This is a genomic window from Curtobacterium poinsettiae (assembly GCF_047226435.1).
Lineage (GTDB): Bacteria > Actinomycetota > Actinomycetes > Actinomycetales > Microbacteriaceae > Curtobacterium > Curtobacterium poinsettiae.
In genome coordinates this window covers 1,418,305-1,475,975 of record NZ_CP178434.1, presented here as the reverse complement: position 1 = coordinate 1,475,975, position 57,671 = coordinate 1,418,305, and the positions used below count along the sequence as shown (strand labels likewise).

Genomic DNA, 57,671 nt, shown 5'->3' with positions numbered 1-57,671 from the left:
GCACGGTGGCGTCGGGGTCGGCGAAGGGCTTCTCGATCGCTGCCTGGTCCTTCGCGGTGAAGGCGAAGAAGCCGAGCACCAGGATCAGCGGCACGATCGTGTAGAAGATCTCGAGCGGCATGTTGTACCGCATCTGCACGGGCAGGCCGGTCTGGCCCTTCCGGCGGCGGTAGACGATCGCGGCCCAGATGATCAGGCCCCACACGATCAGACCGACGGCGAGGAGCACGACCCAGCTGGTGGTCCACAGGCCGACGATGCGGCTCGTGTGGTTGGTGACGTTCTTCGTCTCCTCCGTGCCGGGGAGCCATCCGTTCATCTGCTGCTGCGTGCAGCCAGCCAGTGCGATGACCAGACCGACGGCCACCGGGACGGCCGCCCAACGTATACGGCGATTCGAACGCACTGTTACCTCTCGCAAAAGACGTGAGCTTCGGAAGGTCAGCCCGTCGTGTCCGACGGCGAGCCGCACGAAGGCGGCGCTTGGCTGGCTCCCAGCTTGATTGGAACACTCCTAGCTTACTCGCAGCTCGCCACCGCTCGCGCACACACGCCACGGTTCTGGCCTCGATCCGCACGTCGGCGGGCACGATTCCCCCCGGTTCCGCCGCGCCCCGGCGCGCCACGTCCGGTCACACGAACGCGAGCGGGGAGCGACCGTTCCGGTCGCTCCCCGCTCGCGTGTCGGATCGCTGGCGATCAGTGGAAGCTGTCACCGCAGGCGCAGCTGCCCTGCGCGTTCGGGTTGTCGATCGTGAAGCCCTGCTTCTGGATCGTGTCCTCGAAGTCGATCGTCGCGCCGTCGAGGTACGGGACGCTCATCTTGTCGACGACGACCTCGACCCCGTCGAACTCGGCGGTGACGTCACCGTCGAGCATGCGCTCGTCGAAGTACAGCTGGTAGATCAGGCCCGAGCAGCCACCGGGCTGCACGGCGAGGCGCAGGCGCAGGTCGTCGCGGCCCTCTTGCTCGAGCAGGCTCGCCACCTTGCCGGCAGCGGCGTCGCTCAGGAGGACGCCGTGCGACGGGGTCTCGGTCGCCGGTGCTTCGGTGATGGTGTCGCTCATCGCGCGTCTCCCTCCGGGCGGTGCTGGTCACCGCGCCTGGCCTCGATTGTAAGCACCCTCAGCTGCGCGTCGCGAGCCTGGCGAGCAGGATCGTCTCCGACGCGATGGCACGGTGCAGGACGCCGAGGTGCTGCGACTCGTTCGGGCTGTGCGCGCGGGTGTCCGGGTCCTCGACGCCGGTGACCAGGATCTGCGCCTCCGGGAACTCCGCAGCCAGGTCCGACACGAACGGGATCGACCCGCCGATGCCCTGCTCGACCGCCTCGGCACCCCAGCCCTCGCGCATGGCCGTGCGGGCCTCCTGCACGGCCCAGCCGGCGGTGTCGACGAGGAACCCGTCGCCGCTGTCCGGCTCGGTGACCTCCATCCGTGCGCCGAACGGGACGTGCTCGCGCAGGTGCCGTTCGACGGCAGCGGCGGCCTCGCGTGCGTCCTGGCCGGGGGCGACGCGGACCGAGACCCGCGCCGAGACCGTGGGCAGCAGGGTGTTCGAGGCGTTCGCGACGCTCGGCACGTCCATGCCCGTCACCGTGATCGACGGCTGGAACCACATGCGGGACAGCACGGCGCCGGTGCCGATCGGGCGCACACCGGGAACGAGTGCGGCGTCGACGGCGAGTTCGTCCTCGGTGCGCTCCGGCACGTCGGCTTCGTACGAGGCCAGCCCCTCGACGGCGACCGACCCGTCGGCGTCGTGCAGCGAGGCGAGCAGCCGCACCATCGGGATCATCGCGTCCGGGGCCGCTCCCCCGAACATGCCGCTGTGGCTGGCGTGCTCGAGCGTGGTCAGGGTGAGCTTGAAGGTGACGTTGCCGCGCAGCGACACCGTGATCGACGGCACCTCGGTCGACCAGTTGTCGCTGTCCGCCACGACGATGACGTCGGCGGCCAGGTGCTCCTTCTGCTCGCGCAGGAAGGTGCGGAACGAGCGGGAGCCGAACTCCTCCTCGCCCTCGACGAACAGCACGATCCCGAGGTCGAGGTCGTCGCCGAACTGGGCGTGCACCGCGCGGAGCGAGGCGATGTGGGTCATCACGCCGGCCTTGTCGTCCGAGGCGCCGCGACCGTACAGGCGGTCACCGCGGAGCGTCGGCTCGAACGGCGGGGTCTCCCACAGGGCCTCGTCGCCCTGCGGCTGCACGTCGTGGTGGGCATAGAGCATCACCGTCGGCTTGCCGTTCCGCGCCGGGCGCACCGCGAGCACCGCCGGCTGGCCGAGCTCGGTCTCGGCGTCCGCCTCGGCGACGTCGGCGGTCGAGCCGGACACCGCCGACCGCACGATCCGGACGTCGTCCGGGCCGAAGACCCCGGTCGACCGCGCCAGGTCCGCGACGGCCTCGGCACTCGCGCGCACGTTCGACGGGTCGAAGGCCGACCAGGAGACCGACGGCAGGCGTACCAGGGCGGACAGGTCGGCGATCGTCGTGGGCAGGGCCCCCTGGACGTGTTCGCGCAGGGCGTCGAGGAGCGCGGGGTCGGTCGCGGGGCTGTGCTGTTGGCTGTCGGTCATGCCCGGTAATCTAGAGGAGATCCCGCACGCACACCGCCGTTAGGAACGCACCGTGGCGAAGGCAGCCCCCAAGACCAACACGACCGTCAACCCGACCGAGGCCGAGCTCCTCGAGCAGGGCAAGGGCCGCCCGACGCCGTCCCGCCGCGAGCGAGAGGCAGCGAACCGCCGCCCCCTCGTCGGCAACACGCCGGTCGACAAGAAGGCAGCCCGCGCACGCCTCAACTCTGAGCGCGAGCGTGCCCGGGTCGGCATGGCCAACGGCGAGGAGCGCTACCTGCCGGCGAAGGACCGCGGTGAGCAGCGACGCTTCGTCCGCGACTGGATCGACGCCCGCTGGAACGTCGGCGAGGTCATGATGCCCGTGCTCGTGCTGTTCCTCATCGTCGGGTTCGCCGCCGCGCAGACGGTCATCGCGTCCTACTCGCTCCTGCTGGTGTGGGCGTTCGTGGCGCTGTTCGTCATCGACTGCGTGGTGCTCTGGCTGTCGCTCCGCCGCAAGCTCACCACCAAGTTCGGCGACTTCCAGCGCGGCACGTTCCTCTACATCCTGACGCGGGCGTGGCAGCTGCGGTTCCTGCGGCTGCCGAAGCCCCAGGTCCGGCGCGGCGAGTACCCCACGCTCTAGCCACACGCACACGAACGAAGCGCCGCCCGGCAGGCCGGGCGGCGCTTCGTCGTTCCCGCTCCCCTGTTCCCCGCTCCCCCGCTCCGCATCGGTGATCGAGTGAGCAGAACACGACGGGTCGACTGGCGAGCCACGGCGTGTTCTGCTCACCCGATGGCGCAGGCGCGCCCCAGGACGGACGGGAGGCCCGTGGCGGCGTCGCCACGGGCCTCCAGTCCGGATGGTGGTCGCGACTAGCGCGCGGCGCGACGCAGCCGACGTCGGCGCAGCCGGTTGATGCGCGCCGCCCAGGTCGGCCCCTCGTAGAGGAACGCCGTGTAGCCCTGCACGAGCGTCGCCCCGGCGTCGATGCGGTCCTGCACGTCCTGCTCGGTGGTCACGCCACCGACGGCGATGACGCAGAAGTCCGCCGGCACGGCGGCGCGGACCCGACGCAGGACCTCGAGCGAACGCGCGGCGACCGGCGCCCCGGAGAGTCCACCGGCACCCATCGCCTCGACGTCGGACGGGTCGGCCGTCAGTCCCTCGCGCGCGATCGTCGTGTTGTTCGCGATCACGCCGGACAGCCCGAGCTCGACCGCCAGGCCCGCGATCGCGTCGATCTGCTCATCGGTCAGGTCCGGTGCGATCTTGACGAGCACCGGGGTGCGCCCCGCGCCGTCGCGCACCGCGGAGAGCAGCGGTCGGAGCTGGTCGAGTTCCTGCAGTCCGCGCAGACCGGGCGTGTTCGGCGAGCTGACGTTGACCGCCAGGTAGTCCGCGAACGTCGCCAGGCGGCGGGTGGACTCGAGGTAGTCGTCGATGGCGTCCTCGACCGAGACGACCCGGCTCTTGCCGATGTTCACGCCGATCACGGGCCGACCCGGGTTGCGGCGGGCGCGCTCGAGGCGTCGGGCGGCCGCTGCGGCACCGTGGTTGTTGAAGCCCATGCGGTTGATCAGGGCGCGGTCGCCGATCAGGCGGAACAGGCGCGGGCGCTCGTTGCCGGGCTGCGGCTTGGCGGTGATGGTGCCGACCTCGACGTGGCCGAAGCCGAGCAGGCCGAGCCCGGCGATGCCGCGGGCGTCCTTGTCGAAGCCCGCCGCCAGGCCGAAGCGCGACGGGAAGTGGATGCCCATCGTGGTGATGCCGTCGGCTGCCGACGGGCGGCAGTACCGTTCGACGACCCCGCTCAGGAACGGCACGCGGGGCAGCCCCGCGATGACGGCGAAGGCCAGGTGGTGGGCGCGTTCCGGGTCCATGTTCGCGAACACGGAGCGGAACACGACGCGGTACCCGCCGCGCACGATCCGTTCGGCGATGCCGCTCACGCGCGTGTGCCGGACGGTGCGGACGAGCCGGCGGCGCTGTCGGCCGTCCCGTGGTGGTCGCGACGGAGCTGGCCGATGGCGTCCTCGAAGTCCTCGAGTGAGTCGAACGCCTGGTAGACGCTCGCGAAGCGCAGGTACGCGACCTCGTCGAGCTCCCGCAGGGGCGCGAGGATCGCGAGGCCGATGTCGTTCGCGTCGATCTGGCTGGACCCGGAGGAGCGCACGGTCTCCTCGACGCGCTGCGCGAGGACGGCCAGGTCGCCGTCGGTGACCGGGCGCCCTTGGCACGCCTTGCGCACGCCGGAGACGATCTTGTCGCGGCTGAACGGCTCGGTGACGCCGTTGCGCTTCACGACGTTGAGCGATGCGGTCTCGGTGGTCGAGAACCGTCGACCGCAGTTGGGGCACTGTCGACGGCGGCGGATGGAAGTTCCGTCGTCGCTCGTCCGTGAGTCGACGACGCGGGAGTCCGGGTGGCGGCAGAAGGGGCAGAACATGTCGTTCCCCAGGCTATCGGTTCGTGCGCTCCGTCACGGCGGCCCCGTGCGCGGGGAGCTGCTCCTCGGTGGACAGGGCGACGATGTGCGGCGCGACCTCGGCCAGGGCCTCGGGCGTGTACCGGACGATCTGCTGGGGTCGCAGGAACGTCGACGCGGACAGTCCGGACCCGAAGCGGGCCTGGCCGCCGGTCGGCAGCACGTGGTTCGACCCGGCCAGGTAGTCCCCCAGGCTCACCGGCGTGCTCGGTCCGACGAACACCGCACCGGCGGCGTCGATGTCGGCCAGCACGGCGTCGTCGTCGACCGTCTGGATCTCGAGGTGCTCCGGCCCGTGCGCGTTGCTCACGGTCGCGGCGTCGGTCAGCGAGTCCACCAGGACGATCGCGGACTGCGGCCCGTCCAGGGCGGTCTGGAGGCGCGCAGCCGTCCCGAGCACCGCCGTGCGTTCCGGGATGGCGGCTTCCACCGCGTCGGCGAACGCCGCGGACGTCGTCACCAGCACGCTGCCGGCCTGCTCGTCGTGCTCGGCCTGGCTGATCAGGTCGGCAGCCACGAACCCCGCGTCGGCGGTGTCGTCCGCGATCACGAGGATCTCGGTCGCCCCGGCCTCGGAGTCGATGCCCACCACACCGCGCACCAGGCGCTTGGCGGCGGCGACGTAGTTGTTGCCCGGCCCGGTGACCAGGTCGACGGGCTCGAGGTCGAGCTCGGCGACGCCGTACGCCAGCGCGCCGACGGCTCCGGCACCACCCATCGCGTAGACCTCGTCGATGCCGAGCAGCCCCGCCGCGGCGAGGATCGTCGGGTGCACCGCGCCGCCGTGGTCGCGCTGCGGCGGCGACACGAGGGCGATCGAGGGCACGCCCGCGACCTGGGCGGCGACCACGTTCATCACGACGCTGGACGGGTAGACGGCCTTGCCGCCGGGCACGTAGAGCCCGACACGGCGCATCGGCTGCCAGCGCTGGTGGACCTCGGCGCCGTCGGCCAGGGTCGTCACGGACGGAGCGGGGATCTGCGCGGCACTCGCGGCACGGACGCGGCGGATCGCCTCGTCGAGGGCCGCCCGGACCTCGGGGGTGAGCCCGGCCACCGCGGCGGTGATCTCGGCGGCCGGCACCCGCACGTTCGCGGGGGCCCCACCGTCGAAGCGCTCGGCCTGGTCGCGCAGGGCCGCGGCCCCACGGTGTCGGACGTCCTCGATCAACTCGCGCGCGGCGTCGACCGCGTGCGACACGTCACCCGCGGCACGGGGCATGAGTCGGAGGAGTTCGGCACGGGCGGGGAGGCCGCCGCGGAGGTCGATTCGCTGCATCATGAGGCTTCCAGCGTACCGGCGGCGTGCTGCACGACCGCGTCGACCACGGGCCGGTGGCGGGCGACCTGGTCGGTGTCCCACGCGTCGAGCAGGTGCAGCGTGGCGATCCGGAACGCCAGCGCACGGACGAGCAGCTGCGGCCACTCCGGCACGCCGGTCCCGAGCACGCCGAGCCGGCCGACGTCGACCCGGTGCCAGGTCACGGCGTCGACCGCCGCGATCGCGGCACCGAGGCCCGCCGGACGCCAGTACGGCGCCCAGTCGAACACCGTGGGTGGCTCCCCCGGCGTGAAGAGCACGTTGCCGAGCAGGTCACCGTGGACGAGCTGGGACGGGGACGTCACCGGCCGGAACGTCGCCGCCAGGCGGTCCAGCGTCGGATCGTCCGGCAGGGGTTCGCCACCCCAGACCATCCGGTCCGCCCGGCTCCAGGGGTCCTCACGCTGGTCGAGGACTTCGGGACGCGGCAGGTCCGCGACGGCCCGGTGGAAGGCAGCGCCCGCGGCGATGACGTCGTCCACGCGGGTCGGGTCGGTCCAGCCGTCGACCCATCCCCAGGCCTCCCACCCGCCGTCGCCGGTGCCGGTGCCGGAGCCGGAGCCGGAGCCCACGATCCAGTCCCCGGACTCGGCGGCGACCGGACGCGGGGTCCGGAACCCGGCCGTGTGGACGAGCCGGGCCAGCGTGGCGGACCGCCACCGGGCCTCCAGGGGGTCGCCGGACGGCCGGAGCACGACGTCCCCGGCGCGCCACGTCAGCCCGCGGCCGCCGCCGAGCCGCTCGAGCGGGCGGTCGTGCACGCCGAACGCCCGCAGCACGTCCGGGCCCGGCGGCAGCGGCGGACCAGCCATGGCGACGCTCCTAGACCAGGCAGCGGGGTCCGAGCAGGCTCTTCAGCTCGCCGAACAGGTCCGGGGTGAGGTTCACCGGGAACGGCAGCTCGAAGGTGCGTGCCACGTCGTCCTTCAGCAGCTTCAGCCGGACCTCGGTGTCGCCCTGGTGACGGCCGAGCACGGCGGCGAGTTCCGTCACCGTGGTCGTCGTGGCCTGCCGTTCGGGCAGTGACAGGGTGAGCGGGCCGGAACCCATCGCGTCGCCGACGTTCGGCTGGAACATGCTCACCGCGTGCAGGGCCTTGCCGTCGTCGCGGACGTTGACGCGGCCGCGCAGGACGACGATCGAGTCGGCCACCAGGGACGGGCCGAACTCCTGGTACGTCTTGCCCAGGAACATCACCCCGATCTGCCCGCCGAAGTCCTCGATGTCGACGATGCCGTACGGGTTGCCGCTCGTCTTCGCCACCCGGTGCTGCACGCTCGTCAGCAGGCCGGCGACGGTGACCGTCTCACCCTCAATCGAGTCGTCGGCGGTCAGCAGGTCGGCGATGGTGATCGACTGGTGCTTCGCGAGTTCGATCTCGAGCCCGGCGAGCGGGTGGTCGGACACGTAGAGCCCGAGCATGTCCCGCTCGAACGCCAGCTTGTCGCGCTTGGACCACTCCGGCCGGTCCGGCACCTGGGACACCGCGGCGCTCGGGGTGTCCTCGGCGGCCTCGGCGAAGAGCGAGTCGAAGTCGAACCCGACGTTGCCGTGGGCCTCGTCACGCTTGACCTTCACCGCGCCCTCGACGGCGCCCTCGTGGATCTCCACCAGGGCACGGCGGGTGTCCCCGAACTCGTCGAACGCACCAGCCTTGATGAGCGACTCGACCGTGCGCTTGTTCGCCGACGAGATCGGGATCTTGCGCAGGAAGTCGTGGAAGGACTCGAACGCACCCTTCTCGGTCCGGGCCTTGACGATGTCGTCGACCACGTTGAACCCGACGTTGCGGATGGCACCCATGCCGAAGCGGATGTCGTCACCGACTGCGGCGAAGAAGCCGATCGACTCGTTGACGTCCGGCGGCATGACCTTGATGCCCATGCGCCGGCACTCGTTCAGGTACAGGGCGAGCTTGTCACGGGCGTCACCGACCGAGGTCAGCAGGGCCGCCATGTACTCAGCCGGGTAGTGCGCCTTGAGGTACGCGGTCCAGAAGGACACCACACCGTAGGCCGCCGAGTGCGCCTTGTTGAACGCGTAGTCGGAGAAGGGCAGCAGGATGTCCCACAGCGTCTTGATCGCCGCGTCGGAGTAGCCGTTGTCCTTCATGCCCTGCTGGAAGCCCGCGTACTGCTTGTCGAGCTCGGACTTCTTCTTCTTGCCCATCGCGCGGCGGAGGATGTCCGCCTGGCCGAGGGAGAACCCGGCGACCTTCTGCGCGATGGCCATGACCTGCTCCTGGTAGATGATCAGGCCGTAGGTCGTGCCGATGATGTCCTTCAGGGGCTCTTCGAGCTCCGGGTGGATCGGGGTGATCGGCTGCTCGCCGTTCTTGCGGAGCGCGTAGTTCGTGTGCGAGTTCGCACCCATGGGCCCCGGACGGTACAGGGCGATGAGCGCGGAGATGTCCTCGAAGTTGTCGGGCTTCATCAGCCGCAGCAGGCCGCGCATGGGCCCGCCGTCGAGCTGGAACACGCCGAGGGTGTCACCGCGCTGCAGGAGCGCGTACGCCTCGGGGTCCTCGAGCCCCATGTTCTCGAGGTCGAGCTCGGTCCCCCGGTTCGTCTTGATGTTGTCGAGGGCGTCGCTGATGATCGTGAGGTTGCGGAGCCCCAGGAAGTCCATCTTGATCAGGCCGAGCGACTCCGCCGCCGGGTAGTCGAACTGCGTGACGATCTGGCCGTCCTGCTCCCGCTTCATGATCGGGATGATGTCGATCAGCGGGTCGCTCGACATGATGACGCCGGCCGCGTGCACGCCCCACTGGCGCTTCAGCCCCTCGAGCCCGAGCGCCGTGTCGAAGACGGTCTTCGCCTCGGGGTCGGTCTCGACCACGGTGCGGACGTCGACGGCTTCCTTGTAGCGCGGGTGGTCCTTGTCGAAGATCCCGGTGAGCGGGATGTCCTTGCCCATCACGGGCGGTGGCATCGCCTTGGTGAGCTTCTCGCCCATGCCGAACGGGAACCCGAGGACGCGCGAGGAGTCCTTGAGCGCCTGCTTCGCCTTGATCGTGCCGTACGTGACGATCTGCGCCACGCGCTCCGACCCGTACTTCTCGGTGACGTACTTGATCGCCTCACCGCGGCGCCGGTCGTCGAAGTCGACGTCGAAGTCGGGCATCGAGACGCGGTCCGGGTTGAGGAACCGCTCGAAGATCAGACCGTGCCGGATCGGATCGAGGTCGGTGATGCGCATCGCGTACGCCACCATCGAGCCGGCACCGGAGCCACGCCCCGGACCGACGCGGATGCCGTTGTTCTTGGACCAGTTGATGAAGTCCGCGACCACCAGGAAGTAGCCAGGGAACCCCATCTGGTTGATGATGCCGACCTCGTAGTCGGCGCGGTCCTGGACCTCTTTCGAGATGCCGCCCGGGTACCGGTACTCCAGCCCCTTCGCGACCTCTTTCTCGAACCAGGAGTGCTCGGTCTCGCCCTCGGGCACCGGGAACTTCGGCATGTAGTTGGCCGAGGTGTCGAACTCGACGTTGCAGCGCTCGGCGATGAGCAGCGTGTTGTCGCAGGCCTCGAGGTTGTCGCGGAAGACGTGCCGCATCTGCGCCGGGGTCTTCAGGTAGAACTCGTCGGCATCGAACTTGAAGCGGTTCGGGTCGTTGAGGGTCGAGCCGGACTGCACGCAGAGCAGCGCCGCGTGCGACTTGGCGTCGTGGGCGTGCGTGTAGTGCAGGTCGTTCGTGCCGACCAGCGGGATGTCGAGGTCCTTCGCCAGGCGGATCAGGTCGCTCATGATCCGGCGCTCGATCTCGAGCCCGTGGTCCATGACCTCGGCGAAGTAGTTCTCCTTGCCGAAGATGTCGCGGTAGTCGGCGGCGGCCTGCACCGCTTCGTCGTACTGGCCGAGGCGCAGGCGCGTCTGGATCTCCCCCGAGGGGCAGCCCGTCGTGGCGATGATGCCCTGGTGGTACTCCTGCAGGAGCTCGATGTCCATGCGGGGCTTGAAGTAGTAGCCCTCGAGCGACGCCTTGGACGACAACCGGAACAGGTTGTGCATGCCGGTGGTGTTCTCGGCGAACATCGTCATGTGCGTGTACGAGCCCGCACCGGACACGTCGTCGCCGCCGCCGTCACCCCAGCGGACACGGGTCTTGTCGGAGCGGTGCGTGCGGGGCGTGATGTACGCCTCGGTCCCGATGATGGGCTTGACGCCACCGGCCTTGGCGGCCTTCCAGAACTCGAAGGCGCCGAACATGTTGCCGTGGTCGGTCACCGCCACGGCGGGCATCCCCTGCGCGGCGGTCTCCGCCACGAGGTCGGAGAGCCTGGCGGCACCGTCGAGCATCGAGTACTCGCTGTGCACGTGCAGGTGGACGAAGGAGTCGGAATCCGACACGGAACCTCCGGTTCGTACGGTGTGCTGCGGGGTGGGAACAGCCTAACTGCGGCCGCCCACATTCCCGCGCGCGTCGTGGCGGGCCGGAGGCGCGGGGCGGGGCCGCACCGCGCCTCCAGACCGGCATCGGATCGCGACACGCGCGGCGCGCGCCGCCGAGGGGGCAGGACACGCCGCAGGCGGGCCGCCGCGGGTGCAGCAGGCGTCGCCTGACGGCTCCGCAGCCGACAGTTCGCGACCCCTCGGCGAAAGCGGCCGGGCGCGGCGGACGGGAGGCTCGGGGCGGGCCCGCACCGCGCCTCCAGACCGGCATCGGATCGCGACACGCACGGCGGGGGCCGCCGAGGGGGCAGGACACGCCGCAGGCGGGCCGCCGCGGGTGCAGCAGGCGTCGCCTGACGGCTCCGCAGCCGACAGTTCGCGACCCCTCGGCGAAAGAGACCGGGCGGGGCGGACGGGAGGCTCGGGGCGGGCCCGCACCGCGCCTCCAGACCGGCATCGGATCGCGACACACGCGGCGCGCGCCGCCGAGCGGGCAGGACACGCCGCACGCGGGCCGCCGCGGGTGCAGAACGCGTCGCCTGACCGCTCCGCAGCCGACAGTTCGTGACCCCTCGGAACGAGCGGCCGGGTGTGTCAGAGCGACGCGCTCCGGATCTGCTCCAGCGCTGCCTGCAGGTCGTCCGGGTACTGCGCCTCGAACGACACCCACTCGCCCGTGCGGGGGTGGTCGAAGCCCAGCCGGACGGCGTCGAGCCACTGGCGGGTCAGCCCGAGCTCGGCCGCCAGCACCGGGTCGGCACCGTACATCGTGTCGCCGACGAGCGGGTGGCGGGTCGCGGCCATGTGCACCCGGATCTGGTGCGTGCGCCCGGTCTCCAGGTGCACCTCGAGCAGGGTCGCGGAGCGGAAGGCCTCGAGCGTCTCGTAGTGGGTGACGCTCGGCTTGCCCTCCGACGTGACCGCGAACTTCCAGTCGCTCGACGGGTGCCGACCGATCGGGGCGTCGATCGTGCCGGAGGTCGGGTCGGGGTGGCCCTGCGCGAGCGCGTGGTAGACCTTCTCGACCGTGCGCTCCTTGAACGCCCGCTTGAGGTGTGTGTACGCCAGCTCGGTCTTCGCGACGACCATCAGGCCCGAGGTCCCGACGTCCAGCCGGTGCACGATCCCGGCGCGTTCGGCGGCCCCGGAGGTCGCGATGGTGAACCCGGCGGCGGCGAGGCCCCCGGGCACGGTCGGCCCGTCCCACCCCGGCGAGGGGTGCGCGGCGACCCCGACGGGCTTGTCCACGACGACGATGTCCTCGTCGTCGTGCACGATCGTCATGCCAGGCACGGCTGCCGGCACGATGCGCGGCGGCTCCTTCGGGGTCCACTCGACCTCGAGCCATGAGTCGGCGTGCAGGCGGTCCGACTTGTCGACGGGGACGCCGTCGACGCGGACGCCGCCCGCGGCGACGACGTCGGCCGCGAACGAACGGCTGAAGCCGAGGAGCTTCGCGATGGCTGCGTCGACGCGCTCACCGGCGAGCCCGTCGGGCACGGGAAGAGAACGCGATTCGGTCACGTGGCGTCGTGGCCCAGCGTGTCGCGACGGTCGCCGTCGTTCGGCCTGGAGGCGCGGGTCGGCTCGTCGAGAGCAGCGTCGGTCGACGAGAACGCGGCCCCACCGTCGAGCGGCTGCGCCGGGTCGGCCGGCTCCGCCGCGTCGAGCTGCGCCTGGCGCCTGGCCGAGAGCGTGCGGGTGCCGTCGAGGTTCACCCCGAGGATCACCAGCAGCACGAAGACCACCATGCTGATGCAGATGAAGGAGTCGGCGACGTTGTAGATCGCCGGCATCATCCAGGGGGTCGAGATGAAGTCGACCACGTGCCCCCGGCCGAACCCGGGTTCACGGAAGAGCCGGTCGAGCAGGTTGCCCAGCGCGCCGCCGAGCAGCATGCCGAGCACGATCGCCCACCACATCGACCGGATGCGACGCGAGTACACGATGATCGCGACGACGACCGCGGCCGAGATGACCGAGAACACCCAGGTCATGTTCACCGCGAACGAGAACGCGGCCCCCGGGTTCCGGACGTACAGGAACTGCAACGCCCCGCCCAGGACGGGCACGGGGGTGCCGTACGGCAGGTTCGCGACGACCAGCGTCTTGGCGACCTGGTCGAACGCCACCACCACGACAGCGGCGAAGGCCAGTGCCGCGATAGCGCGGACACTGACCTTCGCTCGTGATGCTGGTCGCGACAACGTCAGTTGCCGAAGCCCTGCGCCGAAGCCGGCGCCGGGGTGAGACCGGACTGCTCGCCCGAGGAGTCGAGCTCGGAGAGCTGCCCCTGGATGTAGCTCTTGAGCTGCGCACGGTAGTCGCGCTCGAACGTCCGGAGCTCGTCGATCTTGCCCTCGAGCTGGCGCTGCTCCTGCTCGAGCACCGCGACACGCTGACGGTTCGTGTTCTCGGTGTCGGCGATGATCTGGCGCTGCTTCGCCTCGGCCTCGGAGACCAGGCGAGCCGCCTGGGCGGTGCCCTCGGCGATGAGCGCGTCGCGCTTCTCGACGCCCTCGCGCACGTGCTCCTCGTGGAGACGACGCGCCAGGGTCAGGAGGTTCGTGGTGCCCTCGGTGTCCTCGTCCGCGGGGACCGTCGTGGCCGGAGCGGCCGCGGCGACCGGAGCGGGCTCCGTTGCTGCCTCGACCGGGGCCGGCGTGGGCTCCGGTTCCGCTGCAGGAGCGGGCTGCTCGGCCTGCGCCGACTGCGGGGCCGACTCGGCCGCCTGCAGGCGCTGGCGGAGCTCGTCGTTCTCCGCGGTCAGGCGACGGAGCTCGACCACGACCTCGTCGAGGAAGTCATCGACCTCGTCCTGGTCGTAGCCCTCGCGGAACTTCGTCGGCTGGAACCGCTTGTTGACTACGTCTTCCGGCGTCAAAGCCATTGCCGTCACCTCAATAGAACTGCTGAACGTGTGGAACCGCATGCGGTGCGACCGAACTTACCAGTCGTACCGTGCGGTGCGGATGCGCCACCGGAGCGGGCATCGATCCCGACCACCGTACACCGACGATGGGGCGGAACCGTGCCGAGCGCCTGGCGTGGCGCGTGTCGCGGACGGGAGTCCGCTCAGATACCGCGTGCCAGGGCGGCGACCACGAACCGGGCGATGATGACGACGAGCATCACGATCGTCCAGCCGAAGTCGAGCGCCACCGGCCCCAGGCGGAGCGGCGGGAGGACCCGTCGCACCGCTCGGATGGGCGGATCCGTGATCGTGTAGACGAACTCGGACACCACGAGCATGCCCCCGCGCGGACGCCAGGAGCGGTTGAAGCTCTGCACGAGGTCGAGCGCGAAGCGCCCCCACATCACGAAGAAGTACAGGAGCAACGCGAGGGAGATGATCCCTAGGATCACGGACACGATGGGGCTCGCTCGTCTCGGGCGAGCGTCGTCAGACGACGCTCAGGGGCGGGTGTGCCGGGTACGGCTCAGGACTGGGCGAAGAAGTTCGCCTCGATGTCGGACTCTACCTCAGCAGGCTCACCGCTCACTGCGACGTGCGCCGGCGACAGGAGGAAGACCTTGTTGGTGACGCGCTCGATCTTGCCGAACAGCCCGAGCGACAGACCGGAGGCGAAGTCGATCATGCGTCGAGCGTCACCCTCGGTCATCTGCGAGAGGTTGATGATGACGGGGATGCCGTCGCGGAAGCTCTCGGCGATGGACTGGGCGTCCTTGTACTCGCGCGGGTGGACGGTGAGGATCTCGTTCATTTCCTGGACCGGGGTCGCCTTCTGTGCGGTCGTGTGCGAGCGGCGGAGCGGAGTGACCTGGGCGCCGCGCTGGTGGGTGTGCGTCTTGGTGGGAGCCGGCGCTGCTGCGGGAACGGCCACCGGGGCTGCTGCCGCGGCGGGGGTCTCCTGCGGTTCGGCGGCCGCCGGAGCAGCCGCTGCGGCCTGGCGAGCAGGGGCTGCCTGCTGGCGCGCGGGCTCGGCCTGCTGCTCGTCCTCGTAGTCGAGTTCCTCGTCGGCGAGGCCGAGGTAGACCATCGTCTTCTTCAGCGGGTTGGCCATGGTTCCTCCGGGGTTCGTGCTCGTGGTGCCCTGCAACGAGGCTAGGGTGCGAGCGGCCGGTTTCCCGTGATTGCGGTGCCGATCCGCAGGTGTGTCGCGCCCTCGAGGATCGCCTCGGCGTAGTCGCCGCTCATGCCGGCCGAGATGTCGGTGGCACCGGGCTCGAGCGCCACGACCCGCTCGGAGATCGAACGGAGCCGGGCGAAGGCTGAACGGGGTTCCTCGTCGAGGGGTGCGACGGCCATCACACCCCGCAACCGGATCGTCCCGGTGGCCAGCACGCGCTCCACCATCGACTCGACGTCGTCCGGCTGCACCCCACCACGGCCGGGGTCGTCGGTCAGGTTGACCTGCACGAACCCGTCGATGACCGGCGGTTCCGGCTCGGCCTCGGTCGGAGCGAACGCGTCGACGACGGACCCGCGGTCGAGCGACTGCACGACGTGGGCGTACCGACGGGCCTGCCGGGCCTTCTTCGACTGCAGCTGCCCGACGAAGTGCCAGGTCAGGTCGAGGTCGGCGAGTTCCGCAGCCTTGGCCTGTGCCTCCTGGTGGCGGTTCTCCCCCACGTCCGTCACGCCGAGTGCGGCCAGCTCGCGCACGAGGGACGCCGGGTGGTACTTCGTGACGACGACGAGCGTGAGTTCGTCGGGCGAGCGCCCTGCGGCTCGCGCCGCGCCGGCGATGCCCCTCCGGACGGACGCAACGCGCGCCTCCAGTCCGTCGTCGTGAGACGAGGCCTGGAGGCGCGTGTCGGCTACCACGGGTGGGTTACTTCAGGAAGTCGGGGACGTCGAGCTCGTCATCGTCGTCGAACGCCGGGTCGGCGGCTCGCTGCACCGGCGGCTGGTGTTCCTGCGAGGCCCAGGACGGGCTCGACGTGGTGGAGTCCTCGATCGCGCCGGTCGAAGCGGCGACGGGTGCCGAGACACTCGACTCCGGATCGACGTAGCTGGAGCGACGCTCCTTCTGCTGCTGCGCCGGCTCGCCACCATCGAAGCCCGCGGCGATGACGGTGACGCGGACCTCGTCACCCAGGGTGTCGTCGATGACCGCACCGAAGATGATGTTCGCCTCGGGGTGCACGGCTTCCTGCACCAGACGAGCGGCGTCGTTGATCTCGAAGATGCCGAGGTTCGAACCGCCCTGGATCGAGAGCAGCACGCCGTGCGCACCGTCGATCGAGGCCTCGAGCAGCGGCGACGCGACGGCGAGCTCGGCCGCCTTGATCGCACGGTCGGCACCGCGCGACGAACCGATGCCCATGAGCGCGGAACCCGCACCCTGCATGACGCTCTTCACGTCGGCGAAGTCGAGGTTGATCAGGCCGGGGGTGGTGATGAGGTCGGTGATGCCCTGCACGCCGGCCAGGAGCACCTGGTCGGCCGTGGCGAACGCCTCGACCATGGAGATGCCACGGTCGCTGATCTCGAGCAGGCGGTCGTTCGGCACGACGATGAGCGTGTCGACCTCGTCCTTGAGGCCAGCGACGCCGTTCTCGGCCTGGGACTGGCGGCGCTTGCCCTCGAAGCTGAACGGCTTCGTGACGACACCGATGGTCAGCGCGCCGATGGACTTCGCGATGCGCGCGACGACCGGAGCACCACCGGTGCCGGTGCCGCCGCCCTCGCCCGCGGTGACGAACACCATGTCGGCGCCGGCCAGGGCCTCTTCGATCTCCTCGGCGTGGTCCTCGGCGGCACGACGGCCGACCTCGGGGTCCGCGCCGGCGCCGAGCCCGCGGGTGATCTCGCGGCCGACGTCGAGCTTGACGTCGGCGTCGCTGAGCAGCAGTGCCTGGGCGTCGGTGTTGATCGCGATGAACTCGACCCCACGGAGACCGAGCTCGATCATGCGGTTGACGGCGTTGACGCCGCCGCCGCCGACACCGACGACCTTGATGACGGCGAGGTAGTTGTGGTTCGTGGTCACGTCAGTCAGGCCTCCGGTAGAACCCTCAACCTCTACTTGAAGTTCAGGGGCAATGCTGGTAGATGTGGTGCTGGCTTCGACGCTACGGGTGCGTTCGGCGCACTGTCGCCCCGCCACGCCGCGTGTCGCCGATCAGGTCCGGCAATTCAGTCCTTCGCGCGGATCACGCCGTTGTCCGGTGCCGACACGTCGTACTCGACGACGACGCCCGGGTTCCGCGCCTCGTGGTCCTTGACCAACGCGGCGAGCAGCGCGGCCTTCGCGTCCGAGTCGTCCGGGCTCCCCCACACGACGGTCGAGCCGTCCTTGAGGGTCAGGGTGACGTCGTCGGCGGTGGACCCGGCGACGCGGGTGACCTGGGACCGGACCGTCGACGGCAACGCCAGCACGACCTCGGTCATCGTGCGGAAGCTCGAGGAGCCCAGGCGTGCACGGGCGATGTCGGCGAGCGGCATCGTCGCCGGACGCTTCGGCGACGACTGCACGACGATGCCGGCGGGGTCGACGAGGTCGAACGTGCTGCCGGACCGCACGGCGACCACCGGCGTGCGCTCGGTGACCGTGACGACGAGCGTGTGCGGCGGCGCCTCTTCGGTCACGTAGCTCTCGATCAGCGGGAACCCGGCGACGTCGCGCTTGATCGCGTCGAAGTCGAGCCGGGCCAGGGGGGTGCCGATCTGGTCGGACAGCGCCTGGCGCAGGGCCGTCTCGTCGACGCGGTTGGTCCCCTTGACCTCGATCGTGCGGAGCGCCATCAGCGGCGAGAACACCGCGACCAGGATCGAGACCCCGAGCACCAGGACGACGCTCGCCGCCGTGATCCAGGCGGCGCGACGGTGCCGGCTGCGCCGGGTGAACCGGCGGACCTCGGCACGCTCGAGCAGGCGACGGCGACGCTTCGCGATGCGCGCCTCGCGGGCGGTCTCCGCGGCGCGCACCCGCGCCCCGATGGGCGCCTCGGCGTGCTGCTCCGTCCGGGAGGCACCGCTCGCGTCGAGGACGTCGGTCACGGTCGCGTCGTGGTCGCGTGCACTGCCTGCCGCGCCCCCGGACGGTCGTCGCGCCCCGTCTCCTCGGGGCGCGTTGCCCGCGTCGGGGCGCGGGTCGCGGTGGTCCTCGTCCGGTGTGTACTCGCGCAGGCGGTCGGCGACCGCCCCGAAGCCGGCGCCGACGCGGCGGCCGGCCGCGCCCGCGAGGGCGCCGACGCGGTCGCGCGTCGAGTCGGCGGCATCGGTGGTCGGATCTGCGCCCGCGGACGGCCGTCGCGCCCCGACACTCGGGGGCGCACCGACCGCAGGGGGGCGCGTGCCGGAGGCACCGGGTGCCGGAGTGCTGCCCGGGGTGGTGGGGGCGGGGGTCTCGACGGCCGCAGCCGACTCGTCGGACGCGGGACGGGCCTCCCGGGCGTCGGCGACACGGCCGCGGAACGGCAGCCGCGGCTTCGAGGGACCACGACGCTGCCGGGGCGCTTCCGCAGCCTCGGCCGGGGCGTCCTGGCGGGCGTCCCCCTCGTCGAACCCCTCGGGGCGCTTCACCGGGACGACGCTCCGTCGGTGCCCAGGGCGTCGAGCACCTGCGGGATGATCCGGTACACGTCGCCGCAGCTGAGCGTCATGATGATGTCGCCGTCCCGGGCGACCGCGGCCGCACGGGCCGCAGCGTCGTCCCAGTCGGGCAGGAACTCGACGCGCGACTGGTCGGCGAAGCGCTCCTGCACCAGGGCACCGGTCACGCCGGGCTCCGGGTCCTCGCGGGCGCCGTAGACGTCGAGCACGACCGTGTGGTCGGCGAGTTCCTCGTACACCTTGGCGAAGTCGCCGGCCATCAGACGGGTGCGGGAGTACAGGTGCGGCTGGTGGATCGCGATGATGCGGCCGTCCCCGACCACGTTGCGGGCGGCCTTGAGCGCGGCGGCCACCTCGGTCGGGTGGTGCGCGTAGTCGTCGTAGACCGAGACCCCGCGCTCGACCCCGTGCAGCTCGAAGCGGCGCTGGGTGCCGCCGAACGCCTCGAGCCCGCGGATCGCGTCGACCGGGGCGACGCCGAGACCGGTCAGCACCGCGAAGGCACCGACGGCGTTGATCGCGTTGTGCCGGCCGGGCACGCGGAGGGTCAGGTGGTACGCCTGACCACCCGCGCGGAAGTCGACCTCGACGCCGGCGGACTCGGTGATGCCCTCGATGCGGACGTCCGCGTCGCCGGCCTCGCCGAAGGTGACGATCTCGGGGGCGTCCGGGCGCTGGCGGATGCCGGCCGTGACCGTCTTCGCACCGGCGTCGTCGCTCGAGATGACGACGCGCTGGCTCGCCTTCGCGGCGAACTCGACGAAGGCCTCGGTGAAGGCCTCCTCGCTGCCGTAGTGGTCCAGGTGGTCGGCGTCGACGTTGGTGACGAGGGCCACCGCGACGTCGTAGAGCAGGAACGAGCCGTCGGACTCGTCGGCCTCGACGACGAACAGGTCGCTGGACCCCGGGGCCGAGCTGGTGCCGAGGGACTGGATGACGCCGCCGTTGACGAAGCTCGGGTCGAGACCGAGCTCGACCATGGCGGTGACGATCATGCCGGTCGAGGTGGTCTTGCCGTGCGCACCGGCGACCGCGACCAGGCGGTGCTCGGCGATCAGGGCGGCGAGGGCCTGCGACCGGTGCAGGACCGGCAGGCCGCGGCGCTGGGCCTCGAGGAGCTCGGGGTTGTCCGGCCACAGTGCGCTCGTGACGACGATGCTGTCCGCCTCGCCGACGTTCGCGGCGTCGTGCCCGATGTGCACCGTCGCACCGAGGTCGCGCATCGTGCCGGTGGTCTCCGTCTCGCGGGAGTCACTGCCGGTCACGCGGTGGCCGGCCGCGAGGAACATCCGGGCGATCCCGCTCATGCCCGAGCCGCCGATGCCGACGAAGTGCACCGTGCCGAGGTCGTCCGGGATCGGCTGGGTCAGGTCCGGCTTGATGGTCATCGTTCCTCCGTGGTGCTGGGGGCCGCCTTCGCGGCGTCGAGGACCAGGTCCGTCATCCGGTCGGCGCCGTCGCGGTGGCCCACGCTGCCCGCCCGCACGGTCATGTCCGCGATGCGGGAGCGGTCCTGCAGGATGCTCAGCAACTGGAACGTCACCCAGTCGCGGTCGAATTCCCCGTCGGCCACCAGGACGGCTCCCCCGGCGTCGACGACGTCCTTCGCGTTGTGACGCTGCTCGCCGTTGCCCACCGGGTACGGCACGAGCACGCTCGGCAGTCCGACGGCCGTGAGCTCGCAGACCATGCCGGCGCCGGCGCGCGAGACGACGAAGTCGCTCGCCGCGTAGGCCAGGTCCATCCGGTCGCAGTACGGCAGCACGTGGTAGCCCTCGAGGTCGCTCGGGCCGATGTCCGACGCGGCGCCCACGACGTGCAGGACCTGCCAGCCGGTACCGACGATCGCGGCGGCCGACTGGTTGATCGTCCGGTTGATGCTCCGCGCGCCCGAGGATCCACCGGTGACGAGCAGGACCGGCCGGTCTGGGTCCAGCCCGAACTCGGCGAGCCCCTCGGCACGGGAGGCACGGCGGTCGAGTGACTCGATCTCGCGACGGAGCGGCATGCCCACGACGCGGCCGTGGCGCAGGCGCGTGTTCGAGAAGGTCAGGCCGACGTGCTCGGTGAGGAACGCGGCGAGGCGGTTCGCCAGCCCGGGCTTCGCGTTCTGCTCGTGCACGACGATCGGGGTGCCGGTGCGGCGGGCGGCGATGTACGCCGGAGCGGCCGCGTAGCCACCCACACCGAGCACCACCTCGATCTCGTGGTCGCGGATGATCTGCTCGGTCCGCTTGACCGCCGCCGCGAAGCGCTGCGGGAAGCGCAGGGCCGCACTGTTCACCTTCCGCGGGAACGGCAGGCGCGGGATCGTCAGCAGCTCGTAGCCGCGCATCGGGACGAGGCGGGACTCCAGGCCCTCGGCGGTGCCCAGCACGAGGACCTCGGCGCCGGGCTCCCGCTCGGTCAGCCGGTCGGCGACCGCGAGCAGGGGGTTGACGTGGCCGGCGGTGCCGCCGCCGGCGAAGAGGTACTTGCTCACCGCAGTGATCCGTTCGTGGAGGTCCGGCCGAGTGGGGCGTTCGTCAGGCCGGGGTCGTTCTTGCCGGGCAGGTCGCGGGCGAAGGAGAGCACGACGCCGATCGCCACCAGGGTCATGATGAGGGCCGAACCACCGGCCGAGATGAGTGGCAGGGGCACACCGAGCACCGGCAGCAGGCCGAGCACGACCGCGATGTTGATGAGTGCCTGGCCGATGATCCACGCGAGGATGCCGCCGGTGACCGTCTTGACGAAGGGGTCGCGGGACTGCCGGATGATCTTGATCATGCCGACGGCGAGCACGACGAACAGGCTCAGCACCACGACGGCACCGATCAGGCCGAGCTCCTCGCCGATGATCGCGAAGATGTAGTCGTTGTCCGCCTCGGGCAGCCACGACCACTTGGCCTTCGAGTTGCCGAGGCCCACGCCGAACACCCCGCCGGACGCGAGCGCCCACATGCCGTGCACGGGCTGCCAGCAGATGTCCTGGTACTGGCTGGAGTCGGTGCACCCGGACAGCCATGCGCTGATGCGCGTCGACCGCGAGGCCGACGCCATCGTGACGAAGGGCAGCATCACGGCGAACGCGGCCAGGCCGACGAGCAGGTGCCGGGCGCGGACACCGCCGATGTACAGGGCGCCGAACACCAGGATGAGCATGACCATCGCCGTGCCCTGGTCGCCACCCAGGACCACGAGCCCGAGTGACAGCATCGAGGCGATCCCGATCGGGATGAAGACCTCTTTCCAGTCGTCGAGCTTCTCCCGCTTGACGTAGAGGATCGCGCCGATGCCGAGCACCAGGCCGAGCTTGACGACCTCGGACGGCTGCGCGGTGAACGACCCGAGCTTGATCCAGTTCCGGTTGCCCTGGATGTCGAGACCGAGCGGCGTGAACACGAGCAGCTGCAGCACGAGCGCCGCACCGAGCAGCCGCATCGCCCACTTCCGCCAGATCCGGGTCGGGACCCGGCTCGCGATGAGCATGAGCGGCACGCCGAGCACGGCGTACAGGCCCTGGCGGGAGGCCGCCCCGAAGAAGTCGTGGGTCGCCGCGTACTCCTCGACGCTCGACGAGGACAGCACCATGACGACGCCGAAGACGACGAGGAACAGCGTGACGCCGAGGATCGTGTAGAAGGTGCTGGACTCCGCGACGAAGACGTTCTTGACGGCGACGATCGCGCCGTTCGTCCGTCGTGGGGTCGACGCGGTCCGGCCGTTACGGCTGTTCGGAAGATCCGTCGGTGTCGTCGCCATCGACTTCTCCTCCCAGGTGTTCGTTGACCGCGGCCGCGAAACGCTGCCCCCGGTCGGCGTAGGAGCCGAACTGGTCGAACGACGCCGCCGCCGGGGCGAGGAGGACCGTGTCGCCCGGCCTCGCGACCGATGCGGCATGCCGGACCGCCTCGCGCATGACCTGATCAGTGTCCGTCGTCTCGACCTGGAGCACGGGGACCGCGGACGCGTGTCGCGCGAATGCCTCGAGCACCGGGGCCCGGTCGGTCCCGATGACGACGACGGCGCGGACGTCCGGACCGAAGCGCTCGACCAGGCCGTCGATGTCGACGCCCTTGAACAGGCCCCCGACGATCCACACGACGGTGTCGAAGGACGCCAGGGACGCGGTGGCGGCGTGCGGGTTCGTGGCCTTGGAGTCGTCGACCCAGGCGATGCCCTCGGACTCTGCGACGAGCTCGGTGCGGTGGTGGTCGGCACGGAAGGCCCGGACGGCCGTCTGGATGGCGCTCGGCTGGACGGTGCCGGCACGTGCCAGCGCAGCGGCGGCCAGGACGTTCATGGTCATGTGCGGGCTGGCGAGCCCGGCGGCCTCGAGGTCGGCGACCGTCGAGAGCTCGAGTGCGCTGTTGCGGCGGTCCTCGTTGAAGGCCCGGTCGCACAGGACGTCCTCGACGATGCCGACGTCGCCGGGGGCGGGGACACCGGGGGTGAAGCCGACCGCTCGGCAGCCCTCCACCACGTCGGCCTCCTGCACCATCTGCCGGGTGACCTCGTCCGAGGTGTTGTAGACGCACGCCATCACGGTGCGCTCGTAGACCTTGGCCTTCGCCGCGCGGTACGCCTCGGCGGAACCGTGCCACTCCAGGTGGTCGTCGGCGATGTTCAGGCAGGCACTCGCGAGGGGCACCACGGCACCGTCGCCGGAGGTCGCCATGTAGTGCAGCTGGTGACTCGACAGCTCGACGACGAGCACGTCGTACCCGACCGGGTCGCGGACGACGTCGAGCACCGGCACGCCGATGTTCCCGCACGCCACGGCACGCAGGCCGCCGGCCTCGTACATCGCGGTCGTCAGCTGCGTCGTCGTGGTCTTGCCGTTCGTGCCGGTGATCGTGATCCACGGGGCCGCGACCGGGCCGCGGACGACCTTGTCGCGGACACGCCAGGCGAGCTCGATGTCACCCCAGACGGTGCTGTTCACCACCGACCACTGCACGGTGGCGTTGTGCGGGGGCAGCCCCGGCGACACGACCACGACGTCGGGCGCCTGCGCGACGAGCGCGTCCGGCACGGTGTCGAGCGGCGTCTGCAGGAACCGGGCACCGATGACGTCGAGCAGCTCGACGCTGTCGGCCGGGGCGTCGGACGAGTAGACCGTCACCTCGCTGCCGAGCTCGACGAGGGTGTCGGCGACCGAGAACCCGGTGGCACCCAGGCCGAGGACGGCGACGTTCAGCCCCTTCCACCCTTCGGCGTGCCAGCTGTCGAGGGACTCGAGACGGGACGACGAGGACACCGGGTCAACCAACGCTTGCGATCCATTCGAGGTAGAAGAGCCCGACCCCCGCCGCGACGAAGAGTCCGGCGATGATCCAGAAGCGGACGACGACCGTCACCTCGGCCCACCCCTTCAGTTCGAAGTGGTGGTGCAGCGGACTCATCAGGAAGATGCGCTTGCCGTGGGTGATCTTGAAGTACGCACGCTGCAGGATGACCGAACCGGTGACGATGAAGAACAGGCCACCGATGAGGACCAGCAGCAGCTCGGTGCGGCTGAGGATCGCGAGGCCGGCCAGTGCACCGCCGAGGCCGAGCGAACCGGTGTCGCCGAGGAAGATCTGTGCCGGCGAGGTGTTGTACCAGAGGAACCCGATGAGCCCACCGCAGACCGCGGCCGCGACCACGGCGAGGTCGAGCGGGTTCGCGACGGTGTAGCAGGCGTGTGCGGTGTCCGAGTCGAGCCGGGTCCCGCCGCAGATCTGGTTCGACTGCCAGAAACCGATGATGACGTACGAGCCGATCGCCAGGATGCTCGATCCCGTCGCCAGGCCGTCGAGGCCGTCGGCGACGTTCACGCCGTTCGACGTGGACACCGTCAGCAGGACGATCCAGCCGAGGAACAGCACCGTGCCGATGACGGTGCCGAGCGCCATGAAGTCGAGCCACGGCACGTCGCGGACGGCCGAGATCATCGTGGATGCCGGGGGCTTGCCGTTCGACGTGGGCACGACCAGTGCGATCGTGGCGAAGATGACGCCGACGATGACCTGGCCGAGGATCTTCGCCCAGCCACCGAGCCCGAGGCTCCGCTGACGCCGGACCTTGAGGAAGTCGTCGATGAAGCCGACGAACCCGAGCCCGACCATCAGGAACAGCACGAGCAGGCCGGACAGCGTGATCGAGTCGCCTCCGATCAGGTGGCCCACGAAGTACCCGATCACCGCACCGATGATGAGGACGATGCCACCCATCGTGGCGGTGCCGCGCTTGGTGTGGTGGGACTGTGGGCCGTCGTCACGGATGAACTGCCCCCACCCGAGACGGTGGAAGAGCTTGATGAAGAACGGGGTGAGCAGCAACGTGAACACCAGCGACGTGGCGCCGGCGATGAGGAGCGCGATCATTCGGTGACACCTCCGAGGCGGTCGCCGAGGAATCGCAGTTCGGCAGACTTCGAGGACTTGACGAGGACGACGTCGCCGGGGCGGAGCATCTCCTGCATGGCACGGACGGCGTCGTCGACGTCCTCGATGTACACGGACTCGCCGTCCCACGATCCCTCGAGGGTGGCGGCCTGGTGGATGGGCATCGCGCCGCGGCCGACGACCACGAGCTGTCCGATGCCGAGGCGGACGACGAGCCGACCGATGCGGTCGTGCTCCTCGACGGAGAACTCACCGAGCTCGGCCATCTCACCGAGCACGGCGACGGTCCGCTCGCCCGGGCGCACGATCTGCGCCAGGGTCCGCAGCGCCGCCGCGGTGGAGTCGGGCGACGCGTTGTACGCGTCGTTGATCACGGTGACGCCCTCGGGGCCGCCCTGGAGCAGCTCCATGCGCCAGCGCTCGGCGCGCGTCATCGACGCGAGCGCCGCGGCGCCGTCGGCGAGCGGGACGCCCCACAGGTGGGCGACGGTGAGCGCGGCGGACGCGTTCATCGCGTGGTGCTCACCCAGGATCGCGAGGCGCACGTCGACGTGATCCGGGCCTCCAGACAGGGTTGCGTCCGTCGGACGGTCGCCTTCGGGGCGGACGGGAGGAACGGTGAGGGTGAAGCGGGTGCCGCTGCGGTCCGTCTCGATGCCGGTGATGCGGTAGTCGGCCTCGGCCGACGTGCCGAAGCCCACCACGCGCGCGGCCGTCAGGTCGCGCATCGACGCGACGCGGTCGTCGTCGACGTTGAGCAGGGCCGTGGCGGTCTCGGGCAGGTCGGTGACCATCTCGGACTTCGCGCGCTGCGTCGCCTCGATGCCGCCGAACTCGCCGGCGTGCGCGAGGCCCACCTTGAGGACGACACCGAGGTCGGGCTCGGCGATCGACACGAGCTTGGCGATGTGGCCGACGCCGCTCGCGCCCATCTCGACCACCAGGTACCGGGTGTCGTACGTGACGCGGAGCATCGAGATCGGTGCGCCGACGTGGTTGTTGAACGAGCCCTCGGGTGCGATCGTCGCGCCGTGCTGCTCGAGGATCGTGCGGAGCATGTTCTTCGTGCTCGTCTTGCCGTTCGAGCCGGTGATGCCGACGACCCGTAGGGGTGCCGGGCGACCGTCGGCATCGACGCGGTCCGCGCCGCTCATGCGGACACGGGTGACGACCTCGTGCGCGAGCGCAGCGAGGGCCTCGTAGCCGTCCGTGACGACGATCTGCGGCGCGGTGGTGTCGACACGCTCCGGCGTGATCACCAGGGCGGCACCGGCGTCGACCGCGGCGGGCACGAAGCGCCGGCCGTCGGTGACCTCGCCGGGCAGGGCGAAGAAGACGCTGCCGGGACGGACCAGGCGGGAGTCGGTCTCGACCGAGCCCTCGACGACCAGGTCGCCGGGCTCGGCGACGTCGGTTGCCTGGGCGCCGCCGATCAGCTCGCCGCTGACCGCGGTGGCGATCTCGGCGAGGGTCATGGCGATCATCGGACGTCCTCCGCCGGACCGGAGTTCGGCTCCCAGCCGGCCTCGCGGAGGGCCGCACGGGCCTCGTCGCGGGCGGAGTACGGCGTTCGGACACCCTGGATGTCGCGGTAGTCCTGGTGGCCCGGGCCGGCCCAGAGGATCGAGTCCCCTTCACCGAGCAGGCCCACCGCGGTGCGGATCGCGGCCTCGGGCGGGCTGACCTCGTGGATCTCGTGGTCCGGGTAGGCGGCGCGTGCAGCGTCGACCAGGGTCTTCCGGATCGACGCGGCGTCCTCGAAGCGGGGGTGGTGGTCGGTGACGACGAGGATGTCGCTGCCGGCGGCGGCCACGCGGGCCATGTCGCCACGCTTCGTGGTGTCGCGGTCACCGTCGGCGCCGAACAGCATCAGCACCTTGCCGGCGGTGAACTGCCGGACCGCGGCGAGCGTGTTCTCGAAGGCGTCGGCGCTGTGGCCGAAGTCGACGTAGACGCTCGGCCCGTGCTCGCCGGAGACCCGCTCGGTGCGACCGGGCAGGTAGCACTCGATGGCGGAGACGCGCTCGGACGCACCGTCACGCTCACGGTCGCCCGATCCGTCCTCGTCGGGGTAACGGCGGTGGTTGCTCTCGAGCGCGTGCGCGATGGCACCGAGCTCGAATCCGCCCTCGACCAGCATGACGATCGCCAGTGCGGCGTTCGCGGCCATGTGCCAGCCGATCAGGGGCACACGGGTCATGAGCTCGCGACCCTCGGGACCCGTCAGGCGGAACTCGGTGTAGGCGGCGTGTGCCTCGACGATGTCGACGTGCCACTCGGCCTCGACGTCGGGGTGCACCGTGATGGTGGTGACCGGGATGCGGGAGTCCTGCACCACGCGGTGGCCCCAGTCGGTGTCCAGCGAGACGACGCCGCGGCGGGCGTGCTCGGGCTGGAACAGCGGGAGCTTCGCCTGATAGTACTCCTCCATGTCGGCGTAGTCGTCGAGGTGGTCGTGCGACAGGTTCGTGAAGGCCGCGACGTCGAAGACGATGCCGTCGACGCGGTGACGGCTGAGGGCCTGGGCACTGACCTCGACGGCGACGGCGCGGACCTCGCTCTCGCGCATGCGAGCGAGGAGCGCGTGCATCTCGCTGGCCTCGGGCGTGGTCAGGCGGCTCGTCACGCTGAGCGAGCCGATGTGGCGCTCGGCGGTGGAGCTCAGGCCGGTCACCAGGCCGAGCTGCTTGAGGATGCCCTCGAGGATGTAGGACGTGCTCGTCTTGCCGTTCGTGCCGGTGACGGCGAACAGCTGCGGCAGGTCGGTGGCCTCGTCGGGGTGGGTGCGGTAGACCCATGCGGCGACGTCGCCCAGGGCTGCGCGGGGATCGTCGACGACGAGCACCGGCAGGCCGGACGGCTCGACGAGTGCGACGCCGTCCTGGTCGGTCAGGACGGCGACCGCGCCGCGCTCGGCGGCCTCGGTCGCGAACTGGGCGCCGTGCCGGTTCGCGCCGTGCACGCCGACGAACAGGTCACCCGGCTGCACCTCGGTGGCACTCAGCGTGACGCCGGTGGTCTCGAGGGTGTCGACCGAGCCGACGACACGCAGACCGAACGCGTTCGCGAGTTCGGCGACGGCCCTCGGGGTCGGGTGCTCGGGTCGGAGGACCGGGGGGATCCGTGCGGACAAGTGTTCCTTCTTCCTCACCACGTGGACGGGTAGAGCTTCGCCTCGGACGCGGAGGGGGCTACTCGGTACTTCTCGAGCACCTGGGACATGAGTGTGCGGAACGCCGGAGCCGCTCCGCTGGACCACTTGTTGGTCTGCGGCTTCGTGAACGTCACCGTGACAACATACTGGGGGTCTTCGGCGGGTGCCATTCCGGCCACCGACGTGATGCGCTGACCGCCGTAGCCCTGCGACCCCTCGGCCACCTCGGCGGTGCCGGTCTTCGCGGCGATGTTGTAGCCGGAGATCGGCTTCATGCCCACCAGCGTGCCGCCCGTGACGACGCTCTGCAGCATGTCGGTGACCTGCGTGGCGGCGGCTGCGGACACGACGCGCTGCTTCTGCACGTCGGGCGCGTCGATCGTCTTGCCGTCGGCCGTGGTGCAGCCCTTGACGAAGTGCAGCGGGATCCGGACGCCGTCGTTCGCGATCGTCTGGAACACGCTCGCGACCTGCACGGCCGTCGTCGAGATGCCCTGGCCGAACATCGAGTTGATGTTCGTCTGCTGGTCCCAGTTCGGGCTCGTGCCGTAGTCCATCGAGGGCTGGCCCGGGTAGTCGATGGCCATCTCCGGCTCGAACAGCCCGAACTTCTTCATGTAGTCGAAGCGCTGCTGGGCCGTCAGCCGTGCCCCGAGCTCGGTGATGCCGACGTTCGACGAGTTCTGCAGGATGCCGGTCAGCGTCAGGTTCTCGGTGGGGTGGAACTCCGAGTCGTGGATCGTGCCGCCCCAGGGGAACGTGCGCGAGTACGGCACGACGGCCTGGTCGGTGGGAGTCGACTTGCCCTGGTCGATCAGCGCGGCGGCGATCGCGGCCTTGATCGTGGATCCCGGCTCGTACGACGCCGTCAGGGCCCGGGAGCCGAAGGCACCCTTGTCGGTCGTGGCGTCGACGTCGTTCGGGTCCACGGTCGGGTAGTCGGCGACCGCCAGCAGCTCGCCCGTCTTGACGCTCGTGACGGTGGCCGTCGCGGACTCCGCCTGCAAGGTCTTGGCGGCGGACGCGATGGTCTGCTGCGCCATGTACTGCAGGTCGCTGTCGATCGTCGTCTCGAGCGTGCCGCCGTCCTTGGCCTTCTTCGTGGTCACGGTGCTGCCGGGCAGCTGGACGCCGTCCTCGCCACGCTCGTAGGTCTCCGAGCCGTTGGTGCCGGCCAGGCACTGGTCGTAGGCGTACTCCAGGCCGGCCTGGGCGCCGTCAGTCCCCATGAACCCGGTCAGGTTGCCCGTCGTCGCAGCCGTCGGGTAGACCCGCGACGCCTGCTGCTCCTTGTAGATCCACGGGATGCCGAGGTCGACCACAGCCTCGTAGTGCCGGACGTCGAGGCCCTTGATCAGGTACGCGAAGTCGGACTTCGGGTTCGCGGCGATGTTCTTCCGCATGGTCGCGACGTCACCGCCGGAGGCCTTCGCCAGGGCGTCGAGTGCGGTGCTGACGCTGACGTCCTTGATGCGGGTGCCGCCGAGCTTGCCCTTGAACTGCTTGACCAGGCGCGGCGAGGTCGTGATGTTGTACCGGGTCACGCTGTCGGCGAGTTCGGTGCCGTTGCGGTCCACGATCGCGCCACGGGTGCCGTAGATCGTCACGGGGATGCTGCGCTTCTGGGCCGACGCCTCGTTCAGCACCGATGCCTGGACGACCTGGATGTCGACGAGCCGGACCACGAACACCCCGACCAGGGCGATCACGGCGAGCATCACGATGCTGTAGCGCAGGCGTCGGTTGCGGATCGTCTTCGTCACGCGGTGCGGTCCTTCCCGGGCGGTGCTGAGGGTGCGGCGGACCCGCCGGTCACCGGGTGGAGGGTGCCTGGAGCGGGTTCGCGTCGGACTCTACGGACGACTTCGCCGTCCCCTGGTCCGACGCGCTGGCGCCGCTGGTCTTCTCAGACGCGGCAGGTGCGGACGTGTCAGCGGCGGTGCTGCCTGCGGCGGCACTGCCTGCGGCGGGGTCGCCGGTGTTGCCCGTCTCCTTGCTCGTCGACGTGGCGCCCGGCTGGGTGGCCAGCGGCACGTCGTTCAGCAGGGAGTTCGGCACCTGGTTCTCGGTGGACGCGGTTGCCTCGTCGGGCTTCGCCGGGGTCGGCGTGCCGTACACCCGGCCGGTCTTCGGGTCCAGGTACACCGGCGTGGAGTTCGCGATCATCCCGAGCGCCTGCGCGTTGCGGGCCAGGTTCTGCGGCGAGTCCAGCACCCGGAGTTCCTCGGACAGGGACTGCTGCGTGCGGGACAGGTTGGTCTGCTCCGTCGACAGCGAGTTGAGCGTGTAGGCGCCCTGGCTGAGCACCATGCTGATGCCGAGCTGGGCCAGCAGCAGGATCCCGAGCGCGGCGACGGCCACGACGGCGTACCCGATGCGGGGACGGGCCCGGCGCTGGGCCGCGGTGGGGGTGACCTCGACCAGCTCGGGGCGGTGCTGACGGTCGGGGCGCGGGGCCCGCGACGGGACGACCGCAGGGTCGACGAGTGCGAGGTTCGTGCTCATGTCAGTTCCGGATCCGCTCGGCCGCGCGCAGTCGCACGGGGGTTGCTCGGGGGTTGGCGGCGCGTTCGGCCTCGTCGGCCAGCTCAGCGCCCTTGACGATCAGGGAGAAGGTGGGGGCGTGCTCGGGCAGCTCCACCGGCAGGTCGGCGGGGGCGCTCGACTTCGTGCGCTCCACCAGGGCCCGCTTGACGATGCGGTCCTCGAGGGACTGGTAGGACTCGACGACGATGCGGCCACCGACCGCGATGGCGTCGAGGGCCGCCGGGATCGCCCGCTCGAGCACGCTCAGCTCGGCGTTCACCTCGATGCGGAGCGCCTGGAAGACGCGCTTGGCCGGGTGCCCCTGGCGCTGGACGGCGACCGGGGTCGCGTCGTGCAGCACCTGGACCAGGTCGCCGGACATCTCGAACGGCTTCGTCGCCCGCCGCTCCACGATGGCTCGTGCGTAGCGGCCGGCGAGCTTCTCCTCGCCGTAGCGCTGGAAGATGCGACGCAGTTCGCCCTCGTCGTAGGTGGCCAGGACGTCGGCGGCGGTCTGCCCCTCGGTCCGGTCCATCCGCATGTCGAGCGGGGCGTCCTGGCTGTACGCGAACCCGCGCTCGGCCCGGTCGAGCTGCAGCGAACTCACACCGAGGTCGAACAGCACGCCGTCGACCTTCGTGAAGCCCTCGCCCTGGATGGCGTCGACGATGCCGTCGTACACGGTGTGCACGAGCCGGACGCGGTCACCGAAGCGGGACAGTCGCTCCCCCGCGATGCCGAGGGCGTCGGTGTCGCGGTCGAGTCCGATGAGCGTGAGCTCCGGGAACCGCTCGAGCAGGCCCTCGGAGTGACCACCCATGCCGAGCGTGGCGTCGACGACGACCTTGCCCGGGCCCTCGAGCGTCGGCGTGAAGAGGTCGACGATGCGCTGGAGCATCACCGGCGTGTGCGGGAAGCGTGGCGTCTCGTTGTCGTTGTCGGCCATGTGCAGCCCCTCGTCTCCTGGGCCGTGGGTCCGGATCCCCATCCATGCGACCTGACACCGGGGAAGTGATGTCAGGGCTTCACGGCTGGGAGTCCCGATCCGCGGATCAGAAGATCCCCGGGATCACCTCCTCGTCGTTGTCGGCGAATGCCTCTTCGGCTTCGGCGTAGTAGGCCTCCCACGCGGGGGTGGACCAGATCTCGGCACGGTCACCGCTGCCGATGACCGTGAGGTCCCGCTCGAGCCCCGCGTACTCGCGGAGGTTCTGCGGGATCGTCACGCGGTTCTGCTTGTCGGGCTGTTCCGCGCTGGCCCCCGAGAGGAACAGGCGCATGTAGTCCCGGGTGCGCTTCGACGTCATCGGGGCGGTCCGGATGCGCTCGTGGAGTTCCTCGAACGTCCGGGCGCTGAAGACCACGACGCAGCGTTCCTGGCCGCGGGTCATGACGAGCCCGCCGGACAGTTCGTCCCGGAACTTGGCGGGGAGGATCACGCGACCCTTCTCGTCGAGCTTCGGGGCATGAGTACCGAGCAGCACGTCGGGCCTCCCCTCCGCTCCACCGGACCGTTGCAAGCCCCACTTTACTCCACTCCCCTCCCCCGGACCAGAATTCCGCACCCTTTTCGGCCCTCGACACCCCTACTGGGGGCATGCGCCCAGGAATGCATCCCGCAGATGCAGCCCGAAAAGCCCGGATCCATGCGGTTCTGGGCCGCAGGAGCGTGTGTGGAGGAAAGTGGAGGACTTTCGCAGCCGGTGGAGCACGTCGGGGCGCGCCGCGGTCGCACGGTCGGCTCCACCACGCCCGGCCGCCGGTCGGCGTGTGGTCGCGACGTGCCGCCGCCGCGACGCCGAGTGGTCACGAACCGTCGCTCACGCGCTCCCCAGCCGACAGTTCGTGACCCCCCGGCGACCTGCGCACGGCATGTCGTGACCACTCGCGCGCACACCCCGCGTGCGGCGTCGGTCCACCCCGGCCGGGAGGCCCGCCCCACCTCCGCCGCGGCGCTCCCGCGGGCGCACGGCCGGCTCCACCACGCCCGGCCGCCGGTCGGCGCGTGGTCACGACGCGCCGCCGAGGCGACGGCGAGTTTTCACGAACCGTCGCTCGCGCGCCCCCCAGCCGACAGGTCGTGACCCCCCGGCGACCTCGGCCCGGCCTGTCGTGACCACTCGCGCGCACACCCCGCGCGCACACCCCGCGGCTCCGGCTCCGCCCCGCGGCCCCGGCCCCGGCCCCGGCCCGAACCCGCCCGCCCCCGGGAACACGAAACGGGGCCGGCCCGAAGGCCGACCCCGTGGAGGAGTGTGGAGGGAGCCCGACCGGCTCCGGTCAGCTACTGACCCTGGTCGTTCCGCTTGTCCCAGCGGTCGTTCATGCGGTCCATGAAGGACCCGCCACCACCACCACCACCACTGGCAGACGGACGCGCCGAGCCACCGGATGCGGGCTTGCCCGGCCGAGCGGGCTTCGCCTTCGGGGCACGCATGCCCGGGCGCAGCGCGAACAGGACACCGGCGAGCATCACGACGAAGCCGAGGATGCCCAGCAGCGGCGCCTTGATGACCAGGCCGACGATGACGACGGCGATCCCGGCGAGTGCGCCGAGGACCCCGAGGGTGATGGCTGTGTACGTCGGACGACCCTGTCGACGTGTGACACGAGCCACGAAATCGGAATCGTTCTGGTAGAGGCTGCGCTCCATCTCTTCGAGAAGGCGCTGCTCCTGTTCCGAGAGCGGCATCTTGGTTCCCTCTGTTCCTGGGATCGACGCGGGGTTGAAAAACGCGGGTTGGGTGGACCGATTCTATGCCTCGACCACTCCACTAGGGTAGGGATCGTGGCTGAGAGTACGCGATTAGTGGACCTCGTATCGGCGCGTATCGACCGGGCACTCGACGAGCAGCGTGAGCGGCTCCTCGCGATCAGCCCCGACCTCGCGCCGTTCGACCGGTACGCCCGAGACCTGTTGTCCGGCGGCAAGCGCTTCCGGGCCCTGTTCTGCTACTGGGGATGGCAGTCGGTGGCGGGCCGTTCCGGTTCGTTCGACCCGCTGGCCGAGGGGTCCCGGCAGACCACCGCCGAAGCGATCGTCACGGTCGCCGCCGCGCTCGAGGTCTTCCACGCCGCCGCCCTGGTGCACGACGACATCATGGACCGCTCGGACACCCGTCGTGGGCGTCCGGCCGCGCACCGCCGCTTCGAGTCCCTGCACGAGGAGTCCGGTTTCGTCGGCGACCGCGGGCAGTACGGCACGAACTCGGCGCTGCTCCTCGGCGACCTGCTGCTCTCGCTGAGCGACTCCGTGTTCGACGAGGGCCTCGCGCTCCTCGACCCGGTGCGGGCCCGCATCGTCCGCCAGGAGTTCCACGCGATGCGCCTCGACGTCACGGCGGGGCAGTACCTCGACGTGCACGAGGAGACCGCCTGGCCCGTCATCGACGAGTCCGAGCACCTGCTCCGCGCCCAGCGCGTCATCGTCTTCAAGTCGGCGAAGTACTCGATCGAGGCACCCCTGGTCATCGGTGCCCTGGTCGCCGGCGCGAGTGACTCCCAGCTCGAGGGCCTCCGCGCCTTCGGACTCCCCCTCGGCGTGGCCTACCAGCTGCGCGACGACATGCTCGGCGTGTTCGGTGACCCCGAGGTCACCGGGAAGCCCGCGGGCGACGACCTGCGCGAGGGCAAGCGCACCGTCCTCATCGCCTCTGCGCGCAAGACCCTGGCGAGTGGGCCGCGGCAGCTCCTGGACGAGCTCCTCGGCGACCCGGACCTCGACGAGGAGCAGGTGCGGATGCTCCGGGCGACCCTCACCGAGTCCGGCGCCGTGGCCGCCGTGGAACGGTCGATCGATCGCCACGTGCAGCGTGCCAAGGCGGCGCTCGACGCGTCGCCGCTGACGCCGTCGGCACGCGAACAGCTCGCGTCGCTGGCCGACACGGTCAGCCGCCGGTCGTCCTAGACACCTCTCGATCCACCGGCCTCGCAGGCTCGCCCGGCGCTGGCGCCGCGCGCCGCTGGCGCGTCGAACATGCGGGGCGGACAGGAGGCCCGGTGCCAGCTGGCACCGGGCCTCCTGTCCGACCGGAACGCGTCTAGAGCAGCGACTGGGCGACGCGACGCACCTCGGCCTTGCGACCGGCGCGCAGCGCCGCGATCGGCGTGGTGCCCATCGCGTCGTCGACGGTGAGCATCCAGCGCACCGCCTCGTCGTCGGTGAAGCCGTTGTCGCCGAGCACGATGAGCGTGCCGCGGAGTTCGGGCATCGGCTCACCGTCCTCGAGGAACTCGACCGGCACCCGCAGCACACCGCCGACACGGGCGGCGAGGAGGGTCTTCTGCTCGAAGAGTCGGTGGATCCGTCCGGGGCTCGTGCTGAACATGTCCACGAGCTCGGGGACGGTCAGCCAGCGTTCGGAGAGGGTCAGGTCGTCGGCGGGTGCGGCACTCACACGCCCATGGTGCCAGAGTGACCGCCCGAGTGAATCCGTAACGTTCGTCACATTCGTCACATCCACCACATCTGACTCTCTGGTTGACTTGGGAATCAGGCCATGCCAGCGTTGTGGCACCTGTGAGTGCGCGCACGCGTGCGCACGCCTCAGTCGAGATCAGGAGAGACCCGTGGACCACGCTGCAGACGAAGTCGCCCGGCGCGCACGATCCGCCCGGTTCGCCACCATGCCCATCGTCCTCGCGGGCACGATCGCCGTGACCGCCGGCCTGACCGGTCCGGTCGCACACGCCGAGCCGCGGCACGACGACGCCGACGCGAACCACAAGCGCCACGTCGACCAGGACCGCGTCCTCACCGACCGCCCGGTGTTCGGCACCGCGGTCGCACGGCCGTCGCAGACCGTCGTCCGGACGGTCGCCGCCACCACGAAGGCCCCCACGACCGCTGTGCCCACGAACTACACCGTCCACCACGGCGACACGGTCTCGGGCATCGCCGCCCGGTTCGGCCTGTCGGCGCAGGAGATCCTCGTGCGCAACGGCCTCGGCTGGAACACGATCATCCACCCGGGCCAGACGCTGCACCTGGCGTCGACCCCCGCCGTGACCACCGCTGCCGTGCGGACGTCCGGGGCCACGAGCGGCTCCGGGTCGAACACCTCGAGCTACCACGTGAAGCAGGGCGACACGGTCTCCGCCATCGCCTCCCGCGTCGGCGTGTCGACCACGGCGCTCCTCCGCGCGAACGACCTGTCACAGCGCAGCGTCATCTACCCGGGGCAGACGCTGCGGGTACCGCACGGCACGTCCTCGTCGACGTCGGTGTCCACGGCGTCGGCGCCGTCGACCCGGTCGAGCGTCAAGATCAGCGCCGGTGACACGGTCGCCTCGATCGCCGCCGCCCACCACGTCTCCGTCAAGTCGCTCCTGTCGGCGAACGGCCTGTCGTACACCAGCACCATCTACGCCGGCAAGACACTCGTCATCCCGTCGTCGAACGCCACTGCCGCACCGGCGGTCGCCGCCAGCGCAGCCGTCAGCGGTGCCGTGGGCCTGAGCGCCGAGCAGCGACAGAACGCGGCGACCATCGTCGCCGTCGGTCGCTCCCTGGGCGTCCCCGACCGCGGCATCGTCGTCGCCCTCGCCGCCGCGATGCAGGAGTCCAGCCTGCGGAACATCCCACACGGCGACCGCGACTCGGTCGGTCTCTTCCAGCAGCGCCCGAGCCAGGGGTGGGGCCCCGCGGCGACGCTGCAGGACCCGGTGCACGCCACCAAGCTGTTCTTCGGTGGTCGGGACAACCCGAACGCCGGCAAGACGAGTGGGCTGCTCGACGTGCGCGGCTGGTCCTCGATGAGCATCACCGATGCGGCCCAGGCCGTGCAGCTCTCCGCCTACCCGAAGGCCTACGCCAACTGGGCGACGGCCGCCGAGGGCTGGCTGGCGACCCTCTGAGCCTCATCCGGAAGATCGAGATTGGGTCACGACCGGTGCGCCGGTGCGTCCGGCTGCCGTCTCGATTCGTAGAATGCCGCCGATGACCACCAACGCCGCCACGGACCCCATGATCGGTCGCATGATCGATCAGCGGTACCGCGTCCGCTCGCGCATCGCGCGCGGGGGCATGGCGACCGTCTACCTCGCGACCGACGTGCGCCTCGAGCGACGCGTCGCCATCAAGATCATGCACGGGCACCTGGCCGACGACCAGGCCTTCCGTGAGCGCTTCATCCAGGAGGCCCGGTCGGCCGCCCGGCTGTCGCACCCGAACCTGGTGGGCGTCTACGACCAGGGCGCCGAGGGCGAGACCGCCTACATCGTCATGGAGTACATCCCCGGCATCACGCTGCGGGACCTGCTGCAGGAACACCACGCCCTGACGCCCGAGCAGGCGACGGACATCCTGCGCGCCGTGCTGGCGGGCCTGGCGTCCGCGCACCGCGCCGGGATCGTGCACCGCGACCTGAAGCCCGAGAACGTCCTGCTCGCCGACGACGGTCGCATCAAGCTCGGCGACTTCGGCCTGGCCCGGGCCACGACCGCGAACACGGCGACCGGCGCGGCCCTGCTCGGCACGATCGCCTACCTGTCCCCCGAGCTCGTGACCCGCGGCGCCGCCGACTCGCGCAGCGACATCTACGCGCTCGGCATCATGCTCTACGAGATGCTGACCGGCGAGCAGCCCTACAAGGGCGAGCAGCCGATGCAGATCGCGTACCAGCACGCCAACGACTCCGTCCCGGCCCCGAGCGCCGCCGTGTCCGGGGTGCCGCCGGAGCTCGACGAGCTGGTCGCCTGGTCGACCGCGCGCGACCCCGAGGACCGTCCCCGCGACGCCCGCGAGATGCTCGACCACATGTCGGGCAACCAGCAGCGGGCGACCGGTCAGTACCGCACCGCCGTGCTCCGCCCCGAGAACGGGACCGCGATCCTGCCCTCCGGCGGCGGGGGAACGCTCGGCGCCGCAGCGGCCGCCGCCTCGGTCGGAGCCGCAGGTGCCGGTGCTGCCGACGAGACCGCCATCATCGACCGGGCGGGTGACCGCGACACCGGTGACCGCGTTCGGACGCCCGCGCGGGCCCGCACCAACGCCCCGGGGCCCCGTCGCACCGGTGCCCAGCCCGGCGTCCTGTCCCCCGCCGGCCAGCGGCTCGCCGACCAGTCGGCGAAGCGTCGGAAGCGCGGCTGGATCGCCCTGTCCGTGGTCGTCGTGCTCGCGCTGATCGGAGCCGGCTTCGGCTGGTACTTCGGCCCGGGGCCCGGTGGCAACGTGCGCATCCCGGAAGTCGCGGGCAAGTCGGTCTCGCAGGCCCGACAGCTGCTCGAAGCACAGGGCCTGCAGGCGGCGTCGAAGACCGGGACACGGTTCGACGCCGTCGTCGCGAAGGGGCAGGTCTCCACGACCGAGCCGGCTGCGAGGCGCGAGGTGCAGAAGGGCACGGCGGTGCAGATCGTCGTCTCGAACGGCCCCCGGATGATCCCGCTGCCGGCGATCGTCGGGCAGCCGCTCTCCACCGTGACGGCCGCGCTCGACGACGACTTCGAGCTGCAGGACGACCGGTACCAGTTCTCCGCCGACGCGCCGAAGGACACCGTGATCGCGGCGACCGGTCGGGCGTCCGGGGGCAAGGCGCTCGACCTGACGACGGTGAAGGCGTACGGCGAGACCGGTCGGATCACCCTGACGGTGTCGCTCGGCCCCGTGCCCGACGTGGTCGGGAAGACCGTCGACGAGGCCTCCGCCGCACTCGACGACGTCGGGCTCGTCCTCGGCGCCCGGACCGAGGAGTACAGCGAGACCGTCCCGACGGGGCAGATCGTCTCCGCCGCCGTGCAGGAGTCCCCCGCCGTGCGCGGGTCGGCGGTGGACGTCGTCGTGTCGAAGGGCCCGACGCCGATCACCGTGCCGAAGGACGGAGTGGTCGGCAAGACCATCAACGAGGCGACGAAGACCCTCGAGGACCTCGGCCTCAAGGTCTCCGTGCCCGACTGCACGAACATCCTCTGCGGCTTCTACGACTGGAAGTCGACGCTGCCCGTCACCGGCACCGATCCGGGCTCCGGCGCGACCGTGTACCGCGGCGACACGGTCACCCTGTCCTACGACCAGTAGGGCCGGCGCAGGCGCTGCATGGGCGGTGTGTGTCGCCAGAGCGACACTGTCTCGCCCGATCGCGCCGACACCGTCGCGAGGGCGACGCTCCGCGGCCGTGGACGAGGCCCCGGGACGGACGGGAGGCCCGTGGCGGCGCCGTCACGGGCCTCCCGTCCGACACGCGAAAGCGACAGAACCCCGCGAACGTGCCGCGGGGTTCTGTCGCTTCGTCGAGATGGTTCCTGCGCTACGAGCGGTCGGGCTGGTGCGCGCCGAGTTCCTCGGCCACCAGGAAGGCGAGCTCGAGGGACTGCATGTGGTTGAGGCGCGGGTCGCAGAGCGACTCGTAGCGGGTGGCGAGGGTGGCCTCGTCGATGTGCTCCGAGCCACCGAGGCACTCGGTGACGTCGTCACCGGTGAGCTCGACGTGCATGCCACCCGGGTACGTGCCGACCTGGCGGTGCGCCTCGAAGAAGCCCAGGACCTCGTCCACGACGTCGTCGAACCGGCGGGTCTTGTAGCCCGTCGGCGTGGTCAGGCCGTTGCCGTGCATCGGGTCGGTGACCCACAGCGGGTTGGCGTCCATGCCCTTGATCGCCTCGAGCAGCTTGGGCAGCTCGTCGCGGATCTTCCCGGCGCCCATCCGCGTGATGAAGGTCAGGCGACCCGGCTCACGGTTCGGGTCGAGCTTGTCGACGAGCGCCTTCATGTCGTCAACGGTCGTCGTCGGGCCGAGCTTCACACCGATCGGGTTGCGCACCCGCGACAGGAAGTCCACGTGGGCACCGTCGATGTCACGCGTGCGCTCACCGATCCAGATGAAGTGGCCGGACGTGTCGTACGCCAGGCCCGAGCGGGAGTCGATGCGGGTCATCGGGCGCTCGTAGTCCATCAGCAGCCCCTCGTGCGAGGCGTAGAACTCGACGTGCTTGAGCGCTTCGAAGTCGGCACCGCAGGCGGCCATGAACCGGATCGCGCGGTCGATCTCCTTGGCGAGGTGCTCGTACCGGGCGTTCGCCGGGTTCGAGGCGAAGCCCTTGTTCCACGAGTGCACCTGCCGCAGGTCGGCGAAGCCCCCTTGCGTGAACGCTCGGACCAGGTTCAGCGTCGACGCAGCGGTGTGGTAGCCCTGCACCAGACGACGCGGGTCCGCTTCGCGGCTCTCCGGCGTGAAGTCGTAGCCGTTCACGATGTCGCCGCGGTAGGCGGGCAGCGTGATGTCGCCGCGGGTCTCGAAGTCGCTCGAGCGGGGCTTGGCGAACTGTCCGGCCATCCGGCCCATCTTGATGACGGGCGTCGAGGCGCCGTAGGTCAGCACCACGGCCATCTGCAGGATCGTCTTGACCCGGTCGCGGATGGAGTCGGCGGTGGCACCGGCGAAGGTCTCGGCGCAGTCACCGCCCTGCAGCAGGAAGGCCTTGCCCTGGGCGGCCGCGGCGAGCCGTGCGCGCAGCTCGTCGACCTCGCCCGCGAACACGAGCGGCGGGAGCGTGGCGATCTCGGCCGACGCCGCCTCGGCAGCGGCGGCGTCCGGCCAGGTCGGCTGCTGCTTGATCGGGAGCGTCCGCCAATAGTCGAGCCCCTCGATGACGTCCGGATCCTGCAGGGCGACGAAGTCGGTCGACTCGGGCAAGGGCGTTACCTCGGTGTTCTGTGCGGGCGGCCCGGCGACGCTGACCGGCACGTGGCCGCGCGTCGGCGATGGGCGTCCTGGCGGGGTGCCGGGACCATCAGAGCCTAACGTGCAGGCGTCGACTTCCGTTCCCGCATGACGGCCTCGCGCGCAGAGCTCGCGCGCTCCTTCACGCTGGTGGCGTAGACGTCGACGTACTCCTGACGGCTCAGCCCGGCGAGCTCGTGCATGACCTCGTCCGTGACGCTGCGCAGGATGAAGCGGTCCGTCTCGAAGCCCTGGAACCGCGAGAAGTCGAGCGGCTTGCCGAACACGACCCCGACGCGCTTGATCTTCGGGAACCGCTGCCCGATCTGCTGCACCTCGCGCGTGCCGACCATGGCCACCGGGACGACGAGCACGCGCCCCTCGAGGATCATCCGGGCGATGCCGGTGCGTCCGCGGTAGAGCTTGCCGTCGGGGCTGCGCGTGCCCTCCGGGTAGATGCCGAGCTGCTCGCCGCGCGCCAGGACCTGCAGCCCGGTGCGCAGCGACGCTTCGGACGCCTTGCCACCGGAGCGGTCGATCGGCAGCTGGCCGATGGCGTTGAAGAACGTCTTCGTCGCCCAGCCCTTCAGCCCGCGGCCGGTGAAGTAGTCGCTCTTCGCCAGGAACGACAGTCGACGATCGAGCACCGCTGGCAGGATCACCGAGTCGATGAACGAGATGTGGTTCGAGGCGAAGATGACCGGGCCCGTCGTGGGGACGTGTTCGCGCCCGACGACCCACGGCCGGAACAGGGTGAGGATGAGCGGTCCGAGCACGAAGTTCTTCAGCAGCCAGTAGGTCATCGACGACTCCAGGTGGTGAGAAGGTCCGGGTGGTGCACGGGTGTTCGCGTTTGCGTTTGCTTTTGCGTTTGCGTTTGCGTTTGCGTTCGCGCGCCGACCCTACGCCGTCCGGGCGTGGATGCGAGCGAGGTCGGCAGCACCGACGACGCCGGCGTCGTTGACGAGTTCGGCGATGACGAAGTCGGGCTCCGGGTGGTACCCGCGGGCCGGCAGGTTGTTGAGGTAGGCCTGCTTGATCGGGTCGAGCAGCCGGTCCCCCGCGCTGGCGACGCCGCCGCCGAACACGAAGAGCTGCGGGTCGAGCACGGCGGAGAGCGACGCGCACGCCTCGCCGAGGTGCCGACCGAGCCGACGGAGTGCCGCGAGGGCACCCGGGTCGTCGGCCAGGATCAGGTCGCCGACGATCTTGCCGTCGAGCTGGCCACCGTTGTCGGCGCGGGCGTCGGCCAGGGCCGAACCGATCCCGCCGGCGTCGGCGACGTCGTTGGCCATGCGCTGCAGGGCGCGGCCGGAGCCGTACTGCTCGATGCAGCCACGGGCGCCGCACCCGCAGGGCAGGCCGTTCGGGACGATGCGCAGGTGCCCGATCTCGCCACCGGTGCCGAAGCCGCCGCGGAACAGCCGGTCCTCGGTCACGATGGCGCCGCCGACCCCCGTGCCGATGGTGAGCATCGTCATGTCGGACACGAGCCGACCGGCACCGAACCGGAACTCCGCCCAGCCAGCGGCGTTCGCGTCGTTGTCGACGGTGATGTGCAGATCGCCGAGGCGCTGCTGCAGCTTCTGCCGGAGTGGTTCGTTCCGCCACCGGATGTTGGGCGTGTAGTAGACGATCGACTGCGAAGCGTCGATGAACCCGGGGGCGGCGACCCCCACGGCGCCGACCTGGTGGAGCGAGCTGAGTCGCTCGACCATCGAGACGACGTCGTCGAGCATGGCGTTCGGGTCCGCAGCGTTGGTGGCCACGCGGTCCTCGGCGACGATCTCGCCCAGTTCCGTCACGACCGCACCCGCGATCTTGGTGCCCCCGATGTCGATTCCGATGGCGTGCACGAGCAACGAGCCTACCGGTTCGCCGCGAAGTCGAGGAACGCCCGGAGACGCGCCCTATGCTGGCGGTGTCGCCTCGGTGTTGAGGCGCACTCGAGTCGAACCGGCAGACAAGGGAGTCACCGTGAACAATCAGCGTCCTGCACGCAGCAGCGCCTCCACCGACACGTCCACCGCTGGCAGCGCCGCCACCGGGAGCACACCGTCGGCCGGGGAGCACCCCACCAGCCCCGACGCCGGCCCCGTCGCCCCGGACCACGGCTCGGCAGCGCGGCTCCTCGGCGACCGCGTCCGTCTGACGCCGGAACGTCCGATCCTCGCCCAGCGCCACGGCGACACCTGGACGACCTTCACCGCGGCCGAGACCCTGGCCCGGGTCCGGGGCATCGCGAAGGGCTTCGTCGCCGCCGGGCTCGAACCGGGCGCGCACGTCGCGATCCTGTCGCGCACCCGGCTCGAGTGGACCCTGGTCGACTTCGCCGTGTGGACCGCCGGCCTGGTGTCCGTGCCCGTGTACGAGACGAGCTCCCCCGACCAGGTGCGGTGGATCCTGTCCGACTCCGAGTCGGTCGCCATCGTCGTCGAGCAGGAGGAGCACGCGCGCCGCGTCGCCTCCATCGCACCCGACCTGCCCGCCCTGGGCCAGCACTGGACGATCGACGGCGGCGGCCTCGACGACCTGACCCGGCTCGGCGAGGACGTCACCGACGACGAACTCGACGCCCGCACCGCCCACGTGCACGGCCACGACGACGCCACGATCATCTACACCTCGGGCAGCACCGGCCGGCCGAAGGGGTGCGTCCTGCGGCACGACAACTTCACCGCCACGGTCGAGGGCGCGAGCGAGGCGATGCCCGAGGTGGTCGCCGACGGCGCCTCGACCCTGCTGTTCATCCCGCTCGCCCACGTCTTCGCGCGGTTCATCGCCGCGATGTCGGTCTCCGCGGGTGTCCTCGTCGGCCACGAGCCGGACACCAAGGACCTCATGCGGGCGGTGTCGACCTTCCAGCCGACGTTCCTGCTCGCGGTCCCCCGGGTGTTCGAGAAGATCTACAACTCCGCCGAGCAGAAGGCCGACCTCGGCGGCAAGGGCAGGATCTTCCGCGCTGCCGCCGACACCGCGGTCGCCCACTCCGAAGCCCTCGCCGCCGGCCGGGTGCCGTTCCTGCTCGGCCTGAAGTTCAGGCTGTTCGACCGGCTCGTGTACGCGAAGCTCCGCGATGCCCTGGGCGGCCGGGTCGAGTACGCCATCAGTGGTTCGGCGCCCCTCTCCCCGCGGCTCTCGCACTTCTTCCGCTCGATCGGGGTGCTCATCCTCGAGGGCTACGGCCTGACCGAGACCACGGCACCCGCCACGGTCAACCGTGCCCGTGAACTCCGCATCGGCACGGTGGGTCGCGCCCTGCCCGGCATCGAGGTCCGGATCGCCGACGACGGCGAGATCCTGATCCGCGGCGTCGACGTCTTCGACCGGTACTGGCGGAACGACGAGGCGACCGAGCACGCCTTCGCCGACGGCTGGTTCCGCACCGGTGACCTCGGCCGGCTCGACGGCGACGGGATCCTCACGGTCACCGGACGCGCCAAGGAGCTCATCGTCACCGCGAGCGGCAAGAACGTCGCACCGGCACCGCTCGAGGACGGCATCCGCGAACACCCGCTCATCGGCCAGGTGGTCGTCGTCGGCGAGGGCAAGCCGTTCGTCGCCGCGCTCGTGACGCTCGACCGCGAGATGCTGCCCGGCTGGTGCGAGTCCCGCGGGATCGCCCCGGCGCTGAGCGCACACGAGGCCGCCTACGACGAACGCGTGCTGTCCGCCGTCCAGGAGGCCATCGACACCGCGAACAGCCGCGTCTCCCGCGCCGAGTCGGTCCGGTCGTTCACGATCCTCGACACCGACCTGACCGAGGCGTCCGGGCACCTCACGCCCAAGCTGACGATCAAGCGGTCGGTGATCCTGCAGGACTTCGCCGCCGACGTCGACCACATCTACTCCGGGTCGAAGGTGCAGACGACGGCGACCCCGGTGGTCGAGGGGCGGCGCCGAGGCCGCTCCTAGCGCCGGGCCCGGCCCGGCCCGGCCCAGCGTACCGGGTCGCTTCGGGCGTACCGGGTCGGTTCTTCCGACCAGGGACGCCCGATCCCGCCAGGTGCGCGCGGTTGTGGACGCAACGGTCTGGAGGCCCGGATCGCGTCCGTCGGACGTGATCCGGGCCTCCAGGCCGTCGAGCGGGCGCCGGGGCGCCTGCGGGGTCAGGCCTCCTGCGGCTGCTCCGTCGCGGGGGCGTCGAGGACGGCGGTCGAACCGGTCGTGACGGTGGCCTCGGCCGGTCGACGGTTGGTGCGGGTGCGGTGCGAGCTCAGCTCGTCGTTCTGACTGGTCATGCGGGAGTCCTGGGGGGATCGGATGGGCCGTCGGTGGGAGGCCGACAGCAGCACGGTACCCCCTCGTCAGGACAAAGCGACAATCCCCCGTGGGGGTGTCACACCCGAGTTCACAGCCCGCGAACGCGGGCCTGTGGGACCGCTCAGTGGAACCAGTCCTGCGCGCGGATGTCGCGCAGCGCCTGACGGCGGACCTCGGGGTCGAGCGTCATCACGTAGACCGTGCCGTCGAGGTGGTCGCACTCGTGCTGGAGCGCCTCGGCCATCAGTCCGGTGCCCTCGAGGACGACCTCGGCGCCGTCGACGTCGACACCCCGGACCTTGGCGTACGGGTACCGACGCGTCGGGTAGCCGAGGCCGGGGACGGAGAGGCACCCCTCTTCCATGAGCTCGGGCTCCCCGGAGACCTCGACGACCTCGGGGTTCAGGACGTAGCCGACCTCGCCGTCGACGTTGTACGAGAACGCGCGGAGCCCCACGCCGATCTGCGGCGCGGCCACCCCGGCACGTCCGGGTTCCTTGACGGTGTCGACGAGGTCCTGCACCAGGTCACGGACTCCGGTGCTCCCGAGCAGTTCGGGTCGGATCGGATCGGCCGGCGATCGGAGGACGGGGTCGCCGAACAGGCGGATGGGACGAACGGTCAATTTACTGCAGCACCACCAGGAGGTCGCCGGCGTCCACCTGCTGGGTCACCGGGATCGCGAGTCGGCCGACGGTGCCCGACACGGGCGCCGTGATGGCCGCTTCCATCTTCATCGCCTCGATGCTCGCCACCGGCGTACCGGCTTCGACGACGTCACCGACGGCGACCTTGAGCGTCACCACACCGGAGAACGGCGCGGCGACGTGCTTCGGGTCGGACGCATCGGCCTTCTCGGCCGCCTTCGTCTCGACCTCGACCGAACGGTCGCGGACGGCGACCGGGCGGAGCTGCCCGTTCATCGTCGCCATGACCGTGCGGATGCCCTTGGCGTCCACCTCGCCGATCGCCTCGAGCCCGACGAACAGGTCGACGCCCTTGCCGAGCGGGACGCTGTGCTCCTGCCCCGGGCGCAGCCCGTACAGGTAGTCGACGGTCGGCACGACGGACAGGTCGCCGTACTGCTCCCGCACACGCTGGAACTGCTGCGTCGGCTGCGGGAAGAGCAGGCGGTTGAGTGCCTGCTGCCGCTCGGGTCCGGGGGTCTCGAGGTGCGCACGCTCGTCCGCGGGCACCGGGGTGATCTCGAGTCGGACGTCACGCCCGGCCAGGACCTTCGAGCGGAACGGCTCCGGCCAGCCGCCGGGCAGGTCGCCCAGTTCGCCGGCCATGAACCCGACCACGGAGTCCGGGATGTCGTACTTGTCGGGGTTCTGCTCGAAGTCGACCGGGTCGGCACCGACGGCGGCGAGCTGCAGCGCGAGGTCGCCGACGACCTTCGACGACGGCGTGACCTTGGTCGGGCGCCCGAGGATCCGGTTCGCCTCGGCGTACCAGTCCTCGACCTGCTCGAACCGGTCACCGAGCCCGAGGGCGATCGCCTGCTGCCGGAGGTTCGACAGCTGACCGCCGGGGATCTCGTGCTTGTAGACACGCCCGGTCGGACCGGCGAGCCCGGACTCGAACGGGGCGTACACGCGACGGACCGACTCCCAGTACGGCTCGAGGTCACCGACGGCGTCGAGGGACAGACCGGTGTCACGCTCGGTGTGGGCCAGGGCGGCGACCAGGGCGGACATGCTCGGCTGGCTGGTCGTGCCGGCCATGGGTGCTGCGGCCACGTCGACGGCGTCGGCCCCGGCGCGCGAGGCGGCGAGCAGGGTCGCGAGCTGCCCGCCGGCGGTGTCGTGGGTGTGCACGTGCACGGGCTGGTCGAAGCGCTCGCGCAGCGCGGTGACGAGCTTCTCGGCCGCACCGGCACGCAGGAGACCGGCCATGTCCTTGATGCCGATGACGTGCGCGCCGGCCTCGACCATCTGCTCAGCCAGGCGGAGGTAGTAGTCGAGCGTGTAGAGGTCCTCGGCGGGGTCGAGGAGGTCGGCGGTGTAGCAGAGCGCCGCCTCGGCGACCGCCGTGCCCGTCGCGAGCACCGCCTCCAGCGCCGGACGCAGCTGGCTGACGTCGTTCAGCGCGTCGAACACGCGGAAGACGTCGACGCCGGACCGAGCGGCCTCGTCGACGAAGGCGTCGGTGACCTCGGTCGGGTAGGGCGTGTACCCGACCGTGTTGCGGCCACGGAGCAGCATCTGGATCGGGATGTTCGGCATCGCTTCGCGCAGCGAGGACAGGCGCTCCCAGGGGTCTTCCCCGAGGAACCGGAGGGCGACGTCGTACGTCGCACCTCCCCAGGCCTCGACGCTGAGCAGCTGCGGGGTGAGCCGCGCGACGTGCGGTGCGACGGCGACGAGGTCCTTCGTGCGGACCCGGGTGGCCAGGAGCGACTGGTGGGCGTCCCGCATCGTCGTCTCGGTCACCGCCAGGGCGGTCTGGGCGCGGAGGGCCTTCGACCACTCGGCTGGACCCATCGCCAGCAGGCGGTCGCGCTGTCCCTCGGGCACGGGCGTCGTCAGGTCGGTGGCCGGGAGCTTGTCGGCCGGGTCGGTGACGAGCGGCGACCGCTCACCGTTCGGCTTGTTCACCGTGACGTCGGCGAGCCAGGTGAGCACCTTCGTGCCGCGGTCCTTCGAGACGTGGCCGCCGAAGAGCTGGGGGCGTTCCTCGATGAACTTCGTCGAGACGTCGCCGCGGGCGAAGTCCGGGTCCTCGAGCACGGCCTGCAGGAACGGGATGTTCGTGCTGACGCCGCGGATGCGGAACTCGGCGAGGGCGCGCTTGGCCCGGGACACCGCCGCCGGGAAGTCCCGACCGCGGCAGGTCATCTTCGCGAGCATCGAGTCGAAGTGCGGGCTGATCTGCGCGCCGGTGGCGACCGTGCCGCCGTCGAGCCGGACGCCCGCGCCGCCGGGGCTGCGGTAGGTGCTGATCCGGCCGGTGTCGGGACGGAAGCCCTGCGTCGGGTCCTCGGTCGTGATGCGGGTCTGCAGCGCGGCGCCGTGCACGGCGACGGTGTCCTGCGACAGTCCGAGGTCGGCGAGGGTCTCCCCCGCCGCGATGCGCATCTGCGACTGCACCAGGTCGACGTCGGTGACCTCTTCGGTGACCGTGTGCTCGACCTGGATGCGCGGGTTCATCTCGATGAAGACGTGCTGGCCGACGCGTTCGCCCTCGGTGTCGAGCAGGAACTCCACGGTGCCGGCGTTGACGTAGCCGATCGACCGGGCGAAGGCCACGGCGTCGCGGTGCAGTGCCTGCGCGATCGCGGGGTCGAGGTTCGGCGCCGGGGCGATCTCGACGACCTTCTGGTTGCGCCGCTGCACCGAACAGTCCCGCTCGAACAGGTGGATCGTGCCGCCGTCGGTGCCGGTCGCGTCGGCGAGGATCTGCACCTCGATGTGGCGCGGACGGATGACGGCCTGCTCGAGGAACATCGTCGGGTCGCCGAACGCACTGTCGGCCTCGCGCATCGCGGCTTCGAGGGCGTCGCGCAGCTCGGGCTTCGTCTCCACCCGGCGCATGCCACGGCCACCACCGCCGGCGACGGCCTTGGCGAACACCGGGAACCCGATCGCGTCCGCGCCGGCGATGAGCTCGTCGATGTCGCGGCTCGCCGGGGTGCTCGCGAGGACCGGGACGCCGGCCGCGATCGCGTGCTCCTTCGCGGTGACCTTGTTGCCGGCCATCTCGAGCACGTGCTCGCCCGGACCGATGAAGGTGATGCCGTTCGCCGCTGCTGCCGCGGCGAGCTCCGGGTTCTCGGACAGGAACCCGTACCCCGGGTAGATCGCGTCGGCCCCCGACTCGCGGGCGACGCGGATGATCTCGGAGACGTCCAGGTACGCCCGGACGGGGTGGCCCCGCTCCCCGATCAGGTAGGCCTCGTCGGCCTTCAGACGGTGCAGGGAGTTCCGGTCTTCGTACGGGTAGACGGCGACCGTTCGGGCCCCCAACTCGTAGGCGGCACGGAACGCGCGGATGGCGATCTCGCCACGGTTCGCAACGAGGATCTTCGTGAACACGACGTCCCTTTCAGCCCGGGTTGAGGTGAGACAACCCTAGTGGCGGTAACGTTGCTCAACGTGCATGTACTCAGCGTGAGCTCCCTCAAGGGTGGTGTCGGCAAGACGACGGTGACGCTCGGCCTGACCTCGGCCGCGTTCGCCAAGGGACTGCGCACGCTGGTGGTGGATCTGGACCCGCAGTCCGACGTCTCGACGGGCCTCGACATCAACCTCGCCGGCCACCTCAACGTGGCCGACGTCCTCGAGAACCCGAAGGAGAAGATCGTCCGTCAGGCGATCGCCCCCTCGGGCTGGACGAAGGGGTCGCAGGGCAAGATCGACGTCATGGTCGGGTCGCCCTCCGCCATCAACTTCGACGGGCCGCACCCGTCGATCCGCGACATCTGGAAGCTCGAAGAGGCCCTGGCCAACGTCGAGCAGGACTACGAGCTCGTCCTCATCGACTGCGCGCCGTCGCTGAACGCCCTGACCCGCACCGCGTGGGCCGCGTCCGACCGCGTCACCGTCGTCACCGAGCCCGGCCTGTTCTCCGTCGCCGCCGCCGACCGTGCGCTGCGCGCCATCGAGGAGATCCGCCGCGGACTCTCCCCCCGCCTGCAGCCCCTCGGCATCATCGTGAACCGTGCCCGCGTGCAGTCGCTCGAGCACCAGTTCCGCATCAAGGAACTCCGCGACATGTTCGGTCCGCTCGTGCTCTCCCCGCAGCTGCCGGAGCGCACGTCGCTGCAGCAGGCGCAGGGTGCGGCGAAGCCGCTGCACGTCTGGCCCGGCGAGTCCGCGCAGGAGATGGCGAAGAACTTCGACCAGCTGCTCGAGCGCATCATGCGCACGGGCAAGATCGGTCCGTACGCCGAGGGCGGCGCCGCCTAGGTCGGAGTCGGCACGCCGACGGGTCACAACACCCCGCTCACGTCCGCCGACTGGTCACCAACCGTCGGCCGAAGCCCGCGCAGGCGACAGTTCGTGACCACTCGGCGACCCGCACACGACGGTTCGTGACCACGCCGCGACGGCCTGGAGGCGCGACCCGCCCGGGCAGACACGCCCGGCCCCTGCACGCCCAGCGGTCACGACACCCCGCTCACGTCCACCGACTGGTCACCAACCGTCGGGCGAGGCCTGCGCAAGCGACAGGTCGTGACCAATCGGTGCCGCGCACACGGCGGTTCGCGACCACCCGCGAAGGGCCTGGAGGCACGCCCCCGCCCCAGCGGACACGCCCGGCCCCGGCACGCCAAGGGGTCACAACACCCCGCTCACGTCCTCCGAGCGGTCACCAACCGTCGGCCGAAGACCGCGCAGACGACAGTTCGTGACCGCTCGGCGCCGCGCACACGGCGGTTCGTGACCACGCCACAACGGCCTGGAGGCACGCCCCGCCCCAGCGGACACGCCCGGCCCCGGCACGCCCAGGGGTCACACCACCCCGCTCACGTCCGCCGACTGGTCACCAACCGTCGGCCGGCAGCGTCGCAGCCGACAGGTCGTGACCACACGGCGACCCGCACACGACGGTTCGCGACCACAGGGCCGGAACGCGGATGGTCAGGAAGCGCGAGAAGCGCGACGAGCGGCGAGCTCGTCGGAGGGGTCGGCCGCAGCGGTGGCGTCGAGCTCGACCAGGGAGCTCTCGACCTCGCGCAGGACCTTGCCGACCGCGATGCCGAAGACGCCCTGGCCGCGGGACACGAGGTCGATGACCTCGTCGTCGGAGGTACACAGGTACACCGAGGCACCGTCGGACATCAGCGTGGTCTGCGCCAGGTCGGAGACGCCGGACTCACGGAGCTGGTTGACGGCGGTGCGGATCTGCTGCAACGAGATACCGGTGTCGAGCAGGCGCTTCACGAGCTTGAGCACCAGGATGTCGCGGAACCCGTACAGGCGCTGCGAACCGGAGCCGGCGGCCCCGCGGATCGTCGGCTGCACGAGCTCGGTGCGGGCCCAGTAGTCGAGCTGTCGGTACGAGATGCCGGCTGCCCGTGCGGCGACGGTGCCGCGGTAGCCGTTCTGCTCGTCGTGCTCGGGCAGACCATCGGTGAAGAGCAGCCCGAGGTCGTACCGGGTCACATCAGACTCGGTGCCAGGGGTGTCGTTCCCACTCATGAGCTTGCCTTCCACGACGATCGAGCTCCCACCCGAAGCTTCAACGACGGGTTGAGAGTTGTTCCGAGGTCCACGGTAGCGACTCCGACCGCTCCCGCGCGGGACATCCGACCCGGCGCGTCCGGCGTGTCGAGGATACGCCCCGACCACTGACACACAAGCCCTGTCGGAGCACCGGACGGCGTCATGCGTCGAGACGACCGATGGCCTGGCGGATGAGGTTCGACCGGATGATCTCGAGGTGTCCCGCTATCTCGCGGGCGAGCTCGGTGGCCTTCGCGCGCGAGGTGGCGTCGCCCCGGCGGGAGACCGGCATGAGGGCGGACTCGATGAGACCGACCTCACGCTCCGCAGTACTGCGGAGCGTGCGCAGGTGCCGCGGCTCGATGCCGGTGCGCTGCAGTTCGACCAGGGCCTTCAACACGGAGACGCCGTCGTCGCCGTAGGTGTCGGTGGGCGGCAGGAGCGAGGCCGAGACCGCGTCGGCGAACAGCATCGGCGAGGCACCGGCCGCGCGGACGGTCTCGTCGCGGGTGTACCGACGTTCACGACCGAGGATCGACGGCTTCGGCGCGTCTCCGCCCCCGGGCAGGACCGGTTCGCGCCCGGCGTCGAGGTCGGCGAGGTACTCCTTGATGACCTTGAGCGGCAGGTAGTGGTCGCGCTGCAGTCCGAGGATCACCCGGAGACGCTCGAGGTCGGCGGCGGAGAACTTGCGGTACCCGCTGGCCGTGCGGATCGGGGTGACGAGCTCGCGCTCTTCGAGGAACCGCAGCTTGGAGCTCGACAGGTCCGGGAACTCGGGCTTGAGGCGAGCGAGGACCTGCCCGATCGTGAGCAGGTCCGGTGCCGCGGACCCCGCCCGGGCCGCAGCGGACCGTGCGGCCACTACGCGTTCGCCAGGCGCGCCAGGTCGACCCGAGATGCGTAGAACGTCAGGCGGAACTTGCCGACCTGGACTTCGGCCCCGTCGGTGAGCAGCGCTTCGTCGATGCGGACACCGTCGAAGTACGTGCCGTTCAGGGAACCGTTGTCCTTGACGCTGAAGCTCGTGCCGTGGCGCAGGAACTGCGCGTGCTTGCGCGACACGGTGACGTCGTCGAGGAAGATGCCGGCGTCGGGGTGGCGGCCGGCCGTCGTGACGTCGGAGTCGAGGAGGAACCGCGCACCCACGTTGGGGCCACGACGGACCACGAGCAACGCCGACCCGGAGGGCAGGGCGTTGACGGCTTCACGTTCTTCGGTCGAGACACCGGACTCGGCGGTGAGCGCCGCTCCCATGTCCATGCTGAAGGTCAGCGTGGTGTCGACCAGCCGCTGTTCCGGGGACTTCTGACCGCCCGGCTGCGGGACCACTGGATCTGGCATCGGTGGACCTCCTCCTCTTGGCCTACCAGCGTATCGGAAACGAAGCCCCGAGCGGCAGCCCCGATCTGGGACTGTGGAGAGACTTCCGCGATGCGCGAACGCACGACCGGCGTCAGCGAACCAGCATGACCCACGTCAACGAACCAGCTCGACCAGCGTCAACGAACCAGCACGACCCGCGTCAACGCCCCCGCGCGAGCAACCAGAGCAGGTACGGCGCGCCCACGACACCCGTCACGACCCCCACCGGCAGCGCGTTGCCGGGGATCGCGAACTGGGCGAGCAGGTCGCTTCCGAGCGTGATCGCGGCGCCGACGGCTGCCGCCGGCGCGAGGGCGACCCGACCGCCGCCGACCAGGCGTCGAGCGATCGGGGCTGCCATCAGCGCCACGAACGACACCGGACCCGCGGTGGCGACGGCTGCGGCGGTCAGGCACACGGCGGTGAGGAGCAGGAGCACCTTCGCGCGGTCCGGTCGGAGCCCCAGGGCGGCGGCGACCTCGTCCCCGAGGCTCAGCACCTGCAGCCGAGCGGACTGCAGCAGTGCGAGCACGCCGAGCACGACGAACGCGACACCGAGCACCCCGACCAGGTCACGGTCGACGGCGTTCAGGCTGCCGGAGAGCCACAGCAGTGCTGTTCCGGCCTGGGTGACGGTGCCGCTCGTGAGCATCCACCCGGTGATGCTCAGGCAGATCGCCGCGACACCGATGCCGACGAGGACGACCCGGTTCCCGGTGATCCCCCTCCGCCAAGCGAGCCCGGCGATGGCGATCGCGACCACCACGGCGCCGACGAGCACGACCGAGAACAGCATGCCGCCGCTCGCGCCGAACAGCACGATGGCGGTGAGCCCGGCGGCGCTGGCCCCCGAGGTGATCCCGATGACGTCGGGGCTCGCGATGGGGTTCCGCACGACGCTCTGCACGATCGCGCCGGCGACACCGAGGCTGGCGCCGACGAGGACCGCGCCGAGCACCCTGGGGCCGCGGAGCTGCCCGATCACGAAGTCCGAGATGCGGTCCCCCTGGCCGAACAGGCTGGCCAGCACCTGACCGGGCGTGAGCGGGATCGACCCCGCGCCGAGCCCGATCAGGACGAGCACCGAGATGACCACCACCACGGCGACGAGCACCGCGACCTCACGGCGCAGCCCGACGGAACGGAACAGCGGCTTCACAATCCCCGCACCGCCCTCGACCGCACGAGCGCGATGAACACCGGCGCCCCGATGAGTGCCGTGACGATGCCGACCTGCAGCTCCCCCGGGTACGCGACGACGCGGCCGATGACGTCCGCCACGAGCAGGAGTGCGGGGGCGACGATCGCCGACAGCAGGATGGTCCACCGGTGGTCCGGGCCGCTCAGGCGACGGACCGCGTGTGGCACGGCGAGGCCGACGAACGCGATAGGCCCGGCGGCGGCCACCGCGGACCCGGCCAGCAGGACGGCGACCAGACCGCCCACGGCACGGACGAGCACGACCCGCTGCCCGAGCGACGCCGCGAGCTCGTCCCCGAGCGCCAGGGTGTTGAGCGACCGACCGAGGCCGAACGCGATCACCAGCCCGACGAGCACCGGTGCCGTGATGACCCCAGCCGTGCCGAGGTCCTTGCCGGCGAGGGCTCCGACCTGCCAGAACCGCAGCTGGTCGAGCAGGCTCTGGTCGGTCACGAGCACCGCGGTGGTGACCGACGACAGGGCAGCGGCGACGACGGCTCCGGCGAGGGCGAGCCCGACGGGCGAGAGCCCCCGCCGGGCGACGGCCGCGATCCCGTAGACGAGCAGGGCCGCGAGGGCGGCCCCGACGAACGCGAAGGGCAGGTACGCGGCCGTCCCGCTCACGCCGAAGAGCGCGATCCCGGCGACGACGGCCAGGGTGGCGCCGGAGTTGATGCCGAGGACGCTGGGGTCGGCGAGCGGGTTCCGGGTCACGCCCTGCATGACCGCCCCGGCCACGCCGAGTGCTGCTCCGGCGAGCAGACCGACGACGGTGCGCGGCACGCGGTTGCCGAGGACGATCAGCCCGATCTCGTCGTTCCTGCCGGGGTGCAGCACCGTGTCGAGGACGGTCCCGAGCGGGATCGGCCGTGAGCCGTACGCGATCGACAGGGCACACGCCACGGCGAGGACGACGACCGCCAGCACGGTCGCACCGACGAGTCGGAGGACGGAGCTGGGAGCCGGGGGCGGGGACGTCGACGGAGGCATGGAGGTAAGGCCACCCTAACGCCGGAGCCCTGTTCGGAGTCCCCCGAGCAAGCCCGGAGCGTGCGCAGGGTTCGTTCATAGGCTCGTCATGGGGAAGCCCTCTGTACTGGTCTCCATCGACGCCCGACCGGGCCGTCGAGGGACGACCGGAGAGCACCGATGAACGAGACCCCGAACCCCGCCGCCGCCGACCACGACGAGAACGGCACCCCCGCCGCGCAGCAGCAGGCTCCCGGGATGCACTGGGAGGCACCGCACGCCGACCCGGCTTCCCTGTGCCCGGCGTACGCGTTCGACGGATCCGGCCCGTACCTGTACGGCCCGGACGGCACCGGCCCCTACGCCTACACGCCCGACGGCCGCGGCCCCTACCTGATCGGCAGCCCCGCCCTCGCCGGCGCGAACCACGCCTGGGCCTCCTCGGCGGCGACCGCGAACCACTACGGTGCCGCGACCCACTCCGGCGCCGCGAACCACCCCGGTCTGACGAAACGCCCCCGCCGGCTCGGGCTGATGATCGGCTCCGGCATCGCTGCCCTCGCGATCGTCGGCGCTGCGGGCGGCACCGCACTCGGACTGTCCTCGCAGGGCACCACCACCACGTCGAGCCAGTCGCAGGGCACCACCACGCTGCCCGGCACCGGTACCGGCAGCAGCAGCGACGGCACGAACGGCTTCACGGTGCCCGGCGACGGCAGCGGCAGCGGCACCGACGGCAGCAGCGACGGCAGTGGGACGAGCACCCAGTCCCCCGCCACCGCGGCGACGGCCGCCGACAAGAAGGGCGTCGTGACCATCAACACCGTCCTGAACTACGACGAGTCGTCACAGGCGGCCGGTACCGGCATGGTCCTGACCTCCGACGGCACGATCCTGACGAACAACCACGTGATCCAGGGCGCGACGAGCATCACCGTCACCGACGAGACCACCGGCAAGCAGTACAAGGCCGACGTGGTCGGGGCCGACGCCACGAACGACGTCGCCGTGCTGAAGCTCGAGAACGCCTCCGGGCTGTCCACGGTCACGCTCGACGACGACGGCGAGCCGAGCACCGGTGACACCGTGAAGGACGTCGGCAACGCCGAGGGCACCGGCAACCTCGTCTCCGCCGAGGGCACGGTCACGGCGACCGACCAGGACATCCAGGTGCAGAGCGAGTCCGGCACCGGCACCGAGTCGCTGAGCGGCCTGCTCGAGATCTCGGCGGACATCGTCTCCGGTGACTCCGGCGGGCCGGTGCTGGACAGCGAGGGCGAGGTCGTCGGCATGGCCACCGCGGCGTCCTCGGGCACGGCCGACGTCACCGGCTACGCCATCCCGATCAGCACCGCGAAGACGATCGCCCAGAAGATCCTCGCCGGGGAGTCGTCGAGCACGATCACCATCGGGCTGCCCGCGTTCCTCGGCGTCGAGGTCAGCAACACCGCCACCACCACGGGCGGCGTCCCGGTCGCCGGCACGGTCGAGGGCTCCGGTGCCGCCAGCGCCGGCCTCGGTGCGGGTGACACGATCACGAGCATCGACGGCACCGCGGTCACGAGCTCAGACCAGCTGACCAAGGTCGTGCAGTCGCACTCGGTGGGCGACAAGGTCAGCGTCCGGTACACCGACAGCGCCGGCACCGCGAAGACGGTCACGATCACCCTGACCGCCGGCCCCGCCGCGTAGCGGAAGAACCCGGGCGCGCTCAGCCCAGCAGCGCCCGCACCACCGACCGGTACACGTTCGCCGGGGAGTCCGTCCGGAAGGCGGTCTCCCCGGCCTTCGTCGTCCCCACGCGCGCGAACCCGTGTCCCTCGGCCCGCACGATCGTGACCGGTTTCGGCTTGCCCGGTCGACGCAGGTACGAGACCGTCCACGGCGCGGCCCAGAACCGCGCGAGGCGCGGGTCGGCCTCGGCCAGGGCCTCCGGCAGGTCCGGCACGTCCGGACCGCCGGCCAGCTTGCGGCCGAGCAGGTGCCCTGGGAGCGACCCCGTGCGGAACGGGAAGGTCCACGTCGGACCGATGCCGAGCCTCCCGGCCAGCAGCGCGACGGCCCGGTCCGGCGTGACGGAGGCGACCACGGCGCCCGCCGCGTCGGTCCCGTCGACGACGGTCTGCGACCAGGCCTGGAGGCGCGACTCGCCCCCGTCGGGCAGGTGCTGTTCCAGCGTGACCGGCTGGGCATCGCCCTGCCAGGGCTCGAGGAGGGTCTGGGTCGACTCCGGCAGGGTGCCGAGCCGGCCGACGAGGCCCGCCTCGATGAGTTCGCGGCCCGCGGCGGTGCGGAGGAGCGTCGGGTTCCACCGGCGTCCGGCGAGGCTCCGCAGGGTGCCGATCGCGTTCGCGCTGAGCCGGGGGCCGTCGAGCGACGGTGCCGGGGCGGGGGCCGGCAGGTGTTCGAGGTCACGCTCGGGGCGGACCGGGACCGTCTCGGTGGCGCGGACGCTCTCGAGGACTGCGAGCACCAGGTCGTCGGTCTCGAGCAGCCGGGCGAGCGGGCGTTCGATCGTCAGGTCGACGCGGTGCCGACCGGTGACGAAGAGCAGGTGGGTGCCGGCGACGTCGCCGTGTTCGTCGGGCCGGACGTACTCCACGAGCCGAGCCGGGGCACCTGCGGCCGTCCAGGGGTCGCAGCCGACGAGCAGCAGCCCCTCGACGGAGCCGGGCAGCCGTGCGAGCAGACCGGTGTTCTCGTCGCCGATCGCGCGGTCGCTGGGACGGGATCGGACGGTGAGGACGACGTCGTCGCCGGTGACGCGCAGGTCCGCCTGGGCTGCGTCCTCGCGGCGCCAGGAGTCCGGGCGGCGGAGGGTGAGGCGGGCGGTGCGGTCCTCGGTGCCGAGCGGGACGGGGACTGCCATGGGATGAGCGTATGTCGGGAGCGGGGCGTGGGGGCCTGCGGCTCGCCGGGGTGGGCGGGGTGCGTCGGGTTCGCACGGAGGTGCTGGTTCGCACGGTGCGAGGTTCGTCAGCTGGTGCGAGGCTGGTGGTTCCGTGCGGCACCACAACCCCGCACCGAGCCTCCGGCCACGCACCCGCCGACGACGTCCGCACCGTGCAACCCCGGCTCCGCGAATCCCGCACGGTGCCGGCCGCGCCACACCGTGCGAGGCTGGTGGTTCCGTGCAGCACCACAACCCCGCACCGAGCCCCCGACGGCGCACCCGCCGACGAAGTCCGCACCGTGCGACCCCGGCTCCGCGAATCCCGCACGGTGCCGGCTGCGCCACACCGTACGAGGCTGGTGGCTCCGTGCGGCTCCGCGAATCCCGCACGGTGCCGGCCGCGCCACACCGTGTGGAGCTGGTGGCTCCGTGCGGCACCACAACCCCGCACCGAGCCTCCGGCCACGCACCCACCGACGAAGTCCGCACCGTGCAACCCCCGCTCCGCGAATCCAGCACGGCGCGAGCCGAGCGCGTCAGCGCCGCGCGGGCCGCGCGGGTGGGGGCGGCGGGACGGGCTTTGCGGCGACGACGTCGACGAGCCGGACCTCGACCGGGCCCCGGCGGGTCGAGATCGTCACGGCGTCGGACGTCCGGGTCACCAGGTCCCCGAGCGCGTCCTGCGCGCCGTCCCCGTGGTGTGCGCGGACCACCAGGCGGTCCCCGATGGCGGCGTCGCGGAGCACTCCGAGCGCACGGGCCCGCGCGATGGCCGCCTGTTCGTCCGCCTGCACCGCCCCAGGGTACGGGCCGC

49 protein-coding genes (1 of these 49 running past the window's edge) are annotated in these 57,671 nt (G+C 71.1%); 7 read left to right on the top strand and 42 right to left on the bottom strand.

Annotation, left to right across the window (positions count from 1 at the left end):
• From coxB to ACL00U_RS06970, 3 genes are all read right to left on the bottom strand, one after another.
• A protein-coding gene (gene coxB, locus ACL00U_RS06980) for a cytochrome c oxidase subunit II (protein ID WP_031259441.1) crosses the window boundary here: on the bottom strand, positions 1-406 show its 5' portion. The gene continues 497 nt to the left of window position 1, outside the view; 406 of the gene's 903 nt are visible here — the first part of the coding sequence; it begins with the start codon at positions 404-406; its stop codon lies beyond the left edge, outside the window.
• A 293-nt stretch (positions 407-699) separates the two neighbouring features.
• Positions 700-1,068: a HesB/IscA family protein gene (locus ACL00U_RS06975; RefSeq protein WP_017886642.1), complete on the bottom strand. Its 369-nt coding sequence runs from the start codon at positions 1,066-1,068 to the stop codon at positions 700-702.
• 58 nt (positions 1,069-1,126) lie between these two features.
• Positions 1,127-2,578: a dipeptidase gene (locus ACL00U_RS06970; RefSeq protein ID WP_274007235.1), complete on the bottom strand. Its 1,452-nt coding sequence runs from the start codon at positions 2,576-2,578 to the stop codon at positions 1,127-1,129.
• 52 nt (positions 2,579-2,630) lie between these two features.
• On the opposite strand from ACL00U_RS06970, the gene ACL00U_RS06965 reads away from it, so the two are divergent.
• Positions 2,631-3,206 (top strand): DUF3043 domain-containing protein, encoded by a 576-nt coding sequence (locus tag ACL00U_RS06965; protein WP_140447944.1) that lies wholly within the window; start codon positions 2,631-2,633, stop codon positions 3,204-3,206.
• Between the two features lie 233 nt (positions 3,207-3,439).
• Here ACL00U_RS06965 and ACL00U_RS06960 read toward each other — a convergent pair whose 3' ends face one another.
• The 25 genes from ACL00U_RS06960 to ACL00U_RS06840 all read right to left on the bottom strand — a co-directional run bounded on the left by ACL00U_RS06960 (position 3,440) and on the right by ACL00U_RS06840 (position 33,033).
• Positions 3,440-4,516 (bottom strand): quinone-dependent dihydroorotate dehydrogenase, encoded by a 1,077-nt coding sequence (locus ACL00U_RS06960; RefSeq protein WP_082509342.1) that lies wholly within the window; start codon positions 4,514-4,516, stop codon positions 3,440-3,442.
• Positions 4,513-5,013 (bottom strand): transcriptional regulator NrdR, encoded by a 501-nt coding sequence (gene nrdR, locus ACL00U_RS06955; RefSeq protein WP_017886638.1) that lies wholly within the window; start codon positions 5,011-5,013, stop codon positions 4,513-4,515. The genes ACL00U_RS06960 and nrdR overlap by 4 nt, the downstream gene beginning before the upstream one ends.
• A gap of 13 nt (positions 5,014-5,026) precedes the next feature.
• The gene (gene hisD, locus ACL00U_RS06950) at positions 5,027-6,334 is read right to left on the bottom strand and encodes a histidinol dehydrogenase (RefSeq protein WP_412873993.1); all 1,308 of its coding nucleotides are present in this window, start codon (positions 6,332-6,334) and stop codon (positions 5,027-5,029) included.
• On the bottom strand, positions 6,331-7,185 hold the full coding sequence (locus tag ACL00U_RS06945; RefSeq protein WP_159556483.1) for a hypothetical protein: 855 nt from the start codon (positions 7,183-7,185) through the stop codon (positions 6,331-6,333). The genes hisD and ACL00U_RS06945 overlap by 4 nt, the downstream gene beginning before the upstream one ends.
• A gap of 10 nt (positions 7,186-7,195) precedes the next feature.
• The gene (gene dnaE / locus ACL00U_RS06940; protein WP_042537439.1) at positions 7,196-10,675 is read right to left on the bottom strand and encodes a DNA polymerase III subunit alpha; all 3,480 of its coding nucleotides are present in this window, start codon (positions 10,673-10,675) and stop codon (positions 7,196-7,198) included.
• 687 nt (positions 10,676-11,362) lie between these two features.
• Positions 11,363-12,292 carry an RluA family pseudouridine synthase gene (locus tag ACL00U_RS06935; protein WP_031259437.1) on the bottom strand — a complete coding sequence of 310 codons (930 nt, stop codon included), beginning with the start codon at positions 12,290-12,292 and terminating at the stop codon, positions 11,363-11,365.
• Positions 12,289-12,975, bottom strand: coding sequence for a signal peptidase II (lspA, locus tag ACL00U_RS06930; RefSeq protein WP_412873992.1), 687 nt, complete (start codon positions 12,973-12,975; stop codon positions 12,289-12,291). Before lspA ends, ACL00U_RS06935 begins: the two co-directional genes overlap by 4 nt.
• Before the next feature lie 2 nt (positions 12,976-12,977).
• The gene (locus tag ACL00U_RS06925) at positions 12,978-13,658 is read right to left on the bottom strand and encodes a DivIVA domain-containing protein (protein ID WP_412873991.1); all 681 of its coding nucleotides are present in this window, start codon (positions 13,656-13,658) and stop codon (positions 12,978-12,980) included.
• A gap of 185 nt (positions 13,659-13,843) precedes the next feature.
• The gene (locus ACL00U_RS06920) at positions 13,844-14,140 is read right to left on the bottom strand and encodes a YggT family protein (protein ID WP_017886631.1); all 297 of its coding nucleotides are present in this window, start codon (positions 14,138-14,140) and stop codon (positions 13,844-13,846) included.
• 68 nt (positions 14,141-14,208) lie between these two features.
• Positions 14,209-14,793: a cell division protein SepF gene (locus ACL00U_RS06915; protein ID WP_056068260.1), complete on the bottom strand. Its 585-nt coding sequence runs from the start codon at positions 14,791-14,793 to the stop codon at positions 14,209-14,211.
• A 41-nt stretch (positions 14,794-14,834) separates the two neighbouring features.
• The gene (locus ACL00U_RS06910; RefSeq protein ID WP_412873990.1) at positions 14,835-15,557 is read right to left on the bottom strand and encodes a YggS family pyridoxal phosphate-dependent enzyme; all 723 of its coding nucleotides are present in this window, start codon (positions 15,555-15,557) and stop codon (positions 14,835-14,837) included.
• Positions 15,558-15,564: 7 nt separating this feature from the next.
• Positions 15,565-16,725: a cell division protein FtsZ gene (gene ftsZ, locus ACL00U_RS06905; RefSeq protein WP_017886628.1), complete on the bottom strand. Its 1,161-nt coding sequence runs from the start codon at positions 16,723-16,725 to the stop codon at positions 15,565-15,567.
• A 146-nt stretch (positions 16,726-16,871) separates the two neighbouring features.
• On the bottom strand, positions 16,872-18,260 hold the full coding sequence (locus tag ACL00U_RS06900) for an FtsQ-type POTRA domain-containing protein (protein ID WP_412873989.1): 1,389 nt from the start codon (positions 18,258-18,260) through the stop codon (positions 16,872-16,874).
• Positions 18,257-19,678, bottom strand: a complete 1,422-nt coding sequence (gene murC / locus ACL00U_RS06895; protein ID WP_071251046.1) for a UDP-N-acetylmuramate--L-alanine ligase — start codon at positions 19,676-19,678, stop codon at positions 18,257-18,259. Before murC ends, ACL00U_RS06900 begins: the two co-directional genes overlap by 4 nt.
• Entirely contained in the window at positions 19,675-20,772 is a 1,098-nt protein-coding gene (gene murG / locus ACL00U_RS06890; protein WP_412873988.1) for an undecaprenyldiphospho-muramoylpentapeptide beta-N-acetylglucosaminyltransferase, read from the bottom strand. Before murG ends, murC begins: the two co-directional genes overlap by 4 nt.
• Positions 20,769-22,034, bottom strand: coding sequence for a putative lipid II flippase FtsW (gene ftsW / locus ACL00U_RS06885; RefSeq protein ID WP_017886624.1), 1,266 nt, complete (start codon positions 22,032-22,034; stop codon positions 20,769-20,771). The genes murG and ftsW overlap by 4 nt, the downstream gene beginning before the upstream one ends.
• Positions 21,997-23,532 (bottom strand): UDP-N-acetylmuramoyl-L-alanine--D-glutamate ligase, encoded by a 1,536-nt coding sequence (gene murD / locus ACL00U_RS06880; RefSeq protein ID WP_194590671.1) that lies wholly within the window; start codon positions 23,530-23,532, stop codon positions 21,997-21,999. The genes ftsW and murD overlap by 38 nt, the downstream gene beginning before the upstream one ends.
• A 4-nt stretch (positions 23,533-23,536) precedes the next feature.
• Positions 23,537-24,640 (bottom strand): phospho-N-acetylmuramoyl-pentapeptide-transferase, encoded by a 1,104-nt coding sequence (gene mraY, locus ACL00U_RS06875; protein WP_017886622.1) that lies wholly within the window; start codon positions 24,638-24,640, stop codon positions 23,537-23,539.
• A complete protein-coding gene (locus ACL00U_RS06870; protein WP_412873987.1) occupies positions 24,637-26,145 on the bottom strand; it encodes a UDP-N-acetylmuramoyl-tripeptide--D-alanyl-D-alanine ligase in 1,509 nt (502 codons plus the stop codon). Before ACL00U_RS06870 ends, mraY begins: the two co-directional genes overlap by 4 nt.
• Positions 26,142-27,794: a Mur ligase family protein gene (locus ACL00U_RS06865; protein ID WP_262117428.1), complete on the bottom strand. Its 1,653-nt coding sequence runs from the start codon at positions 27,792-27,794 to the stop codon at positions 26,142-26,144. Before ACL00U_RS06865 ends, ACL00U_RS06870 begins: the two co-directional genes overlap by 4 nt.
• A gap of 14 nt (positions 27,795-27,808) precedes the next feature.
• Entirely contained in the window at positions 27,809-29,578 is a 1,770-nt protein-coding gene (locus ACL00U_RS06860) for a peptidoglycan D,D-transpeptidase FtsI family protein (protein WP_412873986.1), read from the bottom strand.
• A 49-nt stretch (positions 29,579-29,627) separates the two neighbouring features.
• Positions 29,628-30,320: a hypothetical protein gene (locus tag ACL00U_RS06855; RefSeq protein ID WP_017886618.1), complete on the bottom strand. Its 693-nt coding sequence runs from the start codon at positions 30,318-30,320 to the stop codon at positions 29,628-29,630.
• A gap of 1 nt (position 30,321) precedes the next feature.
• Complete coding sequence (gene rsmH, locus ACL00U_RS06850) at positions 30,322-31,287, bottom strand: 16S rRNA (cytosine(1402)-N(4))-methyltransferase RsmH (protein ID WP_056068243.1); 966 nt, start codon at positions 31,285-31,287, stop codon at positions 30,322-30,324.
• Positions 31,288-31,393: 106 nt separating this feature from the next.
• Positions 31,394-31,825, bottom strand: a complete 432-nt coding sequence (gene mraZ, locus ACL00U_RS06845; protein WP_017886616.1) for a division/cell wall cluster transcriptional repressor MraZ — start codon at positions 31,823-31,825, stop codon at positions 31,394-31,396.
• An 800-nt stretch (positions 31,826-32,625) separates the two neighbouring features.
• On the bottom strand, positions 32,626-33,033 hold the full coding sequence (locus ACL00U_RS06840; RefSeq protein ID WP_263137331.1) for a DUF3040 domain-containing protein: 408 nt from the start codon (positions 33,031-33,033) through the stop codon (positions 32,626-32,628).
• A gap of 96 nt (positions 33,034-33,129) precedes the next feature.
• Here ACL00U_RS06840 and ACL00U_RS06835 point away from each other — a divergent pair, with 96 nt between their 5' ends.
• Positions 33,130-34,248, top strand: coding sequence for a polyprenyl synthetase family protein (locus ACL00U_RS06835; RefSeq protein ID WP_031259426.1), 1,119 nt, complete (start codon positions 33,130-33,132; stop codon positions 34,246-34,248).
• A 133-nt stretch (positions 34,249-34,381) separates the two neighbouring features.
• On the opposite strand, the gene ACL00U_RS06830 is transcribed toward ACL00U_RS06835, so the two are convergent.
• Complete coding sequence (locus tag ACL00U_RS06830; RefSeq protein WP_017886613.1) at positions 34,382-34,738, bottom strand: Rv2175c family DNA-binding protein; 357 nt, start codon at positions 34,736-34,738, stop codon at positions 34,382-34,384.
• 172 nt (positions 34,739-34,910) lie between these two features.
• Here ACL00U_RS06830 and ACL00U_RS06825 point away from each other — a divergent pair, with 172 nt between their 5' ends.
• Together ACL00U_RS06825 and pknB are read left to right on the top strand one after the other, a co-directional pair.
• Complete coding sequence (locus ACL00U_RS06825; protein ID WP_259496078.1) at positions 34,911-36,197, top strand: LysM peptidoglycan-binding domain-containing protein; 1,287 nt, start codon at positions 34,911-34,913, stop codon at positions 36,195-36,197.
• 82 nt (positions 36,198-36,279) lie between these two features.
• The gene (gene pknB, locus ACL00U_RS06820; protein ID WP_042537346.1) at positions 36,280-38,355 is read left to right on the top strand and encodes a Stk1 family PASTA domain-containing Ser/Thr kinase; all 2,076 of its coding nucleotides are present in this window, start codon (positions 36,280-36,282) and stop codon (positions 38,353-38,355) included.
• A gap of 229 nt (positions 38,356-38,584) precedes the next feature.
• On the opposite strand, the gene ACL00U_RS06815 is transcribed toward pknB, so the two are convergent.
• The 3 genes from ACL00U_RS06815 to ACL00U_RS06805 form a co-directional block, all read right to left on the bottom strand.
• Complete coding sequence (locus ACL00U_RS06815) at positions 38,585-39,970, bottom strand: class II 3-deoxy-7-phosphoheptulonate synthase (protein WP_412873985.1); 1,386 nt, start codon at positions 39,968-39,970, stop codon at positions 38,585-38,587.
• Between the two features lie 104 nt (positions 39,971-40,074).
• Positions 40,075-40,800: a lysophospholipid acyltransferase family protein gene (locus tag ACL00U_RS06810; RefSeq protein ID WP_017886609.1), complete on the bottom strand. Its 726-nt coding sequence runs from the start codon at positions 40,798-40,800 to the stop codon at positions 40,075-40,077.
• A gap of 99 nt (positions 40,801-40,899) precedes the next feature.
• Positions 40,900-41,853 (bottom strand): ROK family glucokinase, encoded by a 954-nt coding sequence (locus ACL00U_RS06805; RefSeq protein WP_017886608.1) that lies wholly within the window; start codon positions 41,851-41,853, stop codon positions 40,900-40,902.
• 121 nt (positions 41,854-41,974) lie between these two features.
• Between ACL00U_RS06805 and ACL00U_RS06800 the strand changes: the two genes are divergently transcribed.
• Complete coding sequence (locus tag ACL00U_RS06800) at positions 41,975-43,912, top strand: AMP-dependent synthetase/ligase (RefSeq protein WP_412873984.1); 1,938 nt, start codon at positions 41,975-41,977, stop codon at positions 43,910-43,912.
• Positions 43,913-44,106: 194 nt separating this feature from the next.
• Here the strand turns inward: ACL00U_RS06800 and ACL00U_RS06795 are convergent, their stop codons facing one another.
• The 3 genes from ACL00U_RS06795 to ACL00U_RS06785 form a co-directional block, all read right to left on the bottom strand.
• Positions 44,107-44,238 carry a hypothetical protein gene (locus ACL00U_RS06795; protein ID WP_017886606.1) on the bottom strand — a complete coding sequence of 44 codons (132 nt, stop codon included), beginning with the start codon at positions 44,236-44,238 and terminating at the stop codon, positions 44,107-44,109.
• A gap of 143 nt (positions 44,239-44,381) precedes the next feature.
• Entirely contained in the window at positions 44,382-44,885 is a 504-nt protein-coding gene (locus ACL00U_RS06790; RefSeq protein WP_214533644.1) for a peptide deformylase, read from the bottom strand.
• A gap of 1 nt (position 44,886) precedes the next feature.
• The gene (locus tag ACL00U_RS06785) at positions 44,887-48,297 is read right to left on the bottom strand and encodes a pyruvate carboxylase (RefSeq protein ID WP_412873983.1); all 3,411 of its coding nucleotides are present in this window, start codon (positions 48,295-48,297) and stop codon (positions 44,887-44,889) included.
• A 60-nt stretch (positions 48,298-48,357) separates the two neighbouring features.
• Between ACL00U_RS06785 and ACL00U_RS06780 the strand changes: the two genes are divergently transcribed.
• Entirely contained in the window at positions 48,358-49,170 is an 813-nt protein-coding gene (locus tag ACL00U_RS06780) for a ParA family protein (RefSeq protein ID WP_027465232.1), read from the top strand.
• A 675-nt stretch (positions 49,171-49,845) separates the two neighbouring features.
• On the opposite strand, the gene ACL00U_RS06775 is transcribed toward ACL00U_RS06780, so the two are convergent.
• The 5 genes from ACL00U_RS06775 to ACL00U_RS06755 all read right to left on the bottom strand — a co-directional run bounded on the left by ACL00U_RS06775 (position 49,846) and on the right by ACL00U_RS06755 (position 53,985).
• A complete protein-coding gene (locus tag ACL00U_RS06775) occupies positions 49,846-50,406 on the bottom strand; it encodes a MerR family transcriptional regulator (RefSeq protein ID WP_027465231.1) in 561 nt (186 codons plus the stop codon).
• Between the two features lie 184 nt (positions 50,407-50,590).
• Positions 50,591-51,295: a MerR family transcriptional regulator gene (locus ACL00U_RS06770; protein ID WP_412873982.1), complete on the bottom strand. Its 705-nt coding sequence runs from the start codon at positions 51,293-51,295 to the stop codon at positions 50,591-50,593.
• Positions 51,295-51,774 carry an FHA domain-containing protein gene (locus ACL00U_RS06765; protein ID WP_042537353.1) on the bottom strand — a complete coding sequence of 160 codons (480 nt, stop codon included), beginning with the start codon at positions 51,772-51,774 and terminating at the stop codon, positions 51,295-51,297. Before ACL00U_RS06765 ends, ACL00U_RS06770 begins: the two co-directional genes overlap by 1 nt.
• A gap of 181 nt (positions 51,775-51,955) precedes the next feature.
• Positions 51,956-52,954: a FecCD family ABC transporter permease gene (locus ACL00U_RS06760; protein ID WP_412873981.1), complete on the bottom strand. Its 999-nt coding sequence runs from the start codon at positions 52,952-52,954 to the stop codon at positions 51,956-51,958.
• The gene (locus ACL00U_RS06755) at positions 52,951-53,985 is read right to left on the bottom strand and encodes a FecCD family ABC transporter permease (RefSeq protein ID WP_082509334.1); all 1,035 of its coding nucleotides are present in this window, start codon (positions 53,983-53,985) and stop codon (positions 52,951-52,953) included. Before ACL00U_RS06755 ends, ACL00U_RS06760 begins: the two co-directional genes overlap by 4 nt.
• Before the next feature lie 159 nt (positions 53,986-54,144).
• On the opposite strand from ACL00U_RS06755, the gene ACL00U_RS06750 reads away from it, so the two are divergent.
• On the top strand, positions 54,145-55,656 hold the full coding sequence (locus ACL00U_RS06750) for a S1C family serine protease (protein WP_412873980.1): 1,512 nt from the start codon (positions 54,145-54,147) through the stop codon (positions 55,654-55,656).
• 19 nt (positions 55,657-55,675) lie between these two features.
• On the opposite strand, the gene ACL00U_RS06745 is transcribed toward ACL00U_RS06750, so the two are convergent.
• Together ACL00U_RS06745 and ACL00U_RS06740 are read right to left on the bottom strand one after the other, a co-directional pair.
• The gene (locus ACL00U_RS06745) at positions 55,676-56,833 is read right to left on the bottom strand and encodes a hypothetical protein (protein WP_017886596.1); all 1,158 of its coding nucleotides are present in this window, start codon (positions 56,831-56,833) and stop codon (positions 55,676-55,678) included.
• Between the two features lie 560 nt (positions 56,834-57,393).
• Entirely contained in the window at positions 57,394-57,651 is a 258-nt protein-coding gene (locus ACL00U_RS06740; protein WP_017886595.1) for a hypothetical protein, read from the bottom strand.
• Positions 57,652-57,671: the final 20 nt, after the last annotated feature.

Coding starts and splice junctions, on each gene's coding strand:
- ftsW (WP_017886624.1), bottom strand. CDS start 22,034: ATGGCGACGACACCGACGGATCTTCCGAACAGCCGTAACGGCCGGACC.
- murC (WP_071251046.1), bottom strand. CDS start 19,678: ATGACCATCAAGCCGGACCTGACCCAGCCGATCCCGGACGACCTCGGC.
- rsmH (WP_056068243.1), bottom strand. CDS start 31,287: ATGGCCGACAACGACAACGAGACGCCACGCTTCCCGCACACGCCGGTG.
- ACL00U_RS06810 (WP_017886609.1), bottom strand. CDS start 40,800: ATGACCTACTGGCTGCTGAAGAACTTCGTGCTCGGACCGCTCATCCTC.
- ACL00U_RS06840 (WP_263137331.1), bottom strand. CDS start 33,033: ATGCCGCTCTCGGAACAGGAGCAGCGCCTTCTCGAAGAGATGGAGCGC.
- ACL00U_RS06925 (WP_412873991.1), bottom strand. CDS start 13,658: ATGGCTTTGACGCCGGAAGACGTAGTCAACAAGCGGTTCCAGCCGACG.
- ACL00U_RS06975 (WP_017886642.1), bottom strand. CDS start 1,068: ATGAGCGACACCATCACCGAAGCACCGGCGACCGAGACCCCGTCGCAC.
- ACL00U_RS06755 (WP_082509334.1), bottom strand. CDS start 53,985: ATGCCTCCGTCGACGTCCCCGCCCCCGGCTCCCAGCTCCGTCCTCCGA.
- ACL00U_RS06915 (WP_056068260.1), bottom strand. CDS start 14,793: ATGGCCAACCCGCTGAAGAAGACGATGGTCTACCTCGGCCTCGCCGAC.
- ACL00U_RS06775 (WP_027465231.1), bottom strand. CDS start 50,406: ATGAGTGGGAACGACACCCCTGGCACCGAGTCTGATGTGACCCGGTAC.
- ACL00U_RS06970 (WP_274007235.1), bottom strand. CDS start 2,578: ATGACCGACAGCCAACAGCACAGCCCCGCGACCGACCCCGCGCTCCTC.
- ACL00U_RS06745 (WP_017886596.1), bottom strand. CDS start 56,833: ATGGCAGTCCCCGTCCCGCTCGGCACCGAGGACCGCACCGCCCGCCTC.
- ACL00U_RS06945 (WP_159556483.1), bottom strand. CDS start 7,185: ATGGCTGGTCCGCCGCTGCCGCCGGGCCCGGACGTGCTGCGGGCGTTC.
- ACL00U_RS06750 (WP_412873980.1), top strand. CDS start 54,145: ATGAACGAGACCCCGAACCCCGCCGCCGCCGACCACGACGAGAACGGC.
- nrdR (WP_017886638.1), bottom strand. CDS start 5,013: ATGTTCTGCCCCTTCTGCCGCCACCCGGACTCCCGCGTCGTCGACTCA.
- ACL00U_RS06855 (WP_017886618.1), bottom strand. CDS start 30,320: ATGAGCACGAACCTCGCACTCGTCGACCCTGCGGTCGTCCCGTCGCGG.
- ACL00U_RS06870 (WP_412873987.1), bottom strand. CDS start 26,145: ATGATCGCCATGACCCTCGCCGAGATCGCCACCGCGGTCAGCGGCGAG.
- ACL00U_RS06765 (WP_042537353.1), bottom strand. CDS start 51,774: ATGCCAGATCCAGTGGTCCCGCAGCCGGGCGGTCAGAAGTCCCCGGAA.
- hisD (WP_412873993.1), bottom strand. CDS start 6,334: ATGATGCAGCGAATCGACCTCCGCGGCGGCCTCCCCGCCCGTGCCGAA.
- pknB (WP_042537346.1), top strand. CDS start 36,280: ATGACCACCAACGCCGCCACGGACCCCATGATCGGTCGCATGATCGAT.
- mraY (WP_017886622.1), bottom strand. CDS start 24,640: ATGATCGCGCTCCTCATCGCCGGCGCCACGTCGCTGGTGTTCACGTTG.
- dnaE (WP_042537439.1), bottom strand. CDS start 10,675: ATGCTCGACGGTGCCGCCAGGCTCTCCGACCTCGTGGCGGAGACCGCC.
- ACL00U_RS06795 (WP_017886606.1), bottom strand. CDS start 44,238: ATGACCAGTCAGAACGACGAGCTGAGCTCGCACCGCACCCGCACCAAC.